Origin of the sequence: Flavobacterium sp. (assembly GCF_027531705.1) — a bacterium.
In the GTDB taxonomy this organism is placed as follows: Bacteria; Bacteroidota; Bacteroidia; order Flavobacteriales; family Flavobacteriaceae; genus Flavobacterium.
The window spans coordinates 1-57,671 of the sequence record NZ_JAPZSP010000009.1; the positions used below are offsets into that span (position 1 = coordinate 1).

General features: G+C 31.3%; 59 protein-coding genes and 1 riboswitch (1 of these 60 running past the window's edge). Of the genes, 31 read left to right on the plus strand and 28 right to left on the minus strand.

What is annotated here, in order from left to right; translation table 11 throughout:
* Positions 1-747 (minus strand): GTP-binding protein (locus O9267_RS04060; RefSeq protein WP_298176279.1); only part of this gene is annotated, 747 nt, incomplete at its 3' end.
* A gap of 241 nt (positions 748-988) precedes the next feature.
* Between O9267_RS04060 and O9267_RS04065 the strand changes: the two genes are divergently transcribed.
* The 7 genes from O9267_RS04065 (at position 989) to O9267_RS04095 (ending at position 10,037) form a co-directional block, all read left to right on the plus strand.
* Positions 989-2,947, plus strand: a complete 1,959-nt coding sequence (locus tag O9267_RS04065; protein WP_298176281.1) for a peptidylprolyl isomerase — start codon at positions 989-991, stop codon at positions 2,945-2,947.
* A 34-nt stretch (positions 2,948-2,981) separates the two neighbouring features.
* Positions 2,982-4,385, plus strand: a complete 1,404-nt coding sequence (locus tag O9267_RS04070) for a peptidylprolyl isomerase (RefSeq protein WP_298176283.1) — start codon at positions 2,982-2,984, stop codon at positions 4,383-4,385.
* Between the two features lie 40 nt (positions 4,386-4,425).
* On the plus strand, positions 4,426-5,379 hold the full coding sequence (locus tag O9267_RS04075; RefSeq protein WP_298176286.1) for a MoxR family ATPase: 954 nt from the start codon (positions 4,426-4,428) through the stop codon (positions 5,377-5,379).
* Between the two features lie 248 nt (positions 5,380-5,627).
* Complete coding sequence (locus O9267_RS04080; protein WP_298176289.1) at positions 5,628-7,889, plus strand: aconitate hydratase; 2,262 nt, start codon at positions 5,628-5,630, stop codon at positions 7,887-7,889.
* An 83-nt stretch (positions 7,890-7,972) separates the two neighbouring features.
* Positions 7,973-8,638 carry a Crp/Fnr family transcriptional regulator gene (locus O9267_RS04085; protein WP_298176292.1) on the plus strand — a complete coding sequence of 222 codons (666 nt, stop codon included), beginning with the start codon at positions 7,973-7,975 and terminating at the stop codon, positions 8,636-8,638.
* Positions 8,639-8,706: 68 nt separating this feature from the next.
* Positions 8,707-9,585, plus strand: a complete 879-nt coding sequence (locus O9267_RS04090) for a hypothetical protein (protein ID WP_298176294.1) — start codon at positions 8,707-8,709, stop codon at positions 9,583-9,585.
* A 17-nt stretch (positions 9,586-9,602) separates the two neighbouring features.
* A complete protein-coding gene (locus tag O9267_RS04095; RefSeq protein ID WP_298176297.1) occupies positions 9,603-10,037 on the plus strand; it encodes a DM13 domain-containing protein in 435 nt (144 codons plus the stop codon).
* A gap of 103 nt (positions 10,038-10,140) precedes the next feature.
* Here O9267_RS04095 and O9267_RS04100 read toward each other — a convergent pair whose 3' ends face one another.
* Entirely contained in the window at positions 10,141-10,503 is a 363-nt protein-coding gene (locus tag O9267_RS04100) for a hypothetical protein (protein ID WP_298176300.1), read from the minus strand.
* Positions 10,504-10,766: 263 nt separating this feature from the next.
* Here O9267_RS04100 and O9267_RS04105 point away from each other — a divergent pair, with 263 nt between their 5' ends.
* Positions 10,767-12,176: an amino acid permease gene (locus O9267_RS04105; RefSeq protein ID WP_298176302.1), complete on the plus strand. Its 1,410-nt coding sequence runs from the start codon at positions 10,767-10,769 to the stop codon at positions 12,174-12,176.
* Positions 12,177-12,223: 47 nt separating this feature from the next.
* On the opposite strand, the gene O9267_RS04110 is transcribed toward O9267_RS04105, so the two are convergent.
* Both O9267_RS04110 and O9267_RS04115 read right to left on the minus strand, forming a co-directional pair.
* Complete coding sequence (locus O9267_RS04110) at positions 12,224-12,664, minus strand: hypothetical protein (RefSeq protein ID WP_298176305.1); 441 nt, start codon at positions 12,662-12,664, stop codon at positions 12,224-12,226.
* Between the two features lie 126 nt (positions 12,665-12,790).
* Positions 12,791-14,239 (minus strand): glyceraldehyde-3-phosphate dehydrogenase, encoded by a 1,449-nt coding sequence (locus tag O9267_RS04115; protein WP_298176308.1) that lies wholly within the window; start codon positions 14,237-14,239, stop codon positions 12,791-12,793.
* 226 nt (positions 14,240-14,465) lie between these two features.
* Here O9267_RS04115 and O9267_RS04120 point away from each other — a divergent pair, with 226 nt between their 5' ends.
* Positions 14,466-15,248, plus strand: a complete 783-nt coding sequence (locus O9267_RS04120) for an ABC transporter ATP-binding protein (RefSeq protein ID WP_298176310.1) — start codon at positions 14,466-14,468, stop codon at positions 15,246-15,248.
* Between the two features lie 60 nt (positions 15,249-15,308).
* Positions 15,309-16,070 (plus strand): dienelactone hydrolase family protein, encoded by a 762-nt coding sequence (locus O9267_RS04125; RefSeq protein WP_298176312.1) that lies wholly within the window; start codon positions 15,309-15,311, stop codon positions 16,068-16,070.
* A gap of 9 nt (positions 16,071-16,079) precedes the next feature.
* Here the strand turns inward: O9267_RS04125 and O9267_RS04130 are convergent, their stop codons facing one another.
* The 4 genes from O9267_RS04130 to O9267_RS04145 form a co-directional block, all read right to left on the minus strand.
* Positions 16,080-17,429: a glycosyl hydrolase 53 family protein gene (locus O9267_RS04130; protein ID WP_298176315.1), complete on the minus strand. Its 1,350-nt coding sequence runs from the start codon at positions 17,427-17,429 to the stop codon at positions 16,080-16,082.
* Positions 17,430-17,882, minus strand: a complete 453-nt coding sequence (locus O9267_RS04135) for a tRNA (cytidine(34)-2'-O)-methyltransferase (protein WP_298176318.1) — start codon at positions 17,880-17,882, stop codon at positions 17,430-17,432.
* A gap of 20 nt (positions 17,883-17,902) precedes the next feature.
* Positions 17,903-18,469, minus strand: coding sequence for a pseudouridine synthase (locus O9267_RS04140; RefSeq protein WP_298176321.1), 567 nt, complete (start codon positions 18,467-18,469; stop codon positions 17,903-17,905).
* A gap of 64 nt (positions 18,470-18,533) precedes the next feature.
* Complete coding sequence (locus tag O9267_RS04145; RefSeq protein WP_298176324.1) at positions 18,534-19,511, minus strand: DUF4476 domain-containing protein; 978 nt, start codon at positions 19,509-19,511, stop codon at positions 18,534-18,536.
* A 154-nt stretch (positions 19,512-19,665) separates the two neighbouring features.
* Here O9267_RS04145 and rmuC point away from each other — a divergent pair, with 154 nt between their 5' ends.
* The 5 genes from rmuC (at position 19,666) to O9267_RS04170 (ending at position 25,322) form a co-directional block, all read left to right on the plus strand.
* The gene (gene rmuC / locus O9267_RS04150) at positions 19,666-21,036 is read left to right on the plus strand and encodes a DNA recombination protein RmuC (RefSeq protein WP_298176327.1); all 1,371 of its coding nucleotides are present in this window, start codon (positions 19,666-19,668) and stop codon (positions 21,034-21,036) included.
* A gap of 7 nt (positions 21,037-21,043) precedes the next feature.
* On the plus strand, positions 21,044-21,409 hold the full coding sequence (locus O9267_RS04155) for a 6-phosphogluconate dehydrogenase (RefSeq protein ID WP_298176330.1): 366 nt from the start codon (positions 21,044-21,046) through the stop codon (positions 21,407-21,409).
* On the plus strand, positions 21,410-21,958 hold the full coding sequence (locus O9267_RS04160; RefSeq protein WP_298176332.1) for an acyl-CoA thioesterase: 549 nt from the start codon (positions 21,410-21,412) through the stop codon (positions 21,956-21,958).
* A gap of 113 nt (positions 21,959-22,071) precedes the next feature.
* Positions 22,072-23,247 (plus strand): hypothetical protein, encoded by a 1,176-nt coding sequence (locus O9267_RS04165; protein ID WP_298176334.1) that lies wholly within the window; start codon positions 22,072-22,074, stop codon positions 23,245-23,247.
* A gap of 29 nt (positions 23,248-23,276) precedes the next feature.
* Complete coding sequence (locus O9267_RS04170) at positions 23,277-25,322, plus strand: FG-GAP-like repeat-containing protein (protein WP_298176337.1); 2,046 nt, start codon at positions 23,277-23,279, stop codon at positions 25,320-25,322.
* 74 nt (positions 25,323-25,396) lie between these two features.
* Here the strand turns inward: O9267_RS04170 and hisS are convergent, their stop codons facing one another.
* Positions 25,397-26,755 (minus strand): histidine--tRNA ligase, encoded by a 1,359-nt coding sequence (gene hisS, locus O9267_RS04175; RefSeq protein ID WP_298176340.1) that lies wholly within the window; start codon positions 26,753-26,755, stop codon positions 25,397-25,399.
* Positions 26,756-27,050: 295 nt separating this feature from the next.
* Here hisS and O9267_RS04180 point away from each other — a divergent pair, with 295 nt between their 5' ends.
* Positions 27,051-28,295 carry an ABC transporter permease gene (locus O9267_RS04180; protein WP_298176343.1) on the plus strand — a complete coding sequence of 415 codons (1,245 nt, stop codon included), beginning with the start codon at positions 27,051-27,053 and terminating at the stop codon, positions 28,293-28,295.
* Positions 28,296-28,320: 25 nt separating this feature from the next.
* On the opposite strand, the gene prmC is transcribed toward O9267_RS04180, so the two are convergent.
* Both prmC and O9267_RS04190 read right to left on the minus strand, forming a co-directional pair.
* Positions 28,321-29,205 carry a peptide chain release factor N(5)-glutamine methyltransferase gene (gene prmC / locus O9267_RS04185; RefSeq protein ID WP_298176346.1) on the minus strand — a complete coding sequence of 295 codons (885 nt, stop codon included), beginning with the start codon at positions 29,203-29,205 and terminating at the stop codon, positions 28,321-28,323.
* A gap of 27 nt (positions 29,206-29,232) precedes the next feature.
* Positions 29,233-29,709, minus strand: coding sequence for a GNAT family N-acetyltransferase (locus O9267_RS04190; protein ID WP_298176348.1), 477 nt, complete (start codon positions 29,707-29,709; stop codon positions 29,233-29,235).
* 58 nt (positions 29,710-29,767) lie between these two features.
* Between O9267_RS04190 and ribD the strand changes: the two genes are divergently transcribed.
* Genes ribD through O9267_RS04205 form a run of 3 tightly spaced genes read left to right on the plus strand, consistent with a single transcriptional unit; the run spans position 29,768 to position 32,020 of the window.
* Positions 29,768-30,790, plus strand: a complete 1,023-nt coding sequence (gene ribD / locus O9267_RS04195; protein ID WP_298176351.1) for a bifunctional diaminohydroxyphosphoribosylaminopyrimidine deaminase/5-amino-6-(5-phosphoribosylamino)uracil reductase RibD — start codon at positions 29,768-29,770, stop codon at positions 30,788-30,790.
* Positions 30,768-31,376 (plus strand): HAD family phosphatase, encoded by a 609-nt coding sequence (locus O9267_RS04200; RefSeq protein WP_298176354.1) that lies wholly within the window; start codon positions 30,768-30,770, stop codon positions 31,374-31,376. The genes ribD and O9267_RS04200 overlap by 23 nt, the downstream gene beginning before the upstream one ends.
* A 38-nt stretch (positions 31,377-31,414) precedes the next feature.
* Complete coding sequence (locus tag O9267_RS04205; protein ID WP_298176358.1) at positions 31,415-32,020, plus strand: YigZ family protein; 606 nt, start codon at positions 31,415-31,417, stop codon at positions 32,018-32,020.
* A 5-nt stretch (positions 32,021-32,025) separates the two neighbouring features.
* On the opposite strand, the gene O9267_RS04210 is transcribed toward O9267_RS04205, so the two are convergent.
* Positions 32,026-32,424, minus strand: coding sequence for a thioesterase family protein (locus O9267_RS04210; protein ID WP_298176360.1), 399 nt, complete (start codon positions 32,422-32,424; stop codon positions 32,026-32,028).
* 200 nt (positions 32,425-32,624) lie between these two features.
* Here O9267_RS04210 and dnaA point away from each other — a divergent pair, with 200 nt between their 5' ends.
* The 3 genes from dnaA to O9267_RS04225 are packed head-to-tail and all read left to right on the plus strand — an operon-like array spanning position 32,625 to position 35,292.
* A complete protein-coding gene (gene dnaA, locus O9267_RS04215) occupies positions 32,625-34,052 on the plus strand; it encodes a chromosomal replication initiator protein DnaA (RefSeq protein WP_298176362.1) in 1,428 nt (475 codons plus the stop codon).
* A gap of 52 nt (positions 34,053-34,104) precedes the next feature.
* Positions 34,105-34,575, plus strand: coding sequence for a low molecular weight protein-tyrosine-phosphatase (locus tag O9267_RS04220; protein ID WP_298176365.1), 471 nt, complete (start codon positions 34,105-34,107; stop codon positions 34,573-34,575).
* 3 nt (positions 34,576-34,578) lie between these two features.
* A complete protein-coding gene (locus tag O9267_RS04225; protein ID WP_298176368.1) occupies positions 34,579-35,292 on the plus strand; it encodes an SAM-dependent methyltransferase in 714 nt (237 codons plus the stop codon).
* Positions 35,293-35,358: 66 nt separating this feature from the next.
* Here the strand turns inward: O9267_RS04225 and O9267_RS04230 are convergent, their stop codons facing one another.
* From O9267_RS04230 to dapF, 6 genes are all read right to left on the minus strand, one after another.
* Entirely contained in the window at positions 35,359-35,994 is a 636-nt protein-coding gene (locus O9267_RS04230) for a peptidoglycan-binding protein LysM (protein ID WP_298176371.1), read from the minus strand.
* A 98-nt stretch (positions 35,995-36,092) separates the two neighbouring features.
* Positions 36,093-37,004, minus strand: coding sequence for a DUF2279 domain-containing protein (locus O9267_RS04235; RefSeq protein WP_298176374.1), 912 nt, complete (start codon positions 37,002-37,004; stop codon positions 36,093-36,095).
* 21 nt (positions 37,005-37,025) lie between these two features.
* A complete protein-coding gene (locus O9267_RS04240; protein ID WP_298176377.1) occupies positions 37,026-37,493 on the minus strand; it encodes a PEGA domain-containing protein in 468 nt (155 codons plus the stop codon).
* 29 nt (positions 37,494-37,522) lie between these two features.
* Entirely contained in the window at positions 37,523-38,566 is a 1,044-nt protein-coding gene (gene mltG, locus O9267_RS04245; RefSeq protein WP_298176380.1) for an endolytic transglycosylase MltG, read from the minus strand.
* Positions 38,563-39,093 (minus strand): GNAT family protein, encoded by a 531-nt coding sequence (locus tag O9267_RS04250; RefSeq protein ID WP_298176383.1) that lies wholly within the window; start codon positions 39,091-39,093, stop codon positions 38,563-38,565. Before O9267_RS04250 ends, mltG begins: the two co-directional genes overlap by 4 nt.
* A 32-nt stretch (positions 39,094-39,125) precedes the next feature.
* A complete protein-coding gene (gene dapF / locus O9267_RS04255) occupies positions 39,126-39,914 on the minus strand; it encodes a diaminopimelate epimerase (RefSeq protein WP_298176386.1) in 789 nt (262 codons plus the stop codon).
* A gap of 132 nt (positions 39,915-40,046) precedes the next feature.
* On the opposite strand from dapF, the gene O9267_RS04260 reads away from it, so the two are divergent.
* On the plus strand, positions 40,047-41,435 hold the full coding sequence (locus O9267_RS04260; RefSeq protein ID WP_298176388.1) for a Do family serine endopeptidase: 1,389 nt from the start codon (positions 40,047-40,049) through the stop codon (positions 41,433-41,435).
* A 62-nt stretch (positions 41,436-41,497) separates the two neighbouring features.
* On the opposite strand, the gene O9267_RS04265 is transcribed toward O9267_RS04260, so the two are convergent.
* The 4 genes from O9267_RS04265 to O9267_RS04280 all read right to left on the minus strand — a co-directional run bounded on the left by O9267_RS04265 (position 41,498) and on the right by O9267_RS04280 (position 44,868).
* Positions 41,498-42,514, minus strand: a complete 1,017-nt coding sequence (locus tag O9267_RS04265; protein WP_298176390.1) for an iron ABC transporter permease — start codon at positions 42,512-42,514, stop codon at positions 41,498-41,500.
* 126 nt (positions 42,515-42,640) lie between these two features.
* Complete coding sequence (locus tag O9267_RS04270; RefSeq protein ID WP_298176392.1) at positions 42,641-43,774, minus strand: ABC transporter substrate-binding protein; 1,134 nt, start codon at positions 43,772-43,774, stop codon at positions 42,641-42,643.
* A gap of 227 nt (positions 43,775-44,001) precedes the next feature.
* The gene (locus O9267_RS04275; RefSeq protein WP_298176395.1) at positions 44,002-44,652 is read right to left on the minus strand and encodes a T9SS type A sorting domain-containing protein; all 651 of its coding nucleotides are present in this window, start codon (positions 44,650-44,652) and stop codon (positions 44,002-44,004) included.
* A gap of 78 nt (positions 44,653-44,730) precedes the next feature.
* Positions 44,731-44,868: a hypothetical protein gene (locus O9267_RS04280; RefSeq protein WP_298176397.1), complete on the minus strand. Its 138-nt coding sequence runs from the start codon at positions 44,866-44,868 to the stop codon at positions 44,731-44,733.
* A 76-nt stretch (positions 44,869-44,944) separates the two neighbouring features.
* A riboswitch (cobalamin riboswitch) is annotated at positions 44,945-45,138 on the plus strand.
* A gap of 30 nt (positions 45,139-45,168) precedes the next feature.
* Here O9267_RS04280 and O9267_RS04285 point away from each other — a divergent pair.
* Positions 45,169-46,992 (plus strand): TonB-dependent receptor, encoded by a 1,824-nt coding sequence (locus O9267_RS04285; RefSeq protein WP_298176399.1) that lies wholly within the window; start codon positions 45,169-45,171, stop codon positions 46,990-46,992.
* Between the two features lie 3 nt (positions 46,993-46,995).
* The gene (locus tag O9267_RS04290; protein ID WP_298176402.1) at positions 46,996-48,117 is read left to right on the plus strand and encodes a DUF5074 domain-containing protein; all 1,122 of its coding nucleotides are present in this window, start codon (positions 46,996-46,998) and stop codon (positions 48,115-48,117) included.
* 52 nt (positions 48,118-48,169) lie between these two features.
* On the opposite strand, the gene O9267_RS04295 is transcribed toward O9267_RS04290, so the two are convergent.
* Positions 48,170-49,645, minus strand: a complete 1,476-nt coding sequence (locus tag O9267_RS04295; RefSeq protein ID WP_298176405.1) for a S41 family peptidase — start codon at positions 49,643-49,645, stop codon at positions 48,170-48,172.
* Positions 49,646-49,747: 102 nt separating this feature from the next.
* Here O9267_RS04295 and O9267_RS04300 point away from each other — a divergent pair, with 102 nt between their 5' ends.
* From O9267_RS04300 to O9267_RS04315, 4 genes are all read left to right on the plus strand, one after another.
* On the plus strand, positions 49,748-50,257 hold the full coding sequence (locus O9267_RS04300; RefSeq protein ID WP_298176407.1) for a sigma-70 family RNA polymerase sigma factor: 510 nt from the start codon (positions 49,748-49,750) through the stop codon (positions 50,255-50,257).
* Positions 50,244-50,693 carry a hypothetical protein gene (locus O9267_RS04305; RefSeq protein ID WP_298176410.1) on the plus strand — a complete coding sequence of 150 codons (450 nt, stop codon included), beginning with the start codon at positions 50,244-50,246 and terminating at the stop codon, positions 50,691-50,693. The genes O9267_RS04300 and O9267_RS04305 overlap by 14 nt, the downstream gene beginning before the upstream one ends.
* Before the next feature lie 150 nt (positions 50,694-50,843).
* Entirely contained in the window at positions 50,844-51,371 is a 528-nt protein-coding gene (locus O9267_RS04310) for a DUF4252 domain-containing protein (protein ID WP_298176412.1), read from the plus strand.
* Between the two features lie 4 nt (positions 51,372-51,375).
* Positions 51,376-51,927 (plus strand): DUF4252 domain-containing protein, encoded by a 552-nt coding sequence (locus O9267_RS04315; protein WP_298176415.1) that lies wholly within the window; start codon positions 51,376-51,378, stop codon positions 51,925-51,927.
* Positions 51,928-52,008: 81 nt separating this feature from the next.
* Here O9267_RS04315 and yajC read toward each other — a convergent pair whose 3' ends face one another.
* The 4 genes from yajC to O9267_RS04335 form a co-directional block, all read right to left on the minus strand.
* Positions 52,009-52,281 (minus strand): preprotein translocase subunit YajC, encoded by a 273-nt coding sequence (yajC, locus tag O9267_RS04320; RefSeq protein ID WP_298176418.1) that lies wholly within the window; start codon positions 52,279-52,281, stop codon positions 52,009-52,011.
* Positions 52,282-52,296: 15 nt separating this feature from the next.
* Entirely contained in the window at positions 52,297-52,797 is a 501-nt protein-coding gene (locus O9267_RS04325; protein WP_298176421.1) for a DUF1573 domain-containing protein, read from the minus strand.
* Positions 52,798-52,813: 16 nt separating this feature from the next.
* Positions 52,814-53,725 (minus strand): transcription antitermination factor NusB, encoded by a 912-nt coding sequence (nusB, locus tag O9267_RS04330; RefSeq protein WP_298176479.1) that lies wholly within the window; start codon positions 53,723-53,725, stop codon positions 52,814-52,816.
* A 122-nt stretch (positions 53,726-53,847) separates the two neighbouring features.
* Positions 53,848-54,951 carry a Glu/Leu/Phe/Val dehydrogenase gene (locus O9267_RS04335; RefSeq protein ID WP_298176424.1) on the minus strand — a complete coding sequence of 368 codons (1,104 nt, stop codon included), beginning with the start codon at positions 54,949-54,951 and terminating at the stop codon, positions 53,848-53,850.
* 198 nt (positions 54,952-55,149) lie between these two features.
* Between O9267_RS04335 and O9267_RS04340 the strand changes: the two genes are divergently transcribed.
* Both O9267_RS04340 and O9267_RS04345 read left to right on the plus strand, forming a co-directional pair.
* On the plus strand, positions 55,150-56,907 hold the full coding sequence (locus O9267_RS04340) for an ABC transporter ATP-binding protein (protein ID WP_298176427.1): 1,758 nt from the start codon (positions 55,150-55,152) through the stop codon (positions 56,905-56,907).
* Between the two features lie 69 nt (positions 56,908-56,976).
* Positions 56,977-57,369 (plus strand): PUR family DNA/RNA-binding protein, encoded by a 393-nt coding sequence (locus tag O9267_RS04345; RefSeq protein ID WP_298176483.1) that lies wholly within the window; start codon positions 56,977-56,979, stop codon positions 57,367-57,369.
* A gap of 74 nt (positions 57,370-57,443) precedes the next feature.
* On the opposite strand, the gene O9267_RS04350 is transcribed toward O9267_RS04345, so the two are convergent.
* A protein-coding gene (locus O9267_RS04350) for a type II toxin-antitoxin system RelE/ParE family toxin (RefSeq protein WP_298176429.1) crosses the window boundary here: on the minus strand, positions 57,444-57,671 show its 3' portion. It continues 87 nt past the right edge of the window; only the last 228 of its 315 coding nucleotides appear in the window; its start codon lies beyond the right edge, outside the window — the gene reads right to left on this strand; the stop codon is at positions 57,444-57,446.

A 57,671-nucleotide genomic window follows, 5' to 3' on the forward strand; every position in this document is an offset into this window, starting at 1 on the left:
TTGAAGAGTTCCTTTTAAATACTCATCTCTATCAAATTTTGGATAAATTTCGTCAATCATTTCTAATTCTTCACGAAGTTTATCTGCTGGTTTTTGACCAATAATTTTTTCCAATTCAGGATTTTGAACATCAGAGAATGCGATAGTTTCCTCTATGTTTTTGCGACTATCACCGCTAAATAAGTTAATGTTTTGTTCCCAAAGATTATAAATTCCCTGAAAATCATAACCCATTCCTATTGGAAAACTTAGTGGTGTAACATGTAAACCTAGTTTTTGTTCTACTTCATCCATCAAGTCAAAAGCATCTTTTCCTTCACGGTCTAATTTGTTAATGAAAACAATCATCGGAATGTTTCGCATTCTACAAACAGAAACCAATTTTTCGGTTTGTTCCTCAACACCTTTTGCAACATCAATTACAACAATTACACTGTCAACAGCCGTTAAAGTTCTAAAAGTATCTTCGGCAAAATCCTTGTGACCTGGGGTATCCAGAATGTTTATCTTTTTATTTTGATAATTGAAGGCCAAAACCGAAGTCGAAACCGAAATTCCTCTTTGACGCTCAATTTCCATAAAATCGGAAGTAGCTCCTTTTTTAATTTTATTACTTTTTACTGCTCCAGCTTCTTGAATTGCTCCTCCAAAAAGCAACAATTTTTCTGTTAATGTTGTTTTACCAGCATCGGGATGCGAGATAATTCCAAACGTTCTTCTTCTTTCTATTTCTTTTAAAAAACTCATATTTTCTGTAAATGGATTGCAAAAGTAGCAAATTTCAAATGACAAATAGCAAATTCCTATCTCCTAACTCCAAACTTCTTATTCCCAACACCCAACTTTATGTTGCTTTTTTGTTAATAAATTTTTGTTAATAGTAAAGGCTATTGTTGTTTAATGCGTTTGAATTGTTATTTTTGTTGGCTTTTAATTAGCAAATAGAAATTTATTTAATACAAAAGATTTAATTTTAATATAAATGAAAATGAAGCAGTTGTTTTTAGGAGTTTTACTTTCCTTAAATTTAATTAGTTACGCACAAAAAAACACTAAAGAAGTTTTATTTACAGTTGATAATACACCGTATTACACCGACGAATTTTCAAGAGTTTATAATAAGAATTTAGATTTAGTTAAGGATGAGTCTCAAAAAGATTTGAACCAATACCTTGAGTTATTTGTTGGTTATAAGCTAAAAATCAATAAAGCAAACAAATTAGGTTTGCAAAATGGTGAAAACTACAAAAACGAATTAAAAACATACAGAACGCAACTTTCTAAAAATTATTTGTCTGATTCTAAGGTAACTAAAGAACTTGTTGAAGAAGGTTATAATCGTTCTTTAAAAGAAGTTAAAGCTTCACATATTCTTATAACCGTTGAGGAAAATGCTTCTCCAGAAGATACATTGGCTGCTTACAATAAAATTAAAGACATCAGAGAAAGAGTTGCAAAAGGAGAAGATTTTGGAACACTTGCGCAACAATTTTCACAAGATCCATCTGCTAAAGAAAACAAAGGTAACTTGGGTTATTTTTCGGCTTTCAGAATGATTTATCCTTTTGAATCGGCTGCTTATAAAACGCCAGTTGGTAAAGTTTCAAATCCAGTAAGAACTCGTTTTGGTTATCATATTATTAAAGTTGAAGACATTCGTGACAATCGTGGTGAAGTTTCGGTTGCTCACATAATGGTTCTAAATCCTGAAAAACCTGAAGATGCACCAACTGCCAAAACTAAGATTGATGATATTTATAAAAAATTAAATCAAGGCGAAAGTTTTGAAAGTTTGGCTAAACAATTTTCAGAAGACAAATCTTCTTCTTCTAAAGGTGGCGAATTAAATCGTTTTGGTTCAGGACAATTAAGTTCTGAGGAATTTGAAAATATTGCTTTTGGTTTAACAACTAAAGGTCAAATTTCTGAGCCTTTTCAAAGTAAATATGGTTGGCATATTGTAAAATTGCTAGAGAAATTTTCAATGAAGACGCTTGAAGAAATGAAATCGGAGTTGGAAAATAAAGTTAGTAAAGACGATCGTTCAAGATTGATTACTAATTCTTTAACTGAAAAATTAAAAGTTAAATATCCAATAAAATTAGATAAAAAAGTCTATGCAAATGCTGTAAAAGCGGTTACTGACAGTGTTTATACTAGCAAGTGGGATTTGCCAAAAGAAACCAAACTATATGATGGAAAACTTTTTGCAATAAAAGAAAAAACGGTTACTGGAACTGATTTCTTGAATTTTATCAAAATTAATCAAAAATCGGCTAGCAAAATCAAACCTGTTTCTAAATGGGTTGATAACGTTTATGGTAAATTTGTTGACGATCAATTAAACGCTTATTATAACAATAATCTTGAAAATGAATTTCCAGATTTTGCAAATGTAATGGAAGAATACCGTGATGGTTTATTGCTTTTTGACTTGATGGACAAAGAAATTTGGGAAAAATCAAAAACGGATACAGTTGGTTTGAACGCTTTTTATGAAGCAAGAAAAAATAATTACATGTGGAAAAACCGTTATGATGTAGTTATTATTTCTTCAACCAAAATGGATTTTATTAAAAAAGCACATAAATTGGCAAAAGCTAATGTTTCTGCTGATAAAATTAAAGAGCAATTAAATCCAAAAGATAAAGTTGAAGTAATGTCAAATGCTGGTGTGTTTGAAGAAGGAAATGATGCGTTGCCTAAAAATGTAAAATTAGAAGAAGGTGTTTCAGAAATTATTCAGGATGGAGAACATTATTTTGTTGTAAAAGTAAATAAAGTACTTCCAGCTGGCCCAAAAACACTTGAAGAATGTAAAGGAAAAGCTATCAATGATTACCAACAATATTTGGAACAAAACTGGGTTGGAGAATTGAAAAAAGAATTTGCAGTAAAGGTAAATAAGGATGTTTTTGAAAAAGTAAAACAACAATTAAAAAAATAATTAGCAATTAATTTAGTTGCTTTAAAATAAACGTATGAAATTCAATAATATTAAAAATTTCCTAATCGCTTTTGCGTTGCTATTGACCAATCTTTCAATTGTTGCTCAAGAAGTTGTTACCGATACTGTAAAAAAACAAACTGTCTTTTCTGGAAAAAAGCAAAAAATTGACGGGATTATTGCAACAGTTGGTGACTATCTTATATTAGATTCTGATATTGACAAATCTTTTTTAGAGCTTACAAGTCAAGGAAATTCTGTTAAAGATATTACTCGTTGTCAAATGTTAGGAAAGTTACTTGAAGATAGATTGTATGCACATCAAGCAGTTCAAGATAGTATTATTGTTACCGATGCTGAAGTAAAAACGAAACTAGAAGAACAACTTGGATATATGGTTGAACAATTGGGTTCAATGGAAAAAACGATTGCTTATTTCAAAAAGAATTCGGAAGAAGATTTCAGAGCTGATTTGTCTGAAATTATCAAAATGAATAAACTTACTTCTGAAATGCAACGTAAAATTGTTGATGAAGTTACGATTACACCTGAAGAAGTTAGAAATTTTTACAAAAAAATTCCGGAAAACGAAAGACCAACTTTTGGTGCTGAAGTAGAAGTTTCTCAAATTGTAATCAATCCAAAAATTACTGATGAAGACAAGCAAAAAGTAATTGATAAACTAAAACAATTTAAGAAAGAAGTTCTTGAAGGTTCAAGTTTTGCTACCAAAGCGGTTTTATATTCGCAAGATCCAGGCTCAAGTACGAATGGTGGTTATTATAAAATGAATCGCAGAACGCCTTTTGTCAAAGAATTTAAAGATGTAGCGTTTAGTCTTGCAGAAGGTGAAATCTCTGAACCATTTGAAACTACTTATGGTTTTCATATCATAATGATTGATAAAATAAAAGGTCAAGAAGTAGAATTACGTCACATATTATTATCGCCAAATGTTACTGACCAAGCATTGAAAGATGCTAAAGAAAAAATTATTCAAATTAAGAAGAAAATTGAGAATAAAGAAATCACTTTTGCTGATGCAGCAAGAGCAGAATCTGACGAAAAAGAGACAAAAGCTAATGGTGGTGTTTTGATAAATCCTAAAACACAAGATACCAAGTTTGAATTGACAAAAATGGATCCAAGTTTTTATTCACAAGTTTCCAACCTTAAAACAGGAGATGTTTCTAATCCAATTATTGATACAGATCAATCTCAAAAGAAAAAATATAAAATAGTTACTGTTACCAATAAAATTGACGAGCACGCAGCAGATTATGCTAAAGATTATTTAAAAATTAAAGAGTTAGCTTTGAAAGAAAAACAAATCAACGCTATCGCTAAATGGTCTGAAGAAAAAATTAAAGAAACTTACGTAAAAATAAACAACGAATATAGAGATTGTGAATTTGCCAACAATTGGCTTAAAAAGTAACTTTATATCTAATATTTAAAATCTAATATCTACTATAAGAATGTCCGACGTAACAGCAATACAAAATCTAGTTCAGAAAAGAATTGAGCTTAAAAAAGAGATTTCAAAAATAATTGTAGGTCAAGACGATGTTGTTGATCAGATTTTATTGAGTATTTTTTCTGGTGGACACGCTTTGTTAGTTGGTGTTCCTGGATTGGCAAAAACCTTAATGGTTAATACTATTTCGCAAGCATTAGGTTTGGATTTTAAACGAATTCAATTTACACCAGATTTAATGCCTTCTGATATTTTAGGAAGTGAAATTTTGGATGAAAATCGTCAATTCAAATTTATAAAAGGACCAATTTTTTCCAATATAATTTTAGCTGATGAGATTAACAGAACGCCACCAAAAACGCAAGCTGCTTTACTAGAAGCTATGCAAGAGCGTGCCGTTACTATTGCTGGGCAAAATTACAAATTGGATTTACCTTATTTCGTTTTAGCAACACAAAACCCAATTGAACAAGAAGGAACTTATCCGTTGCCAGAAGCGCAATTAGACCGTTTTATGTTTGCCATTAAGTTAGATTATCCATCATTTGAAGAAGAAGTTCAAGTTGTAAAAAGTACTACTTCTGATGCTAAACCAACTATAAATCCTCTTTTTACTGGGCAAGAAATTATCGATTTCCAGCATTTAATTCGTAGAATTCCTGTTGCTGATAATGTGATAGAATATGCTGTTACATTGGTTGGAAAAACGAGACCAAATTCACCATTATCAAATGAATATGTAAATAATTATTTAGATTGGGGTGCTGGACCAAGAGCTTCACAAAATTTAATTTTGGCAGCTAAAGCAAATGCAGCTTTCAACGGAAAATTTTCTCCTGATATTGAAGATGTAAAAGCTGTTTCAGTTGGAATTCTGAGACATAGAATTATAAAAAACTACAAAGCTGACGCCGAAGGAATTACCGAAGAAATGATTATCGAAAAGTTGATGTGATTTCAAACTATATTGAATAAAACTCCTAAGAACAATGATTGTTTTTAGGAGTTTTTTGTTTTATAAATTCAATCAAAATTTAACAATTATCAATTTTTGCTTCTTAAAATAAGATTTTGATAAAAATCATCTTGCTAAATTCTCGTTTTCGTAAATTATTTATTGAAATAAAGATATTTGGCTAAAAATTTTTTAATGGTATAACGTTTTCGTAAATTCGCACTGCAAACATTAAAAACAAATTTATCATGGCTTTTGATATTGAAATGATTAAAAAAGTTTATGGAACTATGGCTGAACGTGTAGATAAAGCACGTGAACTAGTTGGTCGTCCATTGACACTTTCAGAAAAGATTTTATATTCTCACTTATGGGAAGGAACGCCTTCTCAAGCTTTTTCAAGAGGAAAAGATTATGTTGATTTCGCTCCAGATAGAGTTGCTTGCCAAGACGCAACGGCTCAAATGGCATTATTGCAATTTATGCACGCTGGAAAGAAAACAGTTGCTGTTCCAACAACAGTTCACTGTGACCATTTAATTCAAGCAAAAGTAGGTGCAACTACCGATTTAGCTGTAGCTAATTCACAATCAAAAGAAGTTTTTGATTTTCTTTCTTCTGTTTCTAATAAATATGGAATTGGTTTTTGGAAACCAGGTTCAGGAATTATCCACCAAATTGTTTTAGAAAATTATGCATTTCCAGGTGGAATGATGATTGGTACCGATTCACATACTGTAAACGCAGGTGGATTGGGTATGTTAGCGATTGGTGTTGGTGGTGCAGATGCAGTTGATGTAATGTCTGGAATGTCTTGGGAATTAAAATTTCCAAAATTGATTGGAGTTAAATTGACCGGAAAATTAAACGGTTGGACTGCTCCAAAAGACGTTATTCTGAAAGTGGCTGATATTCTTACTGTAAAAGGAGGAACTGGTGCAATTGTTGAATATTTTGGTGAAGGTGCAACCAATATGTCATGTACCGGAAAAGGTACAATCTGTAACATGGGTGCTGAAATTGGAGCGACAACTTCAACATTTGGTTATGATGATTCGATGAGAAGATATTTAGCTTCAACTGGTCGTCAAGATGTTGTAGATGCTGCCGATAAAGTTGCTGATTATTTAACAGGTGATGCTGAAGTTTATGCAGATCCAAATAAATATTTTGATCAAGTTATCGAAATCAATTTATCTGAATTAGAACCACATATTAACGGACCATTTACACCAGATAGAGGAACACCAGTTTCTAAAATGAAAGAAGAAGCGGCGAAAAATGATTGGCCTCTTAAAGTAGAATGGGGATTAATTGGTTCATGTACAAATTCATCTTATGAAGATATGGCTCGTGCTGCCTCTATTGTAGAACAAGCAGTAGCTCACGGAATTACTCCAAAAGCTGAATTCGGAATCAATCCAGGTTCTGAGCAAATTCGTTATACTATTGAAAGAGACGGCATTATCGCTACTTTCGAAAAAATGGGAACAAAAGTATTTACCAATGCATGCGGACCTTGTATAGGACAATGGGATAGAGAAGGAGCAGATAAAGGTGAAAAAAATACTATTGTTCACTCGTTCAACAGAAATTTCTCAAAACGTGCTGATGGAAACCCAAATACACATGCTTTTGTAACGTCTCCAGAAATGGTCGCTGCATTGGCAATTTCAGGTGATTTGTCTTTTAATCCATTAACAGATACTTTATTGAATGACAAAGGAGAAGCTGTAAAATTAAATCCTCCAACAGGTGATGAATTGCCAAAAAGAGGTTTTGATGTTGATGATAATGGTTTTCAAGCACCTGCAGCAGATGGTAGTGGAGTAGTAGTTGCTGTTTCTGAAACTTCTGATAGATTGCAACTTTTAGCACCTTTTGATGCTTGGGATGGGAAAAATATTTCAGGAGCAAAACTTTTAATAAAAGCATTCGGAAAATGTACAACCGACCATATTTCTATGGCTGGACCATGGTTACGTTTCCGTGGGCATTTAGATAATATTTCTAATAATATGTTGATTGGTGCAGTAAATGCTTATAACCATGAAGCTAACAAAGTTAAAAACCAATTAACGGGTGAATATGCTGCTGTTCCTGCTGTTGCAAGAGCTTACAAAGCGGCTGGCGTTCCATCTATTGTGGTTGGAGATCAAAACTATGGTGAAGGTTCATCACGTGAGCATGCAGCGATGGAGCCACGTTTCTTAGGTGTAAAAGCGGTTTTAGTGAAATCGTTTGCTCGTATTCACGAAACTAATTTGAAAAAACAAGGTATGTTGGCATTAACGTTTGCTAACGAAGCTGATTATGATAAAATTCAAGAAAATGATACTATCAATTTCTTAGATTTAACAGAATTTGCACCTGGAAAACCATTGACATTAGAATTTGTTCATGCTGATGGTTCAAAAGATATAATTTTGGCAAATCATACTTATAACGAAAGCCAAATTGGTTGGTTTGTAGCGGGTTCTGCCTTAAACCTAATTGCTGCCAATGCTTAATTAATTGGTTAGTAATACATTTTTGCAAATGTAAACTCCTAGGGAAACTTAGGAGTTTTTTTTATATATTTGAAAAAAAAGACATGAAAGCACTTTGGTTTTTTGAAAATATTAATCTTTTTAATTTTTTATGTCCTCATAAATATTCTGAGTTTTCGGCTAATCATACTTTTTTAGACTATAAAAAAGGTGATTATATATATTCTGAAGATGATAAATCGGATAAGGTTTTTTTAATCAATTCAGGAAAAGTTAAAATTGGATTTATAAATAGTGATGGAGATGAGATTGTTTCTGCTTTTTTAGGTAAAGGTGAAATTTTTGGTGAAAAATCTATTTTTGATGATTTGTCTAGAAATGAATTTGCACAAGCAGTTGAAGATAATACCTCAATTTGTGCAGTTTCACAAACCGAAATGAGTGAAATGCTTAAGAATAATTCAGATTTTAGTTTGAGTATTTACAAATTTATAGGTTATAAATTCAAAAAATTAGAGAGAAGAATACAAATACTACTATATAAAGATACCAAAACTAGATTGAAAGAATTCATTAATGAGTTAGCAGAAGATTTTGGAATCAGTAAACCCAATAATAATACTGTTGAAATTAAACATCCATATTCTCAAAAAGAAATAGCTTTGCTGATTGGTACTTCGCGACCTACATTAAATGTCATGATGAATGAATTGAAAAATGAGAATTATTTGGATTTTGATAGAAAACTAATAATCTTAAAAAAAAGATAAATTTGTTTTTTTTGTTAGATAACTTACACTTTGTTGATTCAATAAATAGTATTTTCGAAATAAAAAATATGAAAAAGTTTATTTTAGGTGCTGTTTTAATCTTATCAATTAGTTTGTATGGTCAAGGATGTAGTGATGCTGGTTTTTGTACAGTCAGTAATTTTCAAGCAAATTTATCCGACACTATTTCAAGGAATAATTCTATTAGGTTTGGTTCCAATATTGGTTTTGCCGATAATGACGTAATTGTGTTTGGTTCTTATTTGCAATACAATAGAATGTTATCAAATAGTGTAGATTTTGATTTTAAAGTGAATTATACAAATCAATCTGCTAATGGTATTTCTTCTTCAGCACTGTCTGATGTTTTTTTGACTGCAAATTTTAAGATTGCTAAAACATTCAAAGTAACCACTGGTGTTAAAGTCCCATTAACTGATGGTAATTTAACATACAACGGACAATTTCTACCAATGGATTATCAGCCTAGTTTAGGAACACTAGATTTAATAATTGGAGCTTCTAAGAAAATAGACAAGTGGAATTTTGCACTCGCATTACAACGACCTTTAACTCAAAATGATAATAAATTTATAGCACCAAATGGAAGCGATTTTTTTTCAACTAATAAGTTTGTTCGAGCTGGCGATTTGCTTTTTAGAACCAGTTATTTATTTGTCTTAAATGAAAAATTAACTTTGAGTCCAAGTGTTTTGCCAATATATCATTTAGTCGAGGATAAATATACTGATATTAATGGAGTTCAGAAAAACATTGAAAACTCTAGTGGATTGACTATAAATCTAAATTCTTATTTAAACTACAGATTAAATGATGCTAGTGGATTAGAATTTAGCATAGGATTTCCAACTATTGTTAGAGAGTCTAGACCTGATGGTTTGACAAGAGGATTAGTAGCCAATTTAGAATACAAAATTAAATTTTAACCTTAAATTATTTAGTCATGATTACATTTAAAAAAGCAATTTTTAAGTTAGTTAGTCTAACTTTACTAGTAGTTTTGTTAAGTTCTTGTTCATCGGATGTTGACAATGCAAATGCAACAATAACACCAACACCAACCGCATCTTTGTACAAAGGAAGCTTTGTGTCAGCTGTACATCCAACAAGTGGGATCGCGGCAATAAATACTGATAAAACTATGTTGACATTCACAAGTTTTATGTCAGATAATGGACCGAATTTAGATATTTATTTAGTTTCAGATTTATCTAATGTAAACGCAGCTTTTATAAATCTTGGCGATATTAAAGGATTAAATGGATCTTATTCTTATGATTTGCCAGCAAATATTGACATTACAGTTTATAAACATGTTGTTGTTTGGTGCTCAGATTTTAATGTTAATTTCGGATATGCAACTCTAGTTAAACAATAAAATCAATTAAACATTAAATTAATTAACTGAAAATATTTATTATAAAAAAACGCTTAATATTTCTATTAAGCGTTTTTACAAAAAACTATATCAAACAAACTATTTACTCCGAGACTTCCACGAGGCCATCTTGCCATTCTACTCTATCATATCTAAAATCAACTGATGTTAATGTGCCTTTTTTCTTAACGGTATAGGTTCCAGTTATTTTAGCTTTATCGCCTTCAATTGTGATTACGCCATTCTTTTTATTCTTGTTTTGTTGGTAATACGAAAACAATTTTTTTGCTATTTCTTCTTTTATTGTAACTTTTGATTGAAATGTACTGATAATGATAGTTTCTTTATCATTTTTGGCAATTAATTCGATTCCGTTTTGTCCGTATTTGTATTTTACAGGAGTTGATTTTGATTGCGATAACGCAAATTGGCTTACAAGAAAGCACAAGAATACAATTTTTTTCATAGCATTAGTAGGTTTTTGTCTTTAGATAGATTTGGGGAAAATATCTAAATGGTTATTTTGTTTCTTTTGGTTGAACAATATTAGCAAAAAGAACGATTAAATAGCAAATAAAATCGATGAAATACATAAAAATATTTATTTGTAATATAAAAAACTTACATAAATATATTTTAGATGTGCTTTTTAATGAAAAGAAACTATTATTTTAGCAATTTGGCTATTATTTAAAAATACATATCTTTATAAACCAAAAAACAAAAAAAATGGAACAGCAAAATCAAAATAATTTTAAAAGAGAACTCGGATTGTTAGATGGAACAATGCTAGTAATCGGCTCGATGATCGGATCAGGAATTTTTATAGTAAGTTCAGACATTGCAAGACAAGTTGGATCATCTGGTTGGTTAACTTTAGTTTGGATAATTTCTGGTATAATAACTATGATTGCTGCTGTTAGTTATGGTGAATTAAGCGCCATGTTTCCTAATGCTGGTGGACAATATGTGTATTTAAAAGAAGCCTATAACAAACTAATAGCTTTTTTATATGGTTGGAGTTTTTTTGCAGTTATTCAAACTGGAACGATAGCTGCGGTTGGTGTTGGTTTTTCCAAGTTTGCGGCTTATATAATTCCTGCTTTAAGTGATGAAAATATCTTGATGGATTTGGGTGCTTTCAAATTAAATGCTGCTCAAATAGTTTCAATTATAACAATCGTTTTTTTGACTTATCTTAATAGTCGAGGTGTTAAGAATAGTAAAATGTTGCAAACAGTTCTTACTGTTATTAAAATTCTTTCATTATTTGGATTGTTAGTTTTCGGATTTATTTTAGCTGCCAAAGCAGAAATATGGAATGCCAATTGGGCCGATGTTTGGACACCAAAATCGTTTGATAAAGTAACAACTTCTTGGTTACCAATTTCAGGAATGGCATTAGTATCTGGAATTGCCGCAGCGATGGTAGGTTCTTTGTTTTCTAGTGATGCTTGGAATGGTGTAACTTTTATTGCTGGCGAAATCAAAAATCCTAAGAAAAATGTTGGTTTAAGTCTTTTTTTGGGAACATTAACAGTAAGTATTATATACGTATTAGTAAACTTGATGTACTTAGCTGTAATTCCTTTTGACGAAATCGCAACTGCAAAATCGGATAGGGTAGCAGTAGTAGCTTCTGAATATATTTTTGGAAATGTTGGAACTTTAATTATCGCAATAATGATTATGATTTCGACTTTTGCTTGCAATAACGGATTGATTATGGCTGGTGCTCGTGTTTATTATACCATGGCAAAAGATGGACTTTTCTTTAAAAAAGCGGCAAATTTAAACGATGCAAGTGTGCCAGCTTGGGCTTTATGGGCACAATGTGTTTGGGCTTCTTTTTTATGTTTGACGGGTAAATATGGTGATTTGTTAGATTTTGTAATTATCATTGTTTTAATATTTTACATATTAACAATCTACGGAATATTTATTCTTCGTAAAAAAATGCCTGATGCCGAAAGACCATATAAAGCCTTTGGCTATCCATTTTTACCAATGGTTTATATTATAGTTGCAAGTGCAATTTCTATAGCATTATTGGTGACCAAAACTAGCACTTGTGGTTGGGGAGTTTTGATTATGTTGGTCGGAATTCCTGTTTATTATTTAGTCAAAGAGAAAGAATAGTTTCTTAAGAGATAAAAATAGTTATGGGTAAAATCATTTTTTCTATTTTAAGAATGCCAAATTTTCTCCCAATTTTTTTTATTCTTTTTTAAATCTTCATCAGTTGAAAATAGAATATTGTTTTCAATGTAAATTTTGAGTCCATTTATAGTAACAATTTCGGTATCTCCATTATAAGAAATATTGCAGCAAATTTCTTCATTCCATATTTCATTCCAAATTTCTGAAAGGATGAAATGTGCTGCAATTCCTTTATTTTGATTATCTAAAATTTTGATTAAATCAGGAGTAATTTCTTTTCCAATTTTGATAATTTTTTTATTTTCATCGCCTTTAATTCTTGGAGAAATTGTTTTTACTAAAAGTAAATAAGCATCTTTATTATTGATTTTTTGGACTAAAGAATCAATTGCTCTTGTTTGACCAAAACTAGTGTTGCCCCAAATGAGAGCGATGCCTAAAATTGAAATTTTTGATAAGTTTTTCATGTTTTTTCTAAATGGAATTAATTACTAATTTTAGAATGTTTATATCTACAAAAAGTAAATGTATAAAAAAATCCGTCAAGTTATTGAACAAGACGGATTTTCCAATTATTGAAACTCTAAAATCTATTAATAATAAGTATAGCGTCTTACTTTAGCAATATATTTTGCCAAACGAATTACTTGGTGGCTATAACCATATTCATTGTCATACCAAATGTATAAAACAATATTTTTTCCATCTCCAGAAACAATCGTAGCGTTACTATCATAAATAGAAGGAGCAGAAGTACCAACAATATCTGAAGAAACTAATTCGTTGTTTAGCGAATATTTAATTTGCTCAACCAAATCGCCTTCAAGAGCATATTTTTTCATAATAGCGTTGATTTCATCAACCGAAGTTTCTCTTCCAACTTCAAGATTTAAAACCACCAACGAACCATTTGGAACTGGCACACGAATAGCATTTGAAGTTAATTTTCCTGCTAAACTTGGTAATGCTTTTGCAACAGCACTTCCAGCTCCAGTTTCGGTAATAACCATGTTTAGAGCGGCAGCACGACCACGACGGTATTTTTTGTGCATATTGTCAACCAAATTTTGGTCGTTTGTATAAGCATGAATGGTTTCCAAATGACCTTTCACAACGCCTAATGTATCTTCAATTGCTTTTAAAACTGGTGTGATGGCATTTGTAGTACAAGAAGCAGCTGAGAAAATATTCACTTCATCAGGATTGTAATCGTTTTGGTTAACACCATGAACAATATTTGGAACACCTTTTCCTGGTGCTGTTAGTAAAACTTTGTCAACACCTTTGCTTGTTAAATGTCTTGCCAATGCCTCTTGTGTTGTGAAAGCTCCAGTATTATCAATAACTAAGGCATTATCAAAACCATATTGAGTATAGTCAATTTCTTCAGGAGCATTTGCTGTTATGATGTGAACAGTGGTTCCGTTTATTATCAGAGCATTGTTAGCAACATCAGCTACAACTGAACCTTCAAAATCACCATGAATGGAATCATAACGTAGTAAGGAAGCTCTCTTTTCTAATGAAACTGCATCGTTTTTATCACGAGTTACTATGGCACGAAGACGTAATTGTGTTCCTTTTCCCATTTTAGACATTAATTCTCTTGCCAATAAACGACCGATTCGACCAAATCCGTACAAAACAACATCTTTTGGTTTGTTGGTATGGAATTCTTTTGCGTCTTTTAATTTGTTAATGACAAAACCTCTAGCGTTGTTATAATGGTTTTCTTCTAAATGAAATTCATAAGTAAGTTTTCCAATATCAAGTTTAGAAGGTGGTAAATCTGATGTTAGGATTGCTTTTGCAATTTCAACCGAATCGAAAACTGAAATAGGTTTTCCAACAAATTCTCCAGCATATTCATGCAAATTGATAATGTCGCTTACATTTAGGTTAATCATTTGATTTCTGAACAGCACAATCTCAATTGATTTGTCGTACCATAAATCGCTAATAATTTTGATTAACTCAACAGCAGCGCGCCTTCTGTCGGCTTGAAAAGAAACTTCTTTTTCGTATAAATTAATGTTTGTCATGTAAAATGTATAAAATTGTTAGTGTTGTTTTATAATTTTGGCGCAAAAATATAAAATAATAACGATTCACGAAAACGATTTCGTAATAATTTTTTATTAAAAATAAAGAAAAGAAAAGCAATTAAAAATTCAATAACTAAAAACTTCAATATTCAAAAACAGTAGCTTTTTTAATTTAAATGGATAACTTTGTAAACGCCGTAAATAGGTAATTTTCACAAACTAAATGAGTAACAATACTATTCTTTCCGCTTCAAGTTTATCCATTGGTTATCTTACCAAAAAGGAGAAAGTTGTTGTTGCTTCTGATTTAAATTTAAATTTGCATGCTGGAAAACTTATAAGTTTGGTTGGTGCAAACGGAATTGGAAAATCTACTTTATTACGAACGCTTTGCGGAATTCATAGGCCCATTGCTGGAATTGTTTCTTTAAATGACAAAGATATTCAAACCTTTGAACCATTAACTTTAGCACAAAATTTAAGTTTGGTTCTAACCGAAAAATTGCCACCAAGTAATTTGACCGTTTTTGAATTAATTGCATTAGGTAGACAACCTTATACCAATTGGTTAGGAAAATTATCCGAAGAAGATTTAGAAAAAGTTAATCAAGCGATGCAACTCACACAAATTGAAAACTTGGCTAACAAAAAGCATTTTGAAATTAGCGATGGTCAACTTCAAAAAGTCTTAATTGCCAGAGCATTGGCACAAGATACGCCGTTAATAATTCTTGATGAACCAACCACGCATTTGGATTTACTTCACAAAGTTTCTGTTTTTAAATTATTGAAAAAATTGTCAAAAGAAACCAATAAATGTATTCTATTTTCAACTCACGACATTGATTTAGCCATTCAACTTTCGGACGAAATGATTGTTATGACTGAAAACAATGTTGTTCAAGATGAACCTTGTAATTTGATTTCAAAAAGTGTTTTCAATTCACTTTTTAAAGATGAAAATATTGATTTTGATTCAACTAAAGGAACATTCATTATCAAATAATTATGATTTGTTTCACGTAGTAATCAATTTAGAATTGTTATTTTTATAAAAATTTAAACAATGAAAAATTTACTTACACTATTCTCTATTATAATAATGACTTTTACTTATGCACAAAAAATGGTTTCATATTCTGATGGAAATCAAAAATTAGAGGGTATTTTAGATATTCCCGAAAATAAAATTGCTAATGGAAATGCTGTTTTACTACTGCCAGCATGGATGGGAATTGACAACAACGCAAAAGAAAATGCTAATGAACTTGCAAAATTAGGTTACCTAACTTTTGTTGCCGACATATACGGAATTGATAAAAGACCAACTAATCCATCAGAAGCTGGAAAGATTGCTGGCTATTATAAAACAAATATCAAGGAATATCAAAACAGAATTCAGCTTGCTCTTGAACAACTTATCAAAGCTGGAGCTAATCCTAACAAAGTTGCTGTTATAGGATATTGTTTTGGTGGAACTGGTGCTATTGAAGCGGCAAGAACAAACATGAAAGTTTGCGGTGTAGTTTCATTTCATGGTGGATTAGGTAGAGATGTCACTAGAACCATAGAAGCTATTTCTCCAAAAGTTTTAGTGCTTCACGGAGCCGATGATTTTTTTGTTCCAGAAACTGAAATTAAAGCTTTTCAAGACGAAATGAGAACCGCAAAAGCAGATTGGCAAATGGTATACTATGCAAATTCGGTACATGCTTTTACACACAAAGATGCTGGAAATGATAATAGCAAAGGTGCAGCTTACAATGAAAAAGCCGCTAAAAGATCTTGGCAAGCAATGAAAGATTTCTTTGATGAAATTTTTAAATAAGCCTAGTAATTATTCTACAATAATTTTTTTTACAATTTTCTGATCTTCAACATAAAAAGAAATAAAATAAACACCCGTTTTTAATTCAGAAATAGAAATTTTATTTTCAATAAGTTTAGTTTTTGAAATTATTCTTCCAGATATATCCAAAATGGAGATTGACGTACCATTTTGAACTTCAAGTACTGTAACTTCCGTCTTTGCAGGATTTGGAAAAACTTGAATTCTATTTAGTTTTGACTCATTTACACCAAGAGAATTACAAAAATCAAAAACATCAAAAATGGGTAAAGCTTGATTATTGTCAGAAAAATTAAAAAAACTCAAGTTTTCGTATGACGAACCTTGTCCCCATAAATCGCATAAAGATGAAGAAATCCAATTTGGCTCCCAGTATAAAACACCTTTTCCACCGGCATTATAAACTGTAGTTGTTAAATCAGAAAAAAACTGTTTTTGTCCTTGTGGGTTTACAGGATAAGACAAATTTCCATACGTATTAATAATATTTGAATAACTATCACTACTACTAGTTGTCCAAGGAACACCCGTTTCAAAAATCATTACATCTTTGTTATAGGTTGTTTTTAAAGTAGTTATTAAGTTTTCTAATTGAGATAAATTGGTAAAATTAGACCATTCAGGATAAAAAGATATTCCAATAATATCATAATTTGTAATGTTGTTTTCAGAAAACAAACCTGCCAACCATAAAGTTGTGTTATCAGTAAAATGAACTGCTTTTTTAATTGTTGTAGCATTTGCAACATTAAAATCGTCAACTGCCGAAAAAGCAATATTGAATTTTGAAGCATCTTCTGGCCAAGACCAACCATCAGTGGTACTCACATTATCAATAAATCCCCAAGTTGTTTCATTACCAATTGCAACAATATCGGGCGTTACATTTTGATTTTTTAATTTTTCTAAAGTTGAAAAAGTGTAATTATAAATTGAATCTAATAGAATCGCTCCAGAAAGACCAGCCCAAGCTTGAGGTCTTTTTTGTTTGCCTGGATCATTAAAATAATCGCCATAATGAATAGCCAACTTTAATTTCATTCCTTGTGCTTTGGCATTTGTAAAACCTAAAACGACATCATCAATAGTATTTGCCGAAATTGGATTTCCGCAGCTATTAACATTATTTTTTGGCGTATGGAACAAGCGCATTCTTGCCATATTTGCCCCTTTTTCTGCAAAAAGTTCATATGGGTTTACAACAGTATTATTTGCATCTCTATAGATTCCTCCATTGGAAATCACAGTATTTGTGTATGACAAATCTGCTCCAACAATAAAGCATTGAGCGCTTATTTTGATTGAAAAAAGAAAAAGAATTAAAATTAAATTTTTCATTTATTTCAAATTAATCTGTCTTTTTGCTTCACCAACAACAAAAGCAACAGAATTAGCAATGTTAAAACTACGAATTAAATTTGACATTGGAATAGTTAAATGATTTTCAAATTTAGCTAAAACTTCTTTTGATAATCCAACGCTTTCTTTACCAAAAACCAACCAATCGCCATCTTGAAATTGATTTTCATATATCGATTTTGTGGCGTGTGAACTCATCAAGAAAACTCTTGATTTATCTGGAATTTGATTCATCCATTCTTCAACATTTTGATATTCGGTTACATCAAGATGAATCCAATAATCCAAACCTGAACGTTTTAGATTTTTATCATTTATGACAAATCCAAAAGGATGAATTAAGTGCAAACGACTTTCTGTTCCAACGCACAAACGACCTATGTTTCCAGTGTTATTTGGTATTTCGGGTTCTACTAAAACTATGTTTAACATTTTTTTATTGTATAATGTATTTATAATTCAAAATCAGAAACTTCTAAAACTTCTCCAGCTTTTAAATCGTTTAGATATTGATTTCCAACTCTAACTCGAACCAATCGCAAGGTTGGAAATCCAACGGCTGAAGTCATTTTTCTTACTTGTCTAAACTTGCCTTCGTTGATAGTTATTGTTATCCATGAAGTTGGTCCGTGACGTTCGTCTCTTATCTTTTTTCCGCGTTCACCAAATTCAGGATTAGCTTTTAATATTGCTGCTTGGCATTTTCGAGTTATATATTTTTTCCCATTGAAACCAATTTCAACACCATTTTTTAATTTCTCAATCGCATCTTGATTGATAATGCCATCCACTTGAACGTAGTATTCTTTTTCAACTTTTTTGCTACGAACAATTTCACTCATCATTCCGTCGGTTGTCAACAAAAGTAACCCTTCCGAATCTTCATCTAACCTTCCAATCGCCATAATTCCTTCAGGAAAATTATATAATTCTCCTAACAACTTTTTATTGCGCTTTAATTCATATTTAAATTGCGACAAATAGCCGTAAGGTTTATGAATAAGGTAATGTTGATGCATCTTTTTTACAAAAATAAAAAGACTGCCGTAAATGACAGTCTTTAATTACTATAATCTTTAAAAATTAATTTCTACTTTGAACGTAATCTGATAATTCATCAACATTACTGCTAAAATTGAAAATTCCGTTTAATTTGAAATAATTTCTTGGCTCAATGCAATAATCGTAAGCAAATTTAGCAAACTCTAATTTATTATCTTCAAAACTAAATGTATTGGCAATCTGTATAATTTGATCAACATTTAAACAATTTGCAGTAATAACCTGTTTAGCCGTTTTTAGACGAGTATCTTCAAAACTTTGCTTTTTGATAGTTGACAAAGCTGCATTAAAGTTTCCAGGTGTCATGCATGATTTTCCACCACAACCTCTTGAATCGTTGTATTGATTACCGCTGTTACCATGGTCATGACCATCATGATTCCCATGAGATGAATGTGAAGATGATGTAGTTGTTGTAGTTTGTGTAACAACACCGCCGCCCATAGAATCATTTATAGATACACCCATATTGATACCACCAATATTAACACCAACTCCCATGTTTACACCGCCATTTTGAGTTGTAGTCGTTGTAGTTGTTTGTGTTGTACCACCGCGAACAGGTTCTTTAACGACAACAACATCTCTTGGCTGGCCATAATGAACCACATGAACATTTGTTGGTGGAATAAAATCTGGTCGAACAGGAATTGAAGAAAAGTAATTTAACTTCATTTTTGTTTTGTTGTTCTTATCTCTTTTTATTTTATAAGTTACATCAGCAAAATTTCCATCGGCATCTGTCAACATTAAACTATTTTTAGATACATCTTGTAAAGTTGCATTAGCAAATTTGATTTTTGCATTGTAATAAGGTTGATTCAAATCTTCAACTCTTAAGTTAGTTTGCGGTTCGTCGTTAATGATTTCTCCATTTAAAATAAGCGTGAATTTATCACCATCTTCAGAAAAAATGGTCAAATGTCCTACTGGACCAAACTGTGAAAATGATAAACTTGAAATAAGTAATAAGGCTAAAAGTGTAATTTTTCTAGTCATAAATTATGAATTTTAATTTTTTTTGTAAATATAGTTTTTTTTCTAATAAATTTAAATTATCCAAAATAATGCCATTTTTTTAACAAAAATAAAATTGATGCAACTATTTTAAACAATATATGTATCTTTAAACTTTAAAATATTATATCAGATAATGGATTCATCAATTCTAATTTTACTAACCTTTATAATCGCCTTAGCCATTGGAGTTTTCGTTGGCAAAATGCTATTTTCAGCCAAATCACAATCAGAAAAAGCTTCGTTAGAAGAAAAATCAAATGGTTTGATATCGCAAATTAATCAATTGAAAGAGCAATTTCAGAACGAACGAAATCAATTTGAAAAACAGTTAACACTTTCAAATACTGAAAAGGAAACTATTCGTGCCGAAAAAGATTCATTAGCCATTCAATTATCAAAAAAAGAAACCGATTTTGAAAATCTTTGGGAACGAAATAAAGAGCAAAAACAAGAAGTAGAACAACTTCAAGAAAAATTCACTAAAGAATTTGAAAATTTGGCTAATAAAATTCTAGAAGAAAAAACGACTAAATTCACTGAACAAAATAAAGAAAACCTTAAAAATATTCTTTCGCCATTGCAAGATAAAATTCAACTTTTTGAAAAGAAAGTCGAAGATACACACAAAGAAAGTATTGATTATCATGCCGCATTGCGTCAACAAATTTTGGGCTTGCGCGAAATGAATGCGCAAATGAGTAAAGAAACACTCAATTTGACTAAAGCGCTAAAAGGCGACAGCAAAATGCAAGGAAATTGGGGCGAATTGGTATTAGAACGTGTTTTAGAAAAATCTGGATTAGAAAAAGACAGAGAATATTTTGTACAACAAAGTTTTGTAACCGAAGATGGAAATCGTGTTTTCCCCGATGTAATTATCAATCTTCCAGACGGAAAGAAAATGATTGTCGATTCCAAAGTAACGTTGACAGCTTATGAACGTTATATTAATGAGGAAGATGATAACTTGAAAACGCAACATCTAAAAGAACATGTAGTTTCAATAAATCGTCATGTCGAACAATTAGGAAACAAGAATTACCAAGATTTGTATCAAATGGAAAGTCCGGATTTTGTTTTGTTATTTATTCCAATTGAATCAGCATTTGCTATTGCTTTAAACGAAGATACAAGTTTGTACAATAAGGCTTTTGAAAAAAATATTGTTATTGTTACGCCTTCCACTTTATTAGCAACTTTGCGAACTATTGATAGTATGTGGGCGAATCAAAAACAGCAAGAAAACGCCTTAGAAATTGCTCGTCAAGCAGGTGCTTTGTATGATAAATTTGAAGGTTTTGTTTCTGATTTAGTCAAAATTGGAAAGAAGATGGACGAAGCCAAAGTTGAATATCAAGGAGCAATGAACAAGCTAGTTGACGGAAAAGGAAACTTGATAACAAGTGTAGAAAAATTGAAAAAAATGGGAGCAAAAGCCAAGAAATCTTTACCCGAAAACATAATTAACAGAGCAGAAAAAGACGAATCAACATTTATAAATTAAAACAAACATGAGAAAATTTCTATTTATTTTTATCGGACTACTAATTATTGGATTAGCAGGATATTTTGCCATAATGTATTACGCAACATATAGCGAAGGAAATCGTTCGGGCGAATTGATAAAATTCAGTAACAAAGGATACGTTTTCAAAACTTGGGAAGGCGAATTGAGTCAAGGAATTGCAGGTGCTCAAATCTTCAAATTTTCGGTTTTAGATAGTGAACCAAAAATAATTGAACAATTGAAAGAACTTCAAGGTGAATATGTAAAAATAACCTATGTTGAACGTTATACAACATTCTCTTGGTGGGGAGAAACCAAATATTATGTAACCGAAGTTGTTCAAGAGGATTCACCTTTTAAAGTTAGGTAAATGGAAGAGGTTTTCAAAACAGTAAAAGCATCCAAAATTACGATTTCTGAATTGATGTTGCCATCTCATACTAATTTTTCTGGTAAAATTCATGGCGGATATATTCTTTCATTATTAGACCAAATTGCTTTTGCATGTGCCTCAAAATATTCAGGAAATTATTGTGTTACGGCTTCAGTTGATACTGTAGATTTCCTTAATCCAATTGAAGTTGGCGAACTTGTAACTTTGAAAGCATCTGTAAATTATGTTGGAAATAGTTCAATGATTGTTGGTATTCGAGTAGAGGCAGAAAACATTAGAACTGGAAAAGTTAAGCATTGCAATTCTTCCTATTTTACAATGGTTGCAAAAGACAAAGAAGGAAATAACACAAAAGTTCCAAAACTGATTTTATCTACTTTTGATGAAGTTCGTCGTTTTTATTATGGAGTAAAAATGATTGCAGTTAGAAAGGACAAACAAGAACATGAAGAAATTTTTGATTATAAATCAGATGAAGCACTGAAAAACCTAAAAAATTACAATGTAAAAGTAAATTTAGATTAAAATTTTTAACAAATAAATTATTATTTTCATAAAAAAATTGCAACTTAACATGTGTTTAGTTAGGTATTTACATTCTTTTTTATATTTTTGAACTTTACTATCAATTTACAATAATGAAAAAAAATTACTTATTACTTTTTACATTACTTTTTGTGTTTTCAATAATTTCATGTTCAAAAAATGAAAATGAAGAATATTTGTCAATTGATAGCGAAAGTAAACAGATTATAAATAATAACAACACCAAAGCAATTGCTATTGATTTAAGTCAAGTTCCTTATCCTAAATTATCAGATTATCATTTCTTTGTTGGTCAATTAAAATTGCAACAACCTGGACATAAAGTATTGCCTTATCTGCCAGCAAGTGTTTTATTTACAGATTACGCTCACAAAAAAAGATTTGTTTGGTTGCCACCTGGAACAAAAGCTACCTATAATAGTGATACAACAATTTTAGAATTACCTGTTGGAGCTGTTTTGATAAAAAGTTTCTATTATGATAATGTTCAAAATGTTGTGCCAGTTGGTTCTACAAGAATTATCGAAACAAGACTAATGATTCGTAAATCTACAGGTTGGATATTTGCAGAATATGTTTGGAATACTGAGCAAACGGAAGCATACCTAGACATGAACGGAAGCACAACTTCAATAACTTGGATAGATGAAGAGAACAATACTAAAACAGTTCCAGAATATAGAATTCCTAACGAAGTTCAGTGCATTATCTGTCACAAAAAACAAGAGACTATCAATGGCGTTTTTGTCACAAATCATATTCCAATAGGAATCAAACCTCAAAATTTGAATTTTCAATATAACTATGGAACTGAAACAGTAAATCAATTGACAAAATGGATTCAAACAGGTTACTTGAATTCTAATTTTTCTCTTCCAACAGAAAATGCAACAACAGTAGATTATAGTGATACTTCTAAACCTCTTGATTTAAGAGTTCGATCTTATCTAGATATAAATTGTGCTCACTGCCATCAAAACAACAGACATTGTGATTACAGACCAATGCGATTTGCCTACTCTGAAACAGGTGCTTCTAACGGGTTAACTAATATAGGCGTTTGTGTAAATACTGTTGATATGCAAAGCTTTGCACCAGCATTAAGTAAAATTATTACTCCAGGAAATATCAATCGTTCTATGTTATACCACAGACTTAATACTACCAATGAAGCATTTAGAATGCCTCTACATGGTAGAACTGTCATTCACACAGAAGCTGTTAACATGATTGAACAATGGATTAACACTTTGCAGCCTTGTCCTTAAAAATAAAATACTAATCAAATAACTATAAAATGAAAAAAATTACTCTGCTCATTACAATGATGTTTTTTGCTCATCATTCTTACTCACAAGATACATGTGCTACAGCTTTACCTCTAATAACAGCAGGCTTATATGTTGTTGATGTTGTGAATGGAACACAAGTTCCTACACCTATCTGCGCAGCTAACGGAACTGGTGCTACTGCAGGCGAATGGTATGCGTATACTCCAACACAAAATTTTACAGTAACCGTAAGCTCTAATATTGTACAAAACACACCAAAAGTTGACACACGTTTTCATGTTTATACTGGAACATGCGCCTCGCTGACTTGTTATGCAGGAGATGATGATTCAGGTGCAGGATATTCATCTGTAGATACTTTCAATGTTGCAGCAGGAACAACCTATTACATTGCTTGGGATAATCATTGGACTTCAAACGGATTTACATTTCAATTAACTGAAAACGAAATTGTAGTTCCTCCTCCAACACCCATCACTTATACTACACAATCTGTTTCTACCATAGATAGTAACTACAATATTTGTGTTGTTGATATGAATAATGATAAACTAGATGACGTTGTAGGTGTTAGTCCTAATAACCTAAAAATTCACTACCAAAGAGATAATGGAACTTTTAATATTGTTAATTTCCCTGTAAGTGGAACTAGTAAAATGCCATCATGGAGTGCTGCTGTAGGAGATTATAACAGAGATGGTTACAACGATTTAATATTAGGAGCTGGAAATGGCTTATCAGTTTGGAAATCAAATGTTAGTCCAGACGGATTAGCTTACACAAGTTTTAACCCAACTGACTATATTTTTTGCCAAAGAACAAACTTTGCAGATGTTAACAACGACGGTAATCTTGATATTTTTTCTTGTCATGATATTGCTCCTAACTGCTATTATCTTAATGATGGTTCAGATAATTTAACTTTTTATCAAGCAACAGTTACTCCTGGCGCAATGAATGTAGGTAACTCTGGCGGTAACTATGCTACCTTGTTTTTTGATTATGACAATGATAATGATACTGATATATTTATTTCTAAATGTTCAGGTCCTCCATGTGAGTTAATAAGAAATGATGGTAATGGAGTCTATACAGATATTTCAGCTGTCGCTGGAGTAAACATCACACCTATACAAACATGGTCGTCTGCTATTGCTGATTTTGAAAATGATGGCGACATGGATATTATCATTACTGCAAGTTCTGGAAATCATCACTTCTTCAAAAATAATTTAGATACAAGTAACAGTGTTGAAGAGACTTTTACAGAGATAACTTCAGGATCAGGTTGGGATACAAATTCTTCAACCAACATAGATAATATTGCTTATGATTTTGACAATGACGGATTTGTTGATGTTTTAGGAGGTGGAAACAAAATCATGTTTAATCAAGGTAATAATACATTTTTCCCTCAAACTTATGCAGGAATAAGTGTAGGTGCTGTTGGTGATTTGAACAATGATGGTTATTTAGACATTTTAAATGGAAGCACAATAAGATATGCTGTTCCAAATGGTAACAATTGGTTAAAAGTAAAACTTAACGGTGTTGAGAGTAACAGTAATGGTATAGGTGCACGAATAGAAATTTATGGCGCTTGGGGAAAACAAATTAGAGATGTAAGAAGTGGTGAAGGTTTCAAATATATGAGTTCAATTTTTGCTCATTTTGGAATTGGAGCTGCAACTGAAATTACAAAGATAGTTGTGAAATGGCCTTCAGGTTCAGTTGATGAGATTCTTAACCCTTTAATAAACCGAACAATAACGATTACTGAAAATGAAACTACTCTTGCTACTGTTGCTCCTGCAAGTTCATTTTTTAGCATTACTCCAAATCCGGTGAATGATGTTATAAACATTACATTCAAAAATTCGGCTTCAGAAATAGCTTTTGCTCAAATAGTTGATCTTGTTGGAAAAGTAGTTATGAAACCAACTGTAACTAATAATACTATAGATGTAAAATCATTAGCTACAGGAACATACATTTTAGTTCTAAAAGATAAAGAAGGTAAACAATCTTCTGAAAAATTCTTGAAAAACTAATTCCAATTTAATTCTAACGAAAAAAGTCTCAACCATTTATTTGATTGAGACTTTTTTTATTTTTAGAAATTATCTTATTGCAAAACTTGTAACATTTCTTCAAATGAAACCATTTCTTGTTTTCCTAAAACTAGGTTTTTCAATGTGAATTTTCCATCTGTAATTTCTTTTACAACAAAAGGAATTTTTCTTCTTTCGGCATATTTGAACTGCTTGTCAATCTTAGTTGCATCTGGATACATTTCGACATTGATGTTGTTTTTTCTTAGATTGTAAACGGTTTGCATTACTTCAAAAGACTGGCTTTCTCCAAAATTTAAAAACATCACTTTAGTTGAAGTAATAACCGTTTCAGGGAACAAATTCAATTCGTCTAGAACTAAGTAGATTCTGTCTAAACCAAACGAAATTCCGACGCCACTCATGTTTTTTAAACCAAAGATTCCTGTCAAGTCATCATATCTTCCGCCACCGCCGATTGAACCCATAGCAACTGTTTTGGGAGCAGCGACTTCAAAAATAGCTCCAGTGTAATAATTTAAACCACGTGCTAAGGTTACATCAAGGTCTAAAATGGCTTTTTGCAAACCTAATTTGGTTACGTTTTCACAAATAAAACGCAATTCTTCGATTCCTCTTTTGCCTTCTTCTGAAGTGGAAAGTAAAGTGGAAAGTTTCTCTATTTTTTCTTGAATCGTTCCTTCAAAACTGAATAACGGTTGCACTTTTACCAATGCTTCTTCGGAAATTCCTTTTTCGAGCATTTCTTTTTTTACTCCATCTTCACCTATTTTGTCGAGTTTGTCTAAGGCAACTGTAAAATCTATTAACTTATCGGAAGCACCAATAACTTCGGCAATTCCGGATAAGATTTTGCGATTATTGATTTTGATAGTCACGCCATCCAAACCTAATGCGGCAAAAACAGCATCGTATAACTGCACCAATTCTACTTCTTGCCATAAAGATGTTGAACCAACTACATCGGCATCGCATTGGTAAAATTCTCTAAAACGTCCTTTTTGAGGACGATCGGCACGCCAAACAGGTTGGATTTGGTAACGCTTAAACGGAAACTCAATTTCGCTTTGGTGTTGCACCACATAACGAGCAAAAGGTACGGTTAAATCGTAACGTAAGGCTTTTTCGGAGATTTTTGGTGTTATTGCTTTTTCTTGTTTGTATTCCAGAAATTCTAATGGGACATCTTTTAAATATTCTCCAGAATTCAATATTTTAAAAATCAATCTATCGCCTTCATCGCCGTATTTTCCCATAAGGGTTTCGGAGTTTTCAAAAGAAGGTGTTTCGATAGGTTGGTAACCGTATTTTTCGAAATGGTGTCGCATTATCGAAATGATATAGTTACGCTTGGAAACCTCTACAGGTGAAAAATCTCTTGTGCCTTTTGGGATGCTTGGTTTTGATGCCATTTTTTAATTTTGGAATTACGTATTGTTTTGCAAATATCTTGTTTTTTTGATGAAAACACAAGATATAGTCGCAGTTTTCAGTCGCAGTAGGCAATTGTAAATTGTCATTCTGAAGGAATCTCATCAAATTTAGCAAATAGTTTCTTTGGATGCAGTTAGCCCTAGCCCAGATTGCAACGGAAATCCTTTTTATTTTTTCTTTAAAAATAAAAAGATTGCAGTGTAAAGCGGGAAATAGCTTCAAAAAAAACTTAAAAATTGTAACAAATAGCGTACTTTCGTGTCAAACTTGTATATGTTTAAACTTTTTGTAGAAAATAGTAAAATTGCATTTGGTTCGATACGAACGCAACTGCTGCGCACCATTCTGACAGTGGTGATTATTGCTTTTGGTATCATGTCGCTTGTTGGGATTTTGTCAGTTGTTTCGTCACTTGATAGCATGCTGAATTCGAAATTTTCATCGATGGGTTCGAACACTTTTAATATTACACAATACGAATTTGTGACCAGACAACGTGGTGGCGGTGAAGAAGAAAAAATAAATCCGATTATTTCATATCCTGAAGCTCGATTTTTTAAGGATAAATATAAGTTTCCGTTAACGAGAAGTTCGTTATCATTTACAGCAACTGCAACGGCAGAAATAAAATTTGAAAACCAAAAGACCGATCCCGAAATTCAGGTGCTTGGTGTGGATGAGAATTTTGTGAGTAATTCAGGTTTGGAAGTTATTCAAGGACGAAATTTTAACTCGTTAGATATTCAGAATAACGCTTATATGTGTGTCGTTGGTTCAGACTTTGTGACGAAAGGTTTGCTGAAAGACGTGAATCCGATAGACAAAATAATTTCTATTCGCGGTGCTAAGTTTAAAGTAATTGGTGCTTTGAAAGAAAAAGGTTCGACATTTGGAAATAGTCAAGATTTACGAGTTTTGATTCCGATACAAGTGGCGCGTTCTCTTTATTCAAAACCAAGCATTGATTATACCATTAGTACAATGGTTGATAAAAAAGAAATGCTCGACGAAGCGATTGATCAAGCAACTATAACTATGCGTCAAGTACGAAAGTTGAATCCAGTTGAAGAAAATAATTTTGGTATTTCGAGAAGTGATGATTTGGTAAATAAAATTGCCGAAATGACTGGCGCATTAAGCATAGCCGCTTGGGTTATAGGCATCATTACTATTTTTGGTTCTTCGATTGCGCTTATGAATATCATGATTGTGTCGGTAACCGATAGAACAAGAGAAATTGGCGTGAGAAAATCGCTTGGCGCCACAAAAAATACTATTGCATGGCAGTTTTTTGTAGAAACCTTAATTATTAGTCAGCTTGGTGGTTTGTTGGGAATTATATTAGGAATTCTTATTGGTTACGGAATTTCTTCGGCTTTAGATTTTGCATTTGTAATTCCGTGGAAAGCGATTATGGCTGCTTTTGGAACAAGTTTTATAGTAGCAATCGTTTCGGGTTCTTATCCTGCTTTGAAAGCATCGAAGTTGGATCCTATTGAGGCGTTGAGATATGAATAGTTATTAGTTAATAGTTTGTAGTTTTTTATTTTGAACAAGAAATCATTCTGTAGTTTCCATAAATATCTTTTTTCAAAATAACATTTTTAAAGCCAAAATTCTCTAACAATTCAACGGTTTCTTTTCCTAGATATTGGTTTATTTCAAAGTAGAGTTTTCCATTTTCCGTTAAGCTTTTCTTAGCTAGTTCGGCTATTTTTCTGTAAAAAAGTAGCGCATCGTTATCTTCTACAAATAAGGCCAAATGTGGTTCGTATTCTAAAACATTTGGTTTGATTTCGGATTTTTCCAAATTTCTAACGTATGGTGGATTTGAAACAATCACATCATATTTAGTTGGATGTTGGATGTTGGATGTTGGAAGATTTTCTAAATCGTCAACTTTTAGAATATCTGCTTGTATAAAATTCACATTTACGTTATTGATTTCAGCGTTTTTTTGTGCTGTAGCCAAAGCCTTTTCAGAAACATCAATGGCAGAAACTTGTGCATTTGGAAGATTTTTTGCTAGTGAAATGGCAATACAACCGCTACCTGTGCCAATGTCAAGAATTTTAGGGTTGTTGATTGTAGGTTGTAGGTTGTAGGATTTGATTATTAATTCAATAAGTTCTTCAGTTTCAGGTCTTGGAATTAATGTGTTTTTGTTTACTAAAAAAGGTAGTCCGTAAAATTCTGTTTCCCCTAATATATATTGTATAGGTTTTTCTTTTTTTAATGCTGCTAAAGTGCTTTCCCATCGCAATAGTTGCAACGCATCCATTTCCATTTCTGGATTCAAGGCTAAGTCGATTCTCTTTTTATTATGAAAACTTTCTAAAATAATATAAAAGAAACTTTCAATTTCCATCTCATCATATAAAGGAGAAAGCTCATGAAGAAAAGTGGTTTTGTATTCTTTAATAAACATTGGAATTTGAAATTTTATGGTTGGAATTTATATACTTTTTATCATCCAAATAGGACAACTTGTGTGACCTGTTCCGCCTAAATGTGAGCAAATATAGTCAAACCCAACTTTTTTGTACAACTTCTGAGCCACAAGCATTTCGGGAAGTGTTTCTAAATAACATTTTTCGTATCCAAATTCTTTCGCTTTTTGTAGGCACTTTTCAATTATTTGGAAGCCTATTCCTTTGCCACGAACTTCTTGTAAAAAATACATTTTTTGCAATTCACAGATATTTTCATCCGAATTATCCAATTTTGCAATTCCGCCGCCACCGAGAATTTTTCCATTTTCTTCAATTACAAAATAGATCGCTTTTGGTTTCTTGTAATTTTCAAACATATAATCTAATTGCGAATCGGCAAATGCAGTTCCGACTTTTGGATAATTATCATCAATAAAAACTTGACGAATTACACTTGCAATTTGTTGATTGTCTTCTGGTTGAATTTCTCTGATTATCATGCAAACTAAACTTTATACTTTCTAAATTTCTAACTCAAAAAAAACTTATTTTTGTGATGTGAAGATACACGAAAAATATATAAAACGCTGCATTGAACTAGCCAAAAATGGTTTGGGAACAACTTTTCCTAATCCGTTGGTTGGGAGCGTGATTGTATATAATGATGAAATAATTGGCGAAGGCTGGCACCAAAAAGCAGGCGAGCCACATGCAGAAGTCAATGCCATAAATTCGGTAAAAGACAAATCATTACTTTCTAAGTCAACTATTTATGTTAGTTTAGAACCCTGTAGTCATTTTGGAAAAACACCACCATGTTGCGATTTGATTATTGCAAAAAAAATTCCGAACGTAGTAATCGGAACAATTGATCCCTTTGCAAAAGTTGCTGGTAACGGCATTAAAAGATTATTAGAAGCTGGAAAAAAAGTAACAGTTGGTATTTTAGAAAGCGAATGCAACGAACTAAACAAACGATTTTTTACTTTTCACAACAAAAAAAGACCTTATATAATTTTAAAATGGGCTGAAAGTCAAGATGGATTTATAGCACCATTATCAAAAGATAAACAAGAGCCAGTTTGGTTAACTAACTTATTTTCAAGACAATTAGTTCATAAATGGCGAAGCGAAGAACAAGCTATTTTGGTTGGTACAAAGACAGTCATTGAAGATAATCCGAGTTTAACCACAAGAGATTGGGCTGGAAACAATCCAATTAGAATAGTTTTAGACCAAAATAACCGAATTTCAAAAGAAAGTCATATCTTTGATAATCAAGCAAAAACCATTTCAATAACAAAAAGCAATATCAATTTCAATAACAATTTGGCTTCAGAAGTAGCTACTTATTTATTTGAAAACAATATTCAATCGTTGATTATTGAAGGCGGAAGCAAGACTTTGCAAGCTTTTATTGATAAAAATATTTGGGATGAAGCAAGAGTTTTTAAGTCGAATATAACTTTGAATGAAGGTGTAAAAGCACCCAAAATTGAATTTAAAAAAGCAACTAGGAATGAAATTTTAGAAGATGAATTACTAAATTTTTTCAATTATGATAACAACAATTATTTTTGATTTTGGCGATATTTTTCTTAATTTAGAGAAAGAAGCACAAATTGAAGCCTTCAAAAAGTTAGGTTTAGATGGACCAAACGAAGAATTGATTGCCAAAAATGATTTATTTGAAAAAGGAAAAATTTCAGAATCAGATTTTCTAGAAAGTTTTCTTAAGTTTATACCAAATGCAAGTATTGAAGAGATAAAGAAGGCTTGGAACACTATTATAGGTGATTTTCCATTGTATAGATTGGAATTTCTACAAATGCTTTCTTATAAATACAAACTTTTTTTGTTGACTAATACTGATGAAATTCACATAGCTCGTTTTGAAAAAAAAGTAGGGATTTCGTTTTTTAGTGACTTTTATCAGTGCTTTGAAAAAGTTTACTATTCTTATGAAATGGGAATGAGAAAACCCGACCCAAAAATATTTTCTACTATATTAAGTAAACACGAATTATCTCCAAAACGAACTTTGTTTGTAGATGATAAAAAAGTAAATACCGACGCCGCCGAAAGTTTGGGAATTCATGTTTGGAATTTGCAAGTAGGTAAAGAAGATGTTGTAGATTTGTACAAGCAAAAACAATTACCTTTGTAAAACATTATTTTCGTACATCGTAATTCGTACTTCTAACCTTGAAAGACACCTATAAAACCATTGCTTTTCCTTCAGAAGAGATTTTATTTAAAGAAAAGAACAGTAAGTTTTTTGGATATTCATTTCCTGTGACTACTGAAGAGGAAATCAAAAATCATTTAGAAATTTTACGTAAAAAACATTTTGGTGCAGTGCATTGGTGTTATGCATTTCAGCTTGGAGTCGATAAAATTCAATTTCGCGCCAATGATGATGGAGAACCAAGTAATACGGCCGGAATGCCTATTTATGGACAAATTCAATCTTTTGGACTGACGAATATTTTAGTCGTTGTAGTTCGTTTTTATGGTGGTATCAAGTTAGGCGTTGGCGGTTTGATAGCTGCTTACCGAACTTCGGCACAAATGGCATTGGAAGATGCTGAAATTATAGAAAAAACAATCGATGTTCATTATCTAATTTCCTTTGATTATAAAAACATGAATAAAGTAATGCGAGTTATCAAAGAAAAAAACTTAGAAATCATTTTTCAAAAAATGGAAATGAGTTGTGAAATTGAAATTGCAACACGAAAAAAAAATGCCGAAATAGTATTCGACATTTTTTCAAATTTATTTGAAGTTGAAATTAAATTAAAAGAATAGAATTCCTACTCTTTCAACAAGTCTAAAATATAATCAGGAGGCAAAACTGGACGACCTGTTTTCATATCTACAAACACCAAAGTTGAGTTGGCAATTGTTAATAACTCATCTTTCTCATTTCGTATCTCATAATCAAACTCAATTTTAACCGATTCTTGTTTTTTGAAAATTGTTTTAACAATTAATAAATCATCATATCTGGCAGGTTTTTTATAATTTATGTTTAAAGATACTACCGGAAGCATGATTCCATTTTCTTCCATCCATTTATATGAAATCCCAATGTTTCTGAGCCATTCAACGCGTCCCATTTCAAAATATTGCGCATAATTGCCATGGTAAACGACTCCCATTTGGTCTGTTTCTGAATAACGAACTCTTACGTTAATTTCGTGCTGTTTCATTTAGTTTATATTATATTTTTATTATATTTACATCATCAAAAAAATAACACTTACAACATTATTTTTTAAAAATCAATAGCCCTTTTATTTTTTTTTAACAAAAAATGTTCACATATTTGTTACCCCGAATTTTTAGAGAAAAACGTCCTTTTTCTTTGTGTAAGATAACCTTTAATAGTAAGAATAATTAATTAGAATTTATGAGCAAAACTGCGCAATCAGTATGGGAAAATTGTCTAGCGTTTATAAAAGACAATATTCAAGACCAGGCATTTAAAACTTGGTTCGAACCGATTAAGTCTGTTGAGCTAACCGATAACGCACTTTACATTCAGGTTCCAAGCAAATTCTTTTACGAATGGCTCGAAGAGCATTATGTTAAATTATTAAAAGTTGCACTTACCAAAGAACTCGGAAAAAATGCAAAGTTACTCTATAAAATTAAAATGGAGAACACTTATGGCAATAAACAACCTTTTACCGAACAATTACCAAGTAACAACAGAAGCTCTGTAAAAACACAAGAGGTTGACGCACCATTCAAAAATCTTAATCCTGAATTAAAAAATCCTTTTGTAATTCCAGGAATTAGAAACCTTAAAATTGAGTCGCAACTTAATGCTAACTACAGTTTTGATAATTTCCTTGAAGGTGATTCTAACCGTTTAGCACGTTCGGCTGGTATGGCTGTTGCCAATAAACCAGGTGGAACTTCTTTCAATCCACTATTAATTTTTGGTGGTGTTGGTTTAGGTAAAACGCACTTAGCACACGCTATCGGTGTTGAAATAAAAGATAAATATCCTGAAAAAACGGTGTTGTATATTTCTGCGGAAATTTTTACACAACAATATATTGATTCTGTTAAGAAAAACAACAGAAACGACTTTATCCATTTTTATCAGTTAATTGATGTATTGATTATTGACGACGTTCAATTCCTTTCTGGAAAAACTGGAACGCAAGATGTTTTCTTCCATATTTTCAATTATTTACATCAAAATGGAAAACAAGTAATTCTTACTTCTGACAAAGCACCAGTTGACATGCAAGATATAGAGCAACGCTTATTATCTCGTTTCAAATGGGGACTTTCAGCCGAATTACACCAACCAGATTATGAAACAAGAATTTCTATCCTAAAAAACATTCTATATCGTGATGGTGTTGATATGCCTGACGAAATTATAGAATATGTTGCTAGAAATATCAAATCGAATGTTAGAGAATTAGAAGGTGCTATCATCTCGTTAATCGCTCAATCTTCTTTCAATAAAAAAGAAGTTACTTTAGATTTGGCTAAGCAAATTGTAGAGAAATTTGTTAAAAATGTTAAACGTGAAATTTCTATTGATTATATCCAGAAAGTAGTTTCTGATTATTTCCAATTAGATTTAGACACTTTGCAATCTAAAACTAGAAAACGTCATGTGGTTCAAGCAAGACAGTTGGCAATGTTTTTTGCAAAAAAATTCACAAAAGCATCGTTGGCAAATATTGGTTCACAAATTGGAGATAGAGATCACGCAACTGTTCTTCATGCTTGCAAAACTGTTGATAATCTAGTTTCTACTGACAAGCAATTCAAAAAATTTGTTGAAGATATTCACAAGAAATTATCATTATAATTTTTTAGTTGTTTATTTTTGTAGTCTCAAATCTGCATAAAATAATTTTTAAATGACAACTAAAGTTTTAATGGTGTGTCTTGGTAATATTTGCCGTTCACCATTGGCAGAAGGAATATTAGCATCTAAACTTCCGCAAAATAAATTCACTGTTGATTCAGCAGGAACTGGAAATTGGCATATTGGGAAAAAACCCGATGAGCGTTCGATAGCCGTTGCCCAGAAAAACGGATTGGATATTTCTATTCAAAAAGCTAGACAATTTTCTAAAACTGATTTTGACAACTATGACTACATCTTTGTAATGGATAACACCAATTATTATGATGTAATTAGTCTTGCCGAAAATGAATCGCAGAAAAACAAAGTTGACCTAATTTTAAATGCACTTTTTCCAAATGAAAATGTTGATGTTCCTGATCCATACTACGGATTAGCAAATGGTTTTGACAATGTATACCAAATGTTAGATGAAGCTTGTACAGTTGTGGCTTCCAAATTAATTGAAAAACATCCTTATTAAGTTATGCAACAATTCGGTAAACTTTATCTTATACCAACCACAATGGGCGATTGTGAACCAATGGACGTTTTGCCACAAACGGTAAAAAGATGCCTTGATTTTATCGACGACTACATTGTTGAAAATGAAAAAACAGCTAGAAAGTTTATCAAAAGTGTACAACCTGAGAAAGTGCAAGCTTCATTAAGATTGAGCACCTTAAACAAACATACCGAAATTTCGGAACATAACAAGATGATTCAACCTTGTTTGGAAGGAAAAAATATTGGATTAATGAGCGAAGCTGGTTGCCCTGCCATTGCTGATCCTGGTGCTGCAATAGTCAAAATAGCACATGAAAAAGGAATTCAAGTTGTACCTTTGGTCGGACCATCTTCTATCCTACTAGCCATGATGGCATCTGGAATGAATGGACAAGGGTTTACTTTCAATGGTTATTTGCCAATTGATAAATCGGAGAAAAAAAGTGCTTTAAAAAATCTTGAAAAGTTATCTCACGACAAAAACCAATCACAGATTTTTATTGAAACACCTTATAGAAATAATAAATTACTAGAAGATTTAATTCAAACCTTACAACCAAATACTCATTTGTGTATAGCTACAGACATAACACTTCCGACAGAATACATCAAAACATTACGAGTAAATGACTGGAAAAAAACTAAAGTTGATTTACATAATAGACCGACTATTTTTATCATTCATAAAATGTAGTTTTAAAACACAAAAAAACCATTCGCCGCAACGAATGGTTTTTTTTTATGAATTACCTTTTATAATTTATCTTACTCTTGCATTATTATTGGCTACAATTCCCGAAGTTTCATAACCTCCAAACATTCTCATGTAACCCTTTACAGATGAACCGTATTTGTCTTTGCATTTTTTCTTACCGTTAGTATGTAAAAACCTTTTTACTGAACCTGCACCACCAAGATGAGCTGCAGCCAAAATTCCAGATTCAGTCACTTTTACACCACCTACAATTTTTCCTGAATACTTATTTATTTCTTTTTTTAATTCCCATTTGTTTTTAGAAACCAAAGCAATAAATGCTTTTTCTTGCATTTTAGGATTGTTTAAAAAAGCTAGACTATCAGTAATACCAACAGATTTTAGGGTTTCTTTACCAAATTGGTATTTTCCCATATAACCTAAGGTATTTATCTTTTTGTATTTACCTTGAGATTCTTTGAAAGCGATTGCTTCTTTGAAACCAATAAAAAATTTTCCTGTAAAAGGAACATTTAAACTTTTATATTCTATTGGATTTTCTGAAGGAAATAAGAAATGTAATTCATCATCATCGTTTACTTTAAACCAATCATAATCTTTGGCTTCTAAAGGTTTAAAACTAAAACTTAAAAAAGTAACTATTGCTAGTAACGACGAGTAAAATATCCATTTCTTTATCATAAAGTAGATTTCTTCGAAGACTGTCACTCTAGGAAATTTCTGCTCAGCAAAGATACTTTAACAATTTAATAAACTGACTAACAATACGTTAATATTGTCTAAAAATAGATGAAATGCCATTTAACATCGTCGAACTGCTTAAACTCGATTGTTGGACTAGGAATTTTCACAGTGTTAAAAATGGAAAAAATGGTTTTTAGCACATGCGATTTTGTTTCGATTTTGGTCAAATCAACATCAAAACTTAGGTAATATTGTCTTGCTCTTTTTGATTCTGGAAGGAAAATAGTATTGGTAAAACTATCGCTTCCGGTAATCATTCCTTCAGCTCCATAACCGACTGCCAAATTTAGCCATTTAGGAATTTTTGAACCTTTGAAAAAGGAATGCATATTAGCAGAAAGCCAATACGTTTGTCCGTTATAATCTTTGAAAACTTGCTCTGTGACCGAACTTCCTAATACATTTGGTCGTGCCGAAGCATAAGGTGTTGTGTGAAAAGAAAATTTTGGGACAATTCGTTGCTCTTTCCACAATAACTCTTGCGAAACAAATAAAGTAGTTCCTGAAGCATTTGCTAACAAATCGCCAACAGATGCGCCCCATTTACTTGAATACCCATCTAAAATTTCAATAGCAGAAAGCATTACAAATCCTGAAGTTGCGCCAAAAAGTAATTGATTTTTTTTGCTAACACCGCTCCAAGCCAAGGCATCACTACTAGCTTTACTTAGTTGATAAGCCGAGAAAACATGACCCGCTTTATCCATTTGGAGCCATTCGGCATTGTCATTTATGGTGTGAAAATCTGATTTTGGAAAATCTTTGTACCAAAGTTCGTTGAGTCCTACAAATGTTGCGGTTGCAATTGCTGCTTGCGAAATAATTACGCCATTTCTCCTCTGAATATTTAAAGAATCAGCTGGTTTTAGGAAATTGTCAATAGTTGTTTGTGCCAAAATAGATTGACACAAAAAAAATAGTATGTTCGATAAAAAGCTGAACTTCATAAACAAATAATTTAATATGTGCTATTCAGAAACTTCAAGTTGTCCAACTTTCTCCCAATTTTTATCAACATCTAATGTAGCATAAATGTAAACATTACTATTCTCACTTTTTTTATATGCCAAATCCTTTGCCAAAACAGCTTTTAAGTCATTTGGTGACAAACGATATATAGCACCAGTAGAAACATCTACAATATATCCAACAATTCCGCCAATCAGAATATTTCCCCATATCCAACCATTCATTTTTTTCTTTAAATCAACTTCATATTCCTTATACCCATCTAACTGTATCTTTACCTTATAATTACCATTTCTTTTTAATTTAGTTTCAAAAGGTGTTTTTCCAATCTCAACATTATCAACAAAAATTTTAGCATTTGTTGGTGTGCTATCAAATTTAATTTTTTGTTTAGATCCAGATACTATTGTAGCACAGCTAGCTGTCAAAAAAAATACAAGTAAACTGATTATGATTTTTGTCTTCATTTATATAATTATTACGTTTCTATTAATTTCTATCTTTTTATACCTTGATTATTAACCCATTCCACGTATTTTTGACGGTTAACTTCGTGTTGCAATGGTGTTACGGCAAATTCGTGGTAACCAAAGTTAGTCACGCTTGCGCAAAAATAGATGTACTCGTGTTTTTCAGGATTTAGTACAGCATCTAAAGCTGTAATATCAGGCATAGCAATTGGTCCAGGTGGTAAACCTTGATACATATAGGTGTTGTAAGGCGAATTGGTTTCTAAATCTTTGTACAAAACGCGTTTGATGACTTGATTGAAATCGCCAGAATTTTTCTTAACAGCATAAATAACCGTTGGATCGGCTTCCAGTTTCATTCCTTGATTGAGACGGTTTAGGTAAACGCCTGCTACTCTTGGACGTTCATCTCTTTTTACCGTTTCTTTATGTACAATTGAAGCTAAAATGGATACTTGAATTGGTGTTAAATTTTGAGCTTTGGCTTTTGCTAACCTTTCTTCTGTCCAGAATTTACGGTATTCCTTCGCCATTTTATCTCTAAATTTTTCGGCAGTTGTATTCCAGAAATATTCGTATGAATTTGGAATGCAAACAGCTAAAACATTTTCTTCGGTAAAACCATTATCTTCTAAAAATTGTTTGTCTTTGAAAGCATTTAGAATACTCAAACTATCACATTCGAGTTGTGAAGCAATTCTTCCTGCGAAATCTTCCAACCTTTCTTGGTTATTGAAAGCCAAATTTACTGGAACATTTTGACGAAGTGAGTTAATAATAGCGTTGCTTCCCATTCCTTTTTTGAGTAAAAAGCGACCTGGTTTTACATTTCTTGGATATGATTTTTTGTTTGCAGTTGTTTCAAATTTGTCCATATCTTCAATATAAGGACTTATAATTTTCTTTACATCTTCAAATTCGGAATCGGTTGGAATTTCAACATAAACTTGATTTTCAGTGAATTTGGTATTGGCACCAAAAATATCTCTGTATAATTTATAACCATAAACTCCAGCAATTGTGATGATTACAACTGCAATAATGCTAACTACTTTTTTGATATTCTTCAAAACTTTTTATTTATTAATTGATATAAACTTTCATCTTGGTACTTACCGTCGATCAAATTCCATTCTTTTTTGTCGCCGATTTTTTGGAATCCAAATTTAGTAAAAAGGTTTACACTTGGTTCATTTTGTGGATTAATATTAGCAAATAATTGATGTAGGTTCAATTTTGAAAAGGCAAAATCAATCAACAAACCTAATGATTCTGTACCAATTCCCGAATTTCTATCTTGATTTTCTTTAATAACAATTCCAATTCCTGCACGATTATTACTTGGATCAAAGTCGAATAAATCGATTAACCCAATAGCAGAAAAGTCATTGTTTTTACAAATAGCCAATCGTAATTGTTTGGCTTCATATATATCTTGATGCGCATTTTCTAAATATTGACGAATAAGAAATTTGCTGTAAGGTGTTTGGGTGTTGCTCACGTGCCAAATCGATTCATCGTTTTCTATTGCATATACAAACTCCAAATCGTCTGGTTCGAGTGCTCGTAAATAGATATTGTTTCCTTTTAAAGTCATTTCTAAGTTTAAGAGTTTAAATGTTTATGAGTTTAAAAGTTTACTTCTATTTTCCCTTCAAAAACAAATGCTGCTTTTCCTTCTAAAAAGACGTTTTGATAACCTTTTACTGTTTTTTCAAATGAAACTTTCAATTTTCCGCCTTGAACATCTAGATCAATTTGTGATGATTTAGTTTTTTCTATTGCGTTCATGGCTATTGCTACTGCAGTTGCACCTGTTCCGCAAGATAATGTTTCGTCTTCAACACCGCGTTCGTAAGTTCGCAATCTAAAATGATTATCAGCTAATTGTGAAACGAAATTTACATTACTACCTACTTTTCCATATAAATCGGAATAGCGAATTTCGGCTCCATTTGCTTTTACATCATAATTTTCAATATCATTAACCAAAGTTACATGATGTGGTGAACCCGTATTTAGGAAAATATATTCGTCTTCAATTTTTATAGTATCAACATCTTTCATTTGAAGAGAGACTATCCCGTTTTCAAAAATCGTTGCTTGGTGCAAACCATCAGTTGCTATGAAAGTAGTCTTATCTTGAATTACATTCAAACTTTTGGCAAAAGCTACAATACATCTTCCACCGTTGCCACACATGGAACTCTCATTTCCGTCAGAATTGTAATAAACCATTCTAAAATCTGTCGAATTGTCATTTTCTAGCAATAGTAATCCGTCAGCTCCAATACCAAAACGGCGGTCACAAAGTGTTTCAATCAGATTGGTATCATTTTTGGGAAAATAATTTTGACGATTATCAATCATGATAAAATCATTTCCTGTTCCTTGGTATTTGTAAAATTGAATGTTCATTTTTATTTTTGTCTTGGAACAAAAGTACAAACTATTAATGAAAAGTTAATCATTGTTAAACACACGTTAAACTAGTTTTTTGTTAAAATTTTAGATTTAATTTTACGTTAGTATTTCAAAACACATAATAATATGAAAAAATTTGGAAGTTTATTTTTAGTTTCTCTATTAAGTGGCGCCACAACTTTAGGTGCTTACAAATTATTTTTTGAAAACAATAATCCATCAGATTCAATCGTCTCGATGGCGCCAAGTAATTTTACTAGGAATGTTGGTTCTGCTGATGGAAATTTAGATTTTACGCAAGCTGCCGACAAGACGGTTCATTCGGTTGTTCACGTAAAAAATGTCTCATTTAGAACAGTTTCCAATCCGATTATGGAATTTTTCTACGGTTTTAGAGGCGGACAACAACAAGAACAAGTTGGTACAGGTTCGGGTGTTATTATTTCTGAAGATGGTTATATTGTAACCAATAATCACGTGATTAAAGATGCATCAGAAATTGAAATAACTCTGAACAATAAAAAATCATACAAAGCAAAATTGATTGGAACCGACTCCAAAATGGATATTGCATTACTAAAAATTGATGCTGATGAAAAATTACCTTACACTGTTTTTGCCGATTCTGATACTGTAAAAGTGGGTGAATGGGTTTTGGCAGTCGGTAATCCGTACAACTTAAACTCAACAGTTACAGCAGGAATTGTTTCTGCAAAAGCTAGAAATTTAGATACAAGAGGAATTCAATCTTTTATTCAAACAGATGCTGCTGTAAATCCGGGAAATAGCGGTGGCGCATTGGTGAATACTCGTGGCGAATTGATTGGAATTAACACGATGATTTCATCGCAAACGGGTTCTTATGTGGGTTATTCATTCGCAGTTCCGTCTAATATTACTAAAAAAATCATTGAAGATTTGATGGAATATGGAAATGTACAACGAGGAATTTTAGGCGTTGAAGGTGCTGAATTGAATGGTGCAGCTTCAAAAGAATTAGGAATAAAACAAACGCAAGGTTTTTACGTAAGTAAAGTAAATAAAAATTCTGGTGCCGAAAAATCGGGAATAAAAAGTGGTGATGTGATTATAAAATTAGACAATCAAAGTATTGGAACTTATGCTGAATTATCAGGATATATAAACACAAAACGACCAAATGATAAAATTCAAGTAACCATTATTCGTGATGGAAATACCAAAGTTATTCCTGTGACTTTGACCAAAAATGAATTTATTTCAACTGAATTTAAAGGTTTAGAATTAGAAAATATCGATGCTTCGGATAAGAAAAAATTCAAAATAGATTATGGTGTTCGTATCAAAGATTTGTCTAACGAAAGATTGGAGCAATATGCAGATGAATTAAAAGGTGGCGTAATTTTGAAAATTGGAAATGTAAAAATTAATGACATCGAAACACTTTCAAAAATTATTTCAGAAGTTGATGAAAACCAAAGTGTTCAAATGGAATTGCTTACTGCAAATGGACAAATTATTCGATTGATTTTATAATCTTAAATTAATTTAATATAAAATAGGAAGTGTGTTAATCGTTTTACATTAACACACTTTTTTTATAGTAAGTTTTTTTTTCTAATCAATAGCCAAATCACAATAGGTGCACCAATTATCGAGGTTATGGCATTGATTGGTAATGTAAAATCCAATCCTGGTAATTGCGAAATCATATCACAAAAAAGCATCAAAATGCCACCTATCAAAATTGTACTCCAAAACAATATTTTATGATTACTCGTTTGAAAAAGTAATTTTGCTAAATGTGGAACGGCTAATCCAACAAAAGCAATTGGACCAGCAAAAGCCGTAATGCTTCCTGCTAAAATGCTCGTAGCAATTATAATTACATATCTTGATTTTTTTACATTCAAGCCCATACTTTTGGCGTAATTTTCACCAAGTAACAAGGCATCAAGCGATTTTATTGAAAGTAAACTCAATAGTAAACCAAGTAATACGGCAATAGATAAAACCAAAATATTTTGCCAAGATATATTGCCCAAATTTCCCATGCTCCAGAACGTAAATTTCTGCAATTGTTCTGCCGAACTAAAATAGGTCAAGACCGAAACAATCGCACTAGTAAAACTACTGAACATCAAACCTACAATTAGTATAGTTGCGGTATCTCTTAATCTTTGCGAAATGATTAGAACTAGTAACATTACCAAAAAACTGCCTAAACAGGAAGCTAAAATGATGGTAAATTCAATATTAGTAGTACCAAATCCTAAAAAACTAGATGTCAAAATTACAAGTGCAACTCCTAAACTTGAACCAGAACTTAATCCTAAAACATAAGGACCAGCAAGCGGATTTCTGAATAATGTTTGCATTAATAAACCAGAAATTGATAATCCAATTCCAACTAAAATGGCTGTTATGGCTTTAGGTAATCTAAAGTTAAAAATGATGTATTCCCAAGTGTCTTTGCTTGCCATTGAACCCAATAAACTCTTAAAAACTTCTTTTAAAGGAATGGCAACTTGCCCGAAAGAAATGTTCAATAAAAATGCCAATAGCAATAGCAATGACAATATTGAAAAAAGAAAAGTATTTCGGGTTTTGTACATTTTTTGAATTTTAAACCATTAAGGAATTAAGATTCATTAAGGTTTGAATTATTGCAAAGTTGAGAAAAATTCGTGAAATGGCAACATCTTTTAATTTGTGTAAATTCGTGTAATTCGTGTGAAAAACTACTTCAACTTCTCGAAAAAGAACGGTTCATAACCAACTAATAATTCTGGATGCAAAATTTTGACTAAATCTTTCAATACAATATCTGGTCGATTTGGTGCTAATTCGTAATACAAAACACCGCCAGTTTTCCCTTTTTTAGCTGCAAATGAATACACATTTTTATTTTGAAAAGCTTTAAATTGTGCATAATGTGAATTGGCTTCGGTCATTTCTGTTAAAGTTGAAAATTGCCCTGATGTTATCCAAAAGTCTGCGTCTTTGGCTTTTTCAAAAACAGTTTCAAATGATAATGATAAACTACCTGTTCCTGTTGTTTCTTGCCATAAATAATTAGAATTGGCTTCTTTCAAAATCAAGCTGCCCCAACTTGTTCCACTTGGTAAATACCATTTTCCTTCAAAAATATCTCCTGCTAAAATAGTTGGTTTAGAAGTTGCTTTTTTAGCAATTTCAATAGTCTTGAGATATTCGTTTTCAATTTTAGAGAAGATTTCGTTTGCTTGTTCTTGTTTGTCATATAAAGCTCCAAAAAACTTTATCCATTCTGCTTTTCCCAATGGTGTTTGTTCGTTCCAATCGCCGTTTAGCAAAACTTTTAAGCCACTTTTCTCTAAATTATCTAAAGTCGGATTATTGTTATCTAATCCATAGCCAATAATAACATTAGGTTGTAAATCGATTAAAACTTCAGTATTCAAGGATTGATTATTTCCTAATTCTTTAATTTTTTTTGCATCAATCAAAGCACGAACTTTTTCTGATGATACGTAAGCAAGATTTGGAAAACCTACCAATGTTTTTTCTTCATTCAACATTTCCAACGAAGGAATATGCGTTGTTGAAGTCACTACAATCGATTGAATTGGAACATTTATAACAATGTTGTTTTTTAGAGAATCTGGAATAATGCCGTTTTTCTTTTTTAAGATGTATTGGTAGGTTTTTGAAGCTTTTGGCCAAGGATTTTTAACAGTTACGATTGAATAGCTTGAGTAATTTTCAATCGAAAATCCGTTAGCATATTTAACTGTATTTATGGTAGTTATTTCAGATTGAGCTTTGGTTTCTTTTTTACATTGTACAAAAAGAAATAAGAATAAAAGTGGTAAAATAAATCTGAAAGTAGTCATTGTTCTATTTTTTGACAAAAGTAAAACAATGTTTCAATAAATGGATGCTTGTGTAGCAAATGATACAAAATTCAATTTAATTAGCTAGTAGATTTGCAGAAAAATAAGTTATGAGAGACAACTCAAACACTTTCATGTATATCGTTGGCGGAATCATTTTGCTACATTTTGTAGTTGGATTTATTTGGCTGATTTATAAATTTTCTAAAAAGAAAGAAGATAAATAATTACTCTTTAATCAATTTGTAATTAGTTTTTTGTCCATTTTCAAATTCAAGATTTAAGAAATAAACTCCTGAATTCAATTGAGATGAAAAGTTGTCAATTTCATTTTTTGAAAAAGAATCAATTAGTTTTTTTCCTGAAAGATCAAATAATGAATAATTTGTAATTGTTTTTTCAGTTTGAACAGTGAAATTATTTTGAAATGGATTTGGATAAATTTGAATAGTTGATTTATTGAATGATTCGTTTGATAATAACATTGGAACTCCGATTAATTCTGAAAATTCGATAACTGAATCTAAATTGTCTAATGCATTTTTTAATTCTGCAATATCACCATCAAAATAAATTGAATATACTTCCAAACAACAAACACTAGTTGGGTATTCCTGAACCATTTGTTTTACATTATACGTTTCAAAAATTTGATTTAATTGTTCGTTATTGGTTAATACATTCCCATTAGAATTTATTCCTACAGGATTTCCATTTGTAAGACTAGCTAAATTAATTATTAGAATATCGGCATAAGTTGGAAAATAATATTCAGGGGATTCATAACAAAGTCCAACTTTAAAAACATTTTCATTATTGTTCAAATCTGCAACAAAAGCGGATATGTTTGTCCCTAAATAATTAAAAAATATTATCATTTTGTCATTCATTTCACCTTGAATACAATTATATACTTCATGGGAAATTAATATCGAATTGATTGAAGAATCAGAAGTTTAATAACCTTCACTTGGAGAAAGTGGAACAATATTTTCAATTTGAATATAAAAACCCTCATTGAAAGTTACTTGAACATATCTTGCATTTGCAACAAATCCTACTAGTAAAAAAGTAAAAAGTAATAGTTTTTTCATAACAAATTGGTTTTTAGTAGTGTAAAGATAAGCGTTTTTTCTTAAATATTAAATTGTATAAATAATTATTTTCATACCTTTGCCTTCGAATTAAGGTTGTGGTTCACACGAATCGCATTAAAAGGGAATTAGGTTAAAAACCTAAGCTGTTCCCGCAACTGTAAGCTAATAAGCTTGTTGATGCTACAAAGTCATTGTCACGCATTGCGTGATGAGAAGACAATCAATAAGACGCAAGCCAGGAGACCTGCCTTTTTTCTTAACAAATATCGAATCTTCGGGAAAAAAGATTCTGAAATTATGACTTTAAGAAAACAGTTTTTTTTCGTGCTTGTGTTGGTGTGTCAATTAGTTTTGTCGCAAAATGATACTATTTTCTTAAAAGATGTTCAAGTTTCTGATTTAAATTTAACTACTTTTTCGGGTTCGTTATCGGTTCAAAAACTGAATGATTCTATTATTGCTAAAAATCAATCTTCATTGACTTCGTTACTCAATTATAATTCGGTAGTTTATTTCAAAGAAAACGGATTAGGAATGGTTTCGTCTCCATCTTTTAGAGGAACAACAGCGCAACAAACAGCCGTTATTTGGAACGGAATAAACATAAATTCACAATTTAACGGGCAAACTGATTTTAATACAATAACCACTCGAAATTATAATTCTGTTACTGTTAGAGCTGGCGGCGGAAGCGCTATTTACGGCAGTAGCGCCATTGGCGGAAGTATTCATTTGAATAACGAAATGGTTTTCAAAAACAAATTTGAAAACGATTTGTTTCTTTGTTATGGAAGTTTCAATACTTTCGATTCAAGTTTTAGAAGCACATTTTCTAACAATAAAGTTAGCGTCAATTTCAATTTTTCTCAAAATAGTTCTGATAATGATTATCCTTTTTTGAATTCTAATTTGAAAAACACCAATGGGCAATTTTACAATAATAGCTATAATTTTAGCTTTGGTTACAAATTAAATAAATCGAATATTTTCAGGATTTATAGTCAATTTTATGATAGTGAAAGACATTTTTCTGCCGCTATTGAATCAAAATCTGAAAGTAAATACCAAGATGTAAATAGCAGAAATTTAGTAGAATGGTTTTATTCAACTTCCAAAATAGTTTCAAATTTCAAGCTGGCTTTTTTAACTGAAAAGTATCGATATTTCAACAATTACAATTTTGAAAATTTTGAGACATCAAATGCTGAAACATTTATTATCAAATATGGTTTGGAATATAAATTTTCTCCCAAAATTAAATTGAATGGAATTATTGACTATTCCGGTACAAAAGGAATTGGTAAAAACATTGGCGAAAATAAACGAGATATTGGTGCTTTTTCATTGTTGTTAAATCATAAAATTTCTACTTATTTTCAATATGATTTAAGTATTAGAAAAGAAGTTACAGATGCTTATGAAAGTCCAATTTTGATGGCTTTTGGTTCAAATTTCAATGTGAATTCTAACTATAAAATTAAATTAAATATTTCCAAAAATTTCAGAATACCAACTTTTAATGATTTGTATTGGGTTGGATCTGGAAATCCTAATTTGAAACCGGAAAGTGCTATTCAGAGTGAAATAGGGCATGAGCTCGCTTTTAAAAACATTGATATTAAAGTTACATCTTATTATAATTCAATTTCAAATTTAATTAGATGGATTCCTCAAAATTCTGTTTGGAAACCTGAAAATATTGATAATGTAACGAGTTATGGAAATGAAGTTTTGGTTAACTATAAAAAGCAAATTGCAAAACATTTTTTTCAAGTAAATTCGAGTTATGCCTACACCATTTCCGAAAATGAAAAGACTAGTAAACAATTAACCTATGTGCCGTTTCATAAATTTACAGCTGGTTTTGCTTATAATTTTAAGAAGCTAAACGTCAATTATCAATATCTTTTCAACGGATTTGTTTACACACAAAGCGACCACGAAGCTTTTATAAAATCATATAATGTTTCAAATCTTGCATTAGCATACGATTTTGGAAAAGAAAATAAATACAAACTAGGTTTTCAAACCCAAAACCTGTTCAACGAAAACTATCAGAGTGTAGCTTACAGACCTTTGCCTGGTAGAAATTATTTAATAAATTTAACTCTAAAATTATAAAAAATGAAATGTAACAAACTGTTTTTATTAGTATTATTTAGCTCGCTATTCTTTGTTTCTTGCGATCCAGAAGAAGATACTCCACCATTGTATACATCAAAAGGCACTTACGACAGTGGTGTTCTGGTTTTGAATGAAGGTCAATATGGACAAACTAACGCATCTATTTCGTATATATCTTTTGATTTGAATACAACTAAAAACAACATTTTTGGTTTAGAAAATAATATTAGTTTAGGCGAAACAGGTCAAACCATTGGTTTTTATAACGATTTGGCATACATAATTGTAAATGGTGGAGATAAAATTGAAATAGTTAATAGATATTCGATGAAAAAAACAGGAACAATTTCATCAGGATTAAGTAGCCCTCGTTATATAACTTTTATAAATGGCAAAGGTTATGTGACATGTTGGGGAGAAGAATCAATAACGAGTGATGATTATGTGGCGGTGGTTAATCTATCTAGTAATCAGGTTGTTAAAAGTATTCCTGTTGTTGAAGGTCCAGAGTTTATCACAGATTATAATAATAAGTTGTATATTTCACATGCAGGCGGTTGGAATCAAAACAATAAAGTAACTATTATTAACGGTGCAACTGATGTTATCGATGGAATGCCAATTGTTGTGGGTGATGTGCCTAATGAACTTATTGTGCATGATGGATACTTATGGATATTTTGCGCTGGAAATCCAAGTTATGCTGCTGGAGGTGAAACACCAGCCAAAATTGTAAAGATGAATCTATCGACAAATACTATTACCACTTTCAAAACATTTGCTAGTTCAACTTATTCTACAAACATGTCAATTTTTGGTTCATTTGTTTATTATTCTTTTGGAAATACTGTTTACAAGGAAATAATAGAACAAACCAATCCTGCCACACCATTAAAAAATTTTAATACCAATTCAGTAAATGTTTACTCAATGGCAGTTAAAAACAACCTTATTTATGTTGGAGATGCACCTACTTTTGATGGTAATGGAAATGTGAAAATTTTTGCTAATGGTGATAGAATTGAAACTGATGGTTCAGGTACACAAGTATATCCTTTTGGAAAGTTGATGAAAACTGTAAATGTAGGAGTTTCTCCAAACGGTTTCTACTTCAACCAATAATTTTATAATTACAATTTACAAAAATGGCTACCAATTAAAGTAGCCATTTTTTTTATTTTATAAGAGGAACTTTCTCCAAATACATATCAGTCCCAATTTCATTAAGTGATTTAGAATCTTTGAAATCTTTAAATTCTTTATGTTGAGGTTGGTTACTTCTTCCGCCGGTAGTGATTTTGATAATTGCAGCATTTAATAATGGTTCTGTACTTTCACCAAGAACACCAAGATTTCCATAATTTTCTTTGATTAATTCGTCTGGTTGCAAACCGTTTATATAATCTCCAAAGTTGTTTTTATTGGTAATTTTTAGCACCAAAGGTTGCATTGCATGTTTATGTTTGGTATTGATGTCGCTTTTGGTAAAAGTTGGCGAATCGTATAAGGTTATTGAACCAACATTTTTTCCAACTGTAATATCACCAATTTGAACAACATTTATATAAGGTTCCAATCCGTTAATGACTAATTCACTTGCAGAAGCTGTACTTTTGGAAGTTAAAACATGCACTTTATTCAAATTCAAGCTGTTTATAGCTTGACCGTTTCCTATTGTGCTAGGAAATAAATCTATCAATTCGGATGGATTATTTTGATTGAAATAAGCTTGGGCTTTTGCATTCCATTGTTGTTTGCCGAAAATTTGTCCATTAAACTGCCCTGTAATCATACTTGCTAATCTTCCAGCAGTTGCAATTGAGCCACCAGAATTGTAACGTAAATCCAAAACTAAATCTGTTACGCCTTGCGATTTTAACTGTCCAAATGCTGCATTCAACTGCGATTCATACTGAGAAAAAAAACCGTTATACATCAAATAACCTATTTTTTTATTTCCAGATTCAATAACCTTAGTTAAATAAACAGGGTTTTCAGAAAGAACCGATTTTGTCAAGATTATCGATTGTCCATTTGGCGTAATGTTTCCATTGTCATAGTTTGCTAGATTGATGGTGTAAGTAGTATTTTTACCAAGCAGTTCATCAATATTATTCAAAGGGTTTTCAGCATTATGTTTGTCATTATATAATTCTACACCGTTTACAGCATAAAATAACATTCCACGGGTCACATTTTTAGCAACAGCATCAGAATTCGGTAAAACATATCTAACCCAACCAAAAACAACACCGTTATCTCCGTTTTTATATTTCAAACCATAATCCATTCCGTTATTTAAAGTTGTGCCTGACAGAATTCCTTCTAATTGTGAATAATCAGAAAAAAGTACGCTAAATCTATCAATTGCTTCTCCTTCTGGAAATTGACTGATGGGTTTGTTCAATAAATGTTGAAATAAATCATTTGGATTTGAATAGCCATTTAGAAAATTATTCAATTCGGTTTGATTTCCAAAACGATTATCAGCTAAGTCTGGTTCGTCAGCTTGCCATAAATAATACAAATTCAAGCCTTTCCATATAAAATTGTTGACCTGTAAGTTTTCAGGAACATAATTATCTTCTTGTTTTTCGCAGCTAGCGAATACTAAGAAAAGTAGCAGTATTATTTTAAATTTATTTGCCATACTATTTTAATTTTATCAAAAGTAAGAAAAAAATAATTTTATTTGTAACAAAATATATCCTCATTCGTCTTGACTATATAAGCGCAAACCAAACCAACCAAAATGCACCAAAAAGAGTTTATACAATTAGTTACACCTTTCAAAGATAAAGTCTTTCGATTGGCTAAGCGATTGCTAATAAGCACTGAAGAAGCCGAAGATGCGACACAAGAAGTAATGGTGAAATTATGGAACAAAAACGATAATTTAGACGCTTACACAAGTTTGGAGGCTTTTGCCATGACAACGACCAAAAATTATTGTTTGGATCAATTAAAATCGAAAAGAGCAAGTAATTTGCAATTAGTTCATTCTAATTATGAAGACAAACAAGTTGGATTGTTGCAAAAGATAGAAGATACAGACAGTTTGAGTTGGGTAGAAAAAATAATAAACGAATTACCCGAACAACAAAAACTAATTGTTCAAATGCGAGATGTTGAACAATATGAATTTGAAGAAATAGCCAAAATGCTAAACATGAATGAAACGGCTATTCGAGTAGCGCTTTCGAGAGCAAGAAAAACGATACGCGAAACAATGCAAAAAACACATAGTTATGGAATTGAATAGAATAGAAAAATTACTAGAAAACTACTTTCAAGGAGAAACCAATCTTGCCGATGAACAAGAATTGAAAAACTACTTTGCAAGCGGAAATGTTGCTCCTAACTTGAAGCAATATCAATCGGTGTTTGGTTATTTTTCTGAAGCTAAAAATGAAAAATTTACCAAAGAAATTGTGATTCAAAACAAAAAGAAAAACACTGTTTGGTTGTCAATTGCGGCTTCTGTTACAATCTTGTTAGGTGTTGGAGTTTTTAGTTATCTAAACATGGAAACCAAAAACAAAACAACTGGCGAACTTGGAACCTATGATGATCCAGAAGTTGCTTTTAGAGAAACCCAAAAAGCTTTAAATATGGTTTCTGAAAATGTAAATGTTGGCATAAAAAGTGTAGAGTATGTTAATGAATATCAAGAATCAAAAAATTTAATATTTAAATAGAATCAATGGCAATTTCAATGTCAAAAATCAATTTCAATAAAAAAGAAGATTTTATTAATTTTTCAAATTTCTTAAATCGGTGTTCCTATTAAATAAATCAAATTTAATTATCAATCAATAAAGTAAAAATCAATTTAAAAATCAAGAATCATGAAGAAAGTAATTTTAATTATCGCATTTGTATTTGTTTCAAATACCTTTTTTGGTCAAGCTGCCTTCGATAAATTTGACGGCCAAGACGATGTAACTTCTATTATTGTCAACAAAAAAATGTTTGAGTTGATGAGCAAAGTCAAAATGGAAGCATCAGATAAGCAAGCGCAACAATATCTAAGTTTAATAAAAAAATTAGACAACCTAAAAGTATTTACAACTTCAAGTACAAGAGCTACTGCCGAAATGAAAGCTGCTGCCGAAAAATATACCAAAACGGGTGGTTTGGAAGAATTAATGCGTGTGAATGATGGTGGAAAAAACATCAAAATAATGGTAAAATCAGGTGCTTCTGATAGTCAAATTAAAGAATTATTAATGTTTATTGATGGTTCAAAAGCAAACGAAACCGTTTTGATGTCATTAACAGGAAACTTCGATTTAGACGAATTATCAGTTCTAACAGATAAAATGAAAATTCCTGGTGGCGAAGATTTGAAAAAAGCTACTAAAGGCAAAAAATAATAACATGAAATCAATCATCAATCAATTAACGATCATTGCTTTGTTTTTGCTTGTAAGCTGTGATTCAAAGCCATCTTTACAAAAATATTTTGTAGAAAATTCAGAAAACAAAGATTTTGTTATGCTTGATATTTCGCCAAGTATTTTGAAAATAGATGAGAAAAAAATGTCGATAGCTCAAAAAGAAGCATTCCAATCTTTTGAAAAAATGAATGTGCTGGCTTTTAAAATAAATGATAAAAACAAAGCTCAATTTGAAACCGAAAGAGCCAAAGTCAATTCAATTTTAAAAGACGAAAAGTACCAACAATTAATGAAATTTGGTTCAGGAAAAGAAGGCGCATCGGTTAGTTTTGTTGGAACAGACGACAATATTGAAGAATTCGTTTTATACGGAAATCAAAAAGACAAAGGATTTGCAGTCGTGAGAGTTTTAGGAAATAAAATGAATCCAACAAGCATCATGGAAATGATTTCAATTTTGAAAGATTCCAATTTTGATATGGAACAACTCAAACCATTGCAACAACTTTGGGAAAAAGACACAATTAAATAAAAGGTTGAGGTTAGTTAATTGCAAAAAAGCGTCAAGAAAGAAATTTCAAGACGCTTTTTTTATGTGTTAAAATTGATTGAACTATTTTTTGTTCAAGGCAGCACTCATTTCCATAGAAATTGCTGAACGCTCCATTTTTAATTTTCCTGACATTGTTTCAATAACAATTGTTGTATCGCCCAATTCAGCAATTTTTCCGTGCAAACCACTTTTGGTTACAATTTTGTCGCCGACTTTTAGTGTGCTTTCAAATTCTTTTTCTTTTTTAGCTCTTTTTTGTTGTGGTAATATCATAAAAAAGTAGATAACCACGAACATTAATATAAAAGGTAAAAACGTTTGTATTTGTTCCATAATAATTTTTTTAGTTTATTTTATTTGAGCTTTTATTGTTAATAATTCTTTTCCAACTTCAGTGTTTGCTGTAATTGTAACCGATTTTTGCTGATTACCCGATTTTCCAGCTGAGTTGAAAGAAACTTTAATTTTTCCACTTTCACCAGGTTTGATAGCTTCTTTTGGGTATTCAGGAATTGTACAACCACATGAACCTTGAGCGTTTGAAATTACCAAATCCTCTTTTCCAGTATTTTTAAATTTGAATGTATAATCAACTTTACTTTCAGGTTTTATAACACCAAAATCATGTTCATTTTTTTCAAATGACATTACAGCCGTTCCTGTTGCAGGAGCATTTGTTTTTGATTCAGTTGTTGGATTCGTTGGAATTGTTTGTTGTTGTTCTGTAACTTTATTTTCTGGATTCATTGTGGCAATTCCAGTACTTGGATCAGTTGTAGCTTCTTTTTTGCAAGATGAAAAAAGTAATCCGAGTGTTAGTGTGGCAATAAAAATTGTTTTCTTATTCATAATTAATTGATTTTAATTACATTAAACCTCTACCAGTTTTTAATAATCGTTTGTTTTGTTCTAATTCTTTTACCAAATTATCCAAAATTCCATTAATGAAAATACTACTTTTTGGAGTTGAATATTCTTTAGCAATTTCAAGATATTCATTAATGGTAACTTTAGTTGGAATAGAAGGGAATTTTAAAAATTCACAAATTGCCATTTTAAGCAAAATTGTGTCAATTTCTGCAATTCTTTCTGTATCCCAATTAGGTGTTTTATCTTCAAATTCTTTGGCTAATTCTTTTTCGTTTAAAATCGTTTTTCTAAAAAGATTGCTAACAAATTCTTTGTCTTCGGTATCTTTATACAATCTCGAAACTCTAAACGAATCTTCTTTTCCGTTTTTGATAGCTTTCAATTGTCTGATGATTTCAGTATTAACTAACGGAATATCATCAATCCAAGTTAATTTGTTATCTTCAAGATATTCGTATAATTTTTCGTTTGGAGCAATAACTTCCATAAAAATAGACGCAATAAATTCTTTGTCTTCTTCAAAAGTATTTACATTATTTCGCATATAAGTTGCGTACAAATCACTTTCTTTTATAGCATTCAAAAGAATATTGATGTAATCGTCGTTAAGATTCCAAGTATTGATTTTTCTATCTTGAAGTGCAATGCTTAGCGAATTATTTTCTTCTAATAATTCTAAAATGGCATTATTGACAAATTTTTTATTTGGATTTTTTTCTTCTTTAGTAGCTAGATGTTTCTCGGCCGATTTTTGAAGAAAAACAACTTCTTTTTTTCTTATTTCTACAAGTGCTGCAAGTAGTGTTAAGTACAAATCTTGAATGTTTTCGATACTGTAAAGTAAAAATTTCTCTTCTTTTTCGATTGAATCAGAACCATTTTGATGCATGGCATAAATCGATTGCATTACTTTTACGCGGATATGTCTTCTATTTAACACTTGGTAAGAACTTTTATTGGTTTAAAAAATAACGGAGCAAAAGAATTTCTTTCGCTCCGCAAAAATAGTAATAATATTGTAACGCTAAATTATTTTGCGTTTTCTTTTTTTCTTTGTTCAATTCTTTCTTCAGCCATTGCTAAAGCAGCTTGATAGGTTGTCAAACCTTTTGAATTTGCTAAATCAAAAATAGCCAAAGTTGTATTGTAGATATTTTCAGTTCTTCGCATAGCTTCTGCTTTGTCATACTTAGCAATTTCTCCATAAACATTGATGATTCCACCAGCGTTAATTAAGAAATCTGGAGCATAAAGAATACCTTTTTCTTTCAAAATTTGACCATGAATTACTTCATTCGCCAACTGATTATTAGCAGCACCAGCAATAACTTTAGCTTTAATTCTGTTGATTGTATCATCGTTTACAGTTGCTCCAAGTGCGCAAGGTGCGTAAATATCAACATCTGCTCCGTATAAATCATCGCCTCTAAAAATTGAGGCACCATATTTTTTGCTAACTTCTTCCAAACGACTTTCATTGATGTCAGTAATTTGTACCAGAGCACCTTCTTTAGAAAGAAAATCAACTAATGTTTCACCAACATGGCCAATTCCTTGCACCAACACTTTTTTGCCGTCTAACTTTTCAGAACTAAATTGGTATTTGGCGGCAGCTTTCATCCCCATATAAACACCGTATGCAGTTACAGGCGATGGATTTCCAGAACCACCAATGGCTTCAGAAATTCCAGTTACATAAGGTGTTGATTTGCGTATTAAATCCATATCTGGAGTTGTTGTACCAACATCTTCAGCAGTAATATATTTTCCGCTTAGAGAGTTAACATACTCACCAAATTTGGTAATCAATTCGGGTGTTTTATCTAATTTAGAATCGCCAATAATAACGGCTTTTCCACCACCAAGGTTCAATCCAGAAATAGCTGATTTATAAGTCATTCCTCTTGATAAGCGCAAAACATCATTTAATGCTTCCCATTCGTTGGTGTATTTCCACATTCTAGTGCCACCAAGTGCCGGTCCTAAAACTGTGTTGTGAATTCCGATTATTGCTTTTAAACCAGTATCTTTGTCGTTGCAAAAAACAATTTGCTCATGATTATCAAACGATACTTGACCAAAAACAGGATCAACTTTGTGAAGTTCTTTAGCATTAATTACTTCTGTAGTCATAAATTTTTAATTTTAGATATTGAGGTTTTATCAAAATGACATCGCAAAATTAAGATTAAAATCAAAATATCGCACTAATTTTTGAAATAATTAGTAATTTGTTAATAAAAAGGGCTATTTGTGCTATTTGCTAAAATTATTTTTTAATTTGTTTTTTAACTAAAAAACATAAAAAAACTTGTATTTTATTTTAAAATAATGAAAGAATTACAATATTTAAATAAATATTTCATCAAATATAAATACCATTTTTTGTTTGGTATTCTTACAACTATTGCAGCACAAATATTTTCGCTTTTTACACCTAAATTAATTAGCAAATCATTTAAAGCAATTGAAGAGCATTCACAACATTTAGCAAGTGATGTTGTGCAGAAAGAGCTTTTTCATAATCTTTTATTAATTATTGTTACGGCTTTAGTCGCTGGATTTTTGTCTTTTATGATGCGTCAAACCTTAATTGTAATGTCAAGACACATCGAATTTGATTTGAAAAACGAAGTATTTCGACAATATGAAAATTTATCACAAAATTTCTACAAGCAAAATCGAACAGGCGATTTGATGAATCGTATAAGCGAAGATGTTTCCAAAGTTAGAATGTATGTTGGGCCAGCCGTTATGTATTCTATCAATACGTTTATTCGTTTTGCAATTGTGATTGCTTATATGTACGATGTCTCGCCGCGATTGACGCTTTATACACTTTTGCCATTGCCAATATTATCATATGCTATTTTCAAATTGAGCACGCAAATTAATAAACGAAGTACCATTTTTCAGCAATATTTATCTAAAATTTCGAGTTTTACACAAGAAGTTTTCTCTGGTGTTCGAGTTATAAAAGCTTATTCACTTGAAGCTCAATACCAAAAAAATCTAGTTGATTTATCCGAAGAAAGTAAGATAAAAAGTATGAGTTTGGCAAGAGTTCAATCCTTATTTGGGCCTTTGATGTTGGCGCTAATTGGAGTCAGTAACTTGGTTGTAATCTATTTTGGTGGAATGATGTACATTGAAGGAAAAATAGACAATATCGGAATCATTGCAGAGTTTATTTTGTATGTCAATATGTTGACTTGGCCAGTAGCTTCATTGGGTTGGGTTTCGTCAATGGTTCAAGAAGCCGAAGCATCGCAAAAACGTATTAATGAGTTTCTCAAAATTCAACCAGATATTGTAAATACTGTAAAAGAGCATTCAGTTATAAAAGGTGAAATTGTCTTTGATAAAGTTACATTTACCTATGATGATACTAATATAACTGCATTGCAAGAAGTTAGTTTTACTGTGAAAAAAGGTGAAACTTTAGCCATTTTAGGCAAAACAGGTTCAGGAAAATCAACGATACTTTCTTTGATAAGTAGGTTATACGATATTGATAACGGAAGTATTTTAGTGGATGAAAAATCAATTAAAAATATCAATCTATATGATTTGAGAAACAGCATCGGAATTGTGCCTCAAGATGCCTTTTTGTTTTCTGATTCAATCAAAAATAATATAAAGTTTGGTAAAGAAAATGCTACCGATGAAGAAGTTATTGAAGCTTCTAAAAAAGCAGTTGTACATGATAATATAATGGGTTTTACCAATCAATACGAAACTATTTTGGGCGAAAGAGGCATCACACTTTCTGGCGGACAAAAACAGCGTGTCTCTATTGCCAGAGCGATTATTAAAAATCCTCAAATTTTACTTTTAGACGATTGTCTATCGGCGGTTGATACCGAAACGGAAGAAGCTATTTTGAATAATTTACTGCAATTTTGCAAAGACAAAACTACCATAATTGTTAGTCATAGGGTATCATCTGCAAAAAATGCTGACAAAATTATCATCCTCGAAGATGGAAAAGTCTTACAGCAAGGTTCTCATAATCAATTAGTAAATCAAGAAGGTTATTACAAAGAATTATATTTGAAACAACTTTCTGAAAAAGATTTTGTTGAATAGTTGTTTTTTACTTCTTTTTTTATCATTTTTGAAATGAAAAAACAAACTAGAAAAACAGATAGAACGAATATGAGAGAAAATGATATGTTAGAAAAAGAGGAAATCTTTTCTAAAGTTTTAAGAGCAGGAAGAAGAACGTATTTCTTCGATGTGAGAGCTACCAAAGCTGATGATTATTATGTAACCATTACCGAAAGTAAAAAGTTTACAGAAGAAGACGGATCGTTTCATTTTAAAAAACACAAAATTTATTTATACAAAGAAGATTTTGCTGCTTTCACTGAAATTTTGGGCGAAATGACCGATTATGTATTGAATAGCAAAGGCGAAGAAGTAATTTCGGAACGTCATCAAAAAGATTTCAAAAAAGAGTATTCTTATGAGAAATCTGAACCAAAAGCAGATGCCGATGAAGAACCAAAAACGTCAAGTTTTACCGATATAGATTTTGATGATATTTAATCAAAAACAAAACTAAATAGAAAAGTTCGAAATTTGTTTTTCGGACTTTTTTGTTTGATAAATATTTGAGATATTTATAATATATTTATTTTAGTTGGATTTTGTCTTGTATCAAAAACATGTGAAACCAAAACCATTCTGTTTATATCATCGATCCAATAAATAATTTTATAATTTTTAAAAACCAAATAGCGATATTCTTGAATTCTATCACTTAAGGCATCATCTTTTTGACCAATAAAAGGATTTTTATCTAGTTTGAGTGATTCATCAACTATTCCGTTGACTAAATTTTGTGCAAT

Bases quoted from the DNA above. Each gene is read 5' to 3' on its own strand.
- O9267_RS04125 (WP_298176312.1), top strand. From the start codon at position 15,309: ATGAAAAATTTACTTACACTATTCTCTATTATAATAATGACTTTTACT.
- hisS (WP_298176340.1), bottom strand. From the start codon at position 26,755: ATGGCATCAAAACCAAGCATCCCAAAAGGCACAAGAGATTTTTCACCT.
- O9267_RS04210 (WP_298176360.1), bottom strand. From the start codon at position 32,424: ATGAAACAGCACGAAATTAACGTAAGAGTTCGTTATTCAGAAACAGAC.
- O9267_RS04260 (WP_298176388.1), top strand. From the start codon at position 40,047: ATGAAAAAATTTGGAAGTTTATTTTTAGTTTCTCTATTAAGTGGCGCC.
- O9267_RS04240 (WP_298176377.1), bottom strand. From the start codon at position 37,493: ATGAAGACAAAAATCATAATCAGTTTACTTGTATTTTTTTTGACAGCT.
- O9267_RS04265 (WP_298176390.1), bottom strand. From the start codon at position 42,514: ATGTACAAAACCCGAAATACTTTTCTTTTTTCAATATTGTCATTGCTA.
- O9267_RS04335 (WP_298176424.1), bottom strand. From the start codon at position 54,951: ATGACTACAGAAGTAATTAATGCTAAAGAACTTCACAAAGTTGATCCT.
- O9267_RS04070 (WP_298176283.1), top strand. From the start codon at position 2,982: ATGAAATTCAATAATATTAAAAATTTCCTAATCGCTTTTGCGTTGCTA.
- O9267_RS04170 (WP_298176337.1), top strand. From the start codon at position 23,277: ATGAAAAAAATTACTCTGCTCATTACAATGATGTTTTTTGCTCATCAT.
- O9267_RS04120 (WP_298176310.1), top strand. From the start codon at position 14,466: ATGAGTAACAATACTATTCTTTCCGCTTCAAGTTTATCCATTGGTTAT.
- O9267_RS04305 (WP_298176410.1), top strand. From the start codon at position 50,244: ATGGAATTGAATAGAATAGAAAAATTACTAGAAAACTACTTTCAAGGA.
- prmC (WP_298176346.1), bottom strand. From the start codon at position 29,205: ATGTTTATTAAAGAATACAAAACCACTTTTCTTCATGAGCTTTCTCCT.
- dnaA (WP_298176362.1), top strand. From the start codon at position 32,625: ATGAGCAAAACTGCGCAATCAGTATGGGAAAATTGTCTAGCGTTTATA.
- O9267_RS04295 (WP_298176405.1), bottom strand. From the start codon at position 49,645: ATGGCAAATAAATTTAAAATAATACTGCTACTTTTCTTAGTATTCGCT.
- yajC (WP_298176418.1), bottom strand. From the start codon at position 52,281: ATGGAACAAATACAAACGTTTTTACCTTTTATATTAATGTTCGTGGTT.
- O9267_RS04250 (WP_298176383.1), bottom strand. From the start codon at position 39,093: ATGACTTTAAAAGGAAACAATATCTATTTACGAGCACTCGAACCAGAC.
- O9267_RS04225 (WP_298176368.1), top strand. From the start codon at position 34,579: ATGCAACAATTCGGTAAACTTTATCTTATACCAACCACAATGGGCGAT.
- O9267_RS04075 (WP_298176286.1), top strand. From the start codon at position 4,426: ATGTCCGACGTAACAGCAATACAAAATCTAGTTCAGAAAAGAATTGAG.
- O9267_RS04285 (WP_298176399.1), top strand. From the start codon at position 45,169: ATGACTTTAAGAAAACAGTTTTTTTTCGTGCTTGTGTTGGTGTGTCAA.
- O9267_RS04300 (WP_298176407.1), top strand. From the start codon at position 49,748: ATGCACCAAAAAGAGTTTATACAATTAGTTACACCTTTCAAAGATAAA.
- O9267_RS04315 (WP_298176415.1), top strand. From the start codon at position 51,376: ATGAAATCAATCATCAATCAATTAACGATCATTGCTTTGTTTTTGCTT.
- O9267_RS04290 (WP_298176402.1), top strand. From the start codon at position 46,996: ATGAAATGTAACAAACTGTTTTTATTAGTATTATTTAGCTCGCTATTC.
- dapF (WP_298176386.1), bottom strand. From the start codon at position 39,914: ATGAACATTCAATTTTACAAATACCAAGGAACAGGAAATGATTTTATC.
- O9267_RS04275 (WP_298176395.1), bottom strand. From the start codon at position 44,652: ATGATAATATTTTTTAATTATTTAGGGACAAACATATCCGCTTTTGTT.
- O9267_RS04065 (WP_298176281.1), top strand. From the start codon at position 989: ATGAAGCAGTTGTTTTTAGGAGTTTTACTTTCCTTAAATTTAATTAGT.
- O9267_RS04165 (WP_298176334.1), top strand. From the start codon at position 22,072: ATGAAAAAAAATTACTTATTACTTTTTACATTACTTTTTGTGTTTTCA.
- O9267_RS04100 (WP_298176300.1), bottom strand. From the start codon at position 10,503: ATGAAAAAAATTGTATTCTTGTGCTTTCTTGTAAGCCAATTTGCGTTA.
- O9267_RS04235 (WP_298176374.1), bottom strand. From the start codon at position 37,004: ATGAAGTTCAGCTTTTTATCGAACATACTATTTTTTTTGTGTCAATCT.
- O9267_RS04200 (WP_298176354.1), top strand. From the start codon at position 30,768: ATGATAACAACAATTATTTTTGATTTTGGCGATATTTTTCTTAATTTA.
- rmuC (WP_298176327.1), top strand. From the start codon at position 19,666: ATGGATTCATCAATTCTAATTTTACTAACCTTTATAATCGCCTTAGCC.
- O9267_RS04080 (WP_298176289.1), top strand. From the start codon at position 5,628: ATGGCTTTTGATATTGAAATGATTAAAAAAGTTTATGGAACTATGGCT.
- O9267_RS04140 (WP_298176321.1), bottom strand. From the start codon at position 18,469: ATGCATCAACATTACCTTATTCATAAACCTTACGGCTATTTGTCGCAA.
- O9267_RS04340 (WP_298176427.1), top strand. From the start codon at position 55,150: ATGAAAGAATTACAATATTTAAATAAATATTTCATCAAATATAAATAC.
- O9267_RS04270 (WP_298176392.1), bottom strand. From the start codon at position 43,774: ATGACTACTTTCAGATTTATTTTACCACTTTTATTCTTATTTCTTTTT.
- O9267_RS04345 (WP_298176483.1), top strand. From the start codon at position 56,977: ATGAGAGAAAATGATATGTTAGAAAAAGAGGAAATCTTTTCTAAAGTT.
- O9267_RS04310 (WP_298176412.1), top strand. From the start codon at position 50,844: ATGAAGAAAGTAATTTTAATTATCGCATTTGTATTTGTTTCAAATACC.
- O9267_RS04115 (WP_298176308.1), bottom strand. From the start codon at position 14,239: ATGACAAACATTAATTTATACGAAAAAGAAGTTTCTTTTCAAGCCGAC.
- O9267_RS04325 (WP_298176421.1), bottom strand. From the start codon at position 52,797: ATGAATAAGAAAACAATTTTTATTGCCACACTAACACTCGGATTACTT.
- O9267_RS04220 (WP_298176365.1), top strand. From the start codon at position 34,105: ATGACAACTAAAGTTTTAATGGTGTGTCTTGGTAATATTTGCCGTTCA.
- O9267_RS04130 (WP_298176315.1), bottom strand. From the start codon at position 17,429: ATGAAAAATTTAATTTTAATTCTTTTTCTTTTTTCAATCAAAATAAGC.
- O9267_RS04180 (WP_298176343.1), top strand. From the start codon at position 27,051: ATGTTTAAACTTTTTGTAGAAAATAGTAAAATTGCATTTGGTTCGATA.
- O9267_RS04145 (WP_298176324.1), bottom strand. From the start codon at position 19,511: ATGACTAGAAAAATTACACTTTTAGCCTTATTACTTATTTCAAGTTTA.
- O9267_RS04190 (WP_298176348.1), bottom strand. From the start codon at position 29,709: ATGATAATCAGAGAAATTCAACCAGAAGACAATCAACAAATTGCAAGT.
- O9267_RS04095 (WP_298176297.1), top strand. From the start codon at position 9,603: ATGATTACATTTAAAAAAGCAATTTTTAAGTTAGTTAGTCTAACTTTA.
- O9267_RS04280 (WP_298176397.1), bottom strand. From the start codon at position 44,868: ATGAAAAAACTATTACTTTTTACTTTTTTACTAGTAGGATTTGTTGCA.
- O9267_RS04105 (WP_298176302.1), top strand. From the start codon at position 10,767: ATGGAACAGCAAAATCAAAATAATTTTAAAAGAGAACTCGGATTGTTA.
- O9267_RS04160 (WP_298176332.1), top strand. From the start codon at position 21,410: ATGGAAGAGGTTTTCAAAACAGTAAAAGCATCCAAAATTACGATTTCT.
- O9267_RS04085 (WP_298176292.1), top strand. From the start codon at position 7,973: ATGAAAGCACTTTGGTTTTTTGAAAATATTAATCTTTTTAATTTTTTA.
- O9267_RS04090 (WP_298176294.1), top strand. From the start codon at position 8,707: ATGAAAAAGTTTATTTTAGGTGCTGTTTTAATCTTATCAATTAGTTTG.
- nusB (WP_298176479.1), bottom strand. From the start codon at position 53,725: ATGCAATCGATTTATGCCATGCATCAAAATGGTTCTGATTCAATCGAA.
- O9267_RS04155 (WP_298176330.1), top strand. From the start codon at position 21,044: ATGAGAAAATTTCTATTTATTTTTATCGGACTACTAATTATTGGATTA.
- O9267_RS04135 (WP_298176318.1), bottom strand. From the start codon at position 17,882: ATGTTAAACATAGTTTTAGTAGAACCCGAAATACCAAATAACACTGGA.
- O9267_RS04110 (WP_298176305.1), bottom strand. From the start codon at position 12,664: ATGAAAAACTTATCAAAAATTTCAATTTTAGGCATCGCTCTCATTTGG.
- O9267_RS04230 (WP_298176371.1), bottom strand. From the start codon at position 35,994: ATGATAAAGAAATGGATATTTTACTCGTCGTTACTAGCAATAGTTACT.